We start from the raw sequence: 57671 nt of genomic DNA on the forward strand, positions 1-57671 counted from the left end.
TTATGCCAAAGACTTATGGAACGAGTTACAAGAGTGGTATCAAGAGGCGGGGATACTTGAGATTGAGTGGAACGAGAGGGGCAAGGAGAAGCTGGTTTGGAATGATTTACCTAACCAGTGGGATAAGCCAGTGAAGGCTATAAACCAGTTGTATGCTCGTCTTTGTGAGATTTTCCCTAAGCTAGAGAAGCATCGGCACACCGAGGCGCAATTAGAGGGGCAAGTAATGGGCAGCTTTTATTTTTTGGGCATCTGCAAACAGAAGACAGAAAGTAGAAAAACTGCTTCAGAAGCTTCAGAATCCTATTCTGCCGTTAAAACTGCTTCAGAACTGCTTCAGAAAGCAACTTTGTCTGAAGGAGTTTCTGAAGCAGTTTCTGAAGCAACAATCCCTATACAGAAAGCTTCTGAAGCATCTGAAGCAATAAACCCAACTATTTTAGACTTTTGCAATTCTTTCTCTAAACTCTCCGACTCCGACAAGCAAAAACTGACAGAGCTACTCACGGGCGTTCCTTGCTCCGACCCGCTCAAAGCATTCAGGGTCGGAGACAAAGTGGCTGGCAACAAACCGGAGGACACTAGCTACAACTGGCACGGCCGCATCACTGAGATTCACACGAGCATCAGTTGCAAGGTTGACTGGCAAGAGCGCGAAAAACACAAGGGCGGCCGGATAATCTCAATGCTCTTCTGCGACCTGCGGAAAATTTAGCCGCCACCTGACAACTGACGGCTCAATCCCATCCCCCTTAATTGGGGGATTTTCGTGTCTACAGCTTGTCAAGAATTAACTTGAGAACGGATATCAGCTTGCTGGCTGAGTTAGCCCTGTAGCCCGCTTCTTTAGCCTCTATTTTTGTCTTAAGAATTCTCAGGTAGCTCAAGCTCTCATCCTGTGTCACAAGTGATTCGCCTGCATCCATCTGACGCGCTACCGCTAGTATCTGTTCAGCGAGGGCAACGGGTACTCTGATGGTTTGAGTTTTGCCCGATCGCCACTTGCTCTCGTAAGGTTTTAAAGTTTGAATATTTCCGTTGGGATTAGACATGATTCTCTGTCACAAGTGATTGAATACCTTTTTACCTTAACAGGGGTTCGTTTAAGTGTCAAGCACTGTGTCAAGTGATTCAGCCTATTTTTTGACTCGTGTACTGTGAGATGTCTACAGCCTGTATACAAACTTTGTCTACACGAAGCAACAGCAACGTCACGTCTACAATTTGTCTACAAATCGGGTGGAACTGTAGACAAGGTTGCGAGCGATCGCCTTGACCGTGTGCTTGACCGCAACGGCGATTTAGGACTGAAGGTTCAGATGTTGGAGCAAGAACTCAAGGAAGCGCAGCGCGATCGGGAAGCAAATAAAAAATTGGCTCCGACCGTCGCAGAACTTCCAGAGCCAGCCGACCTGCTCAACCAGTTGAAAGCGCGACGCAAAAAGTCCGGCGCAAACTTGGCAGATATGGAGGTGGTTTTGGAGATACTTGGAACAGATGGGAGCGAAATTTGAGCGGAAAGTAGGACTGTCGGCAATACAATTAACCTGAAACCCTTACTCCGCAAACGACATACAAAGTGAGCACGGAGGGATTTGAACCCCCGACCCTCAGGACCGGAACCTGATGCTCTATCCACTGAGCTACGTGCCCTCGACTTTTTAGAGTATAACACGTCTTGCGGAAAATGGCGAGTGCCGATCGCAAATTTCTTGACCCGCCTCCAAATCGCTTGAGGGATGCGGGTTCAACTCGCCCACGCGATCGGAGAGCAGGCAGTTCTCGAAGCTAGAGACTGCAAATTCTACCTAAATGTTCACAATAATACGACAATGGGGGAAATAATCAACTTTAATCTAGCCAAGATTAGGTTTACATTCGATGGGGTCGAGCATCTAGCACAGCTAAAATAGCCCGCATCAATTCTTTCTAGCTAGTCGGCAGTAAATGGTGCTGCTGTTAAGACAGCTTGTGCAAGGACGCTTCTAGACTAAGTTCACCAAACCTCTCAATCTTATGGTTTCTCAACTTTTAGACAAATTACCGCTGCGAACTGTTCTCATAGTTCCATTTGTACTGCAAATCGTTGGAGCCGTGGGACTCGTAGGATATCTTTCTTTTAGAAACGGACAAAAAGCAGTTAATAACCTTGCCAGTCAGTTAATGAGCGAAGTGAGTTTGCGTGTCGAGCAAAACCTGCAAGTTTACCTAACAACTCCCCATCAAATCAATCAAACTAAGCTTGATGCTGTAAAGCTCGGCTTGTTAAAGATGGAAAACTTATCAGCTTGGGAGAAATATCTTTTGCGGCAAGTACAATTATATCCATATATCAATTTCACCTCCGTTGGCAACAATAAGGGAGATTATAGATCCGGTGAACAACTGTCTAACGGCTCCAGAATGATGAATGTAATAGACACATCTACTGGGTTGAATTTTAACTCTTACAATACGAACGCTCTCGGCGATCGCACTAAAGTTACCATCATTGCCAAAAACTATGATAATCGGCAACATCCTGCGTACCAAAAAGCCGTCAAAGTCGGCAAACCTACTTGGAGTTCGGTTTTTGTTTCCTTACTAGAGCCGACCTTAATTATCAGCGCTCTCCAACCCGTATACAGCGACAGAAATCAGCTAGAAGGAGTCTTATTTACTGCCTTGCGTCTCGACCATTTTGGGAGATTTCTCAACAGTCTCAAAGTTGGCAAATCCGGTCAAACATTTATTATAGATCGCCAGGGTATTTTGTTAGCAACTTCCACAACAGAAAAACCGTTTCGCACTAAAGATAATAAAAGACAATTGTTTAAAGTAGAAGAAAGCAGCAACCATTTTACTCGATCGACAGCTAAATATTTGACGACCAAATTTAAAAATTTAGACCAAATTAAAAAATCCGAGTTATTGAGCTTTGAAATAGATGACAAGCGACAATTTTTAAAAGTCTTGCCGTTCCAAGACGGCAAAGGTTTAGACTGGCTGATTGTTGTAGTTGTGCCCGAAGCAGATTTCACCAAAGAAATCGATGCCAATACCCGCACAGCAGTTTTGCTTTGTTTCGCAGCTTTAGGAGTAGCTGTGGTGATTGGCATTCTGACTTCTCAGTGGGTGACAAATCCTATTTTGAGCTTAAATACGGCAGCCAAAAATATTGCTAAAGGTGAATGGGATAAAACAGTAGAAAGCGAACGCTCCGACGAATTGGGGGAATTAGCCAAGTCATTTAACAGCATGGCTCAACAACTGCAACAATCTTTTGAAACTTTAGAACAACGAGTGCAAGAGCGGACGGCAGAATTGGCTGTAGCTAAAGACAAAGCGGAAGTGGCAAACCAAGCTAAAAGTACCTTTCTTGCTAATATGAGCCACGAATTGCGATCGCCTCTCAATGCAATTCTCGGTTTTTCCCAACTGATGACTCGCAGCCAAACTCTATCCCCAGAACATCAAGAAAATATTAGCATAATTAGGAGCAGCGGAGAACACCTCCTTACCCTGATTAATAACGTGCTGGATTTATCTAAAATTGAATCGGGGCGCACCACCCTAAATCCAAAAAAAATCGACCTCTATCGCCTGCTTAATGACTTGGAAGATATGTTTCAACTCAAAGCATATGACAAGCACTTGCAGTTGGTTTTTGAGCGCAGTCCCGATGTGCCACAATACGTAGAAACGGACGATTTAAAATTGAGGCAAATTTTAATTAATCTGCTAAATAACTCTCTTAAATTTACCGAGGATGGCGGTGCATGGGTCAGAGTTAGCAAGCAGTCGTCAGGCATAAATCAGCAGGCAGAAGGGGGAAATGTTGCTCAATCGGAAGTATCAACAAATACTGAAGTTTTTGCCATTAATGGTATTAAAATATCTCAAGTAAGTCAGTCGAACAACCAGATCATTTCAACCCCAAATGACTATTCAGCTTCTACCTCTTCCTTCTTCCTTCATTTTGAAGTCGAGGATACTGGGCCCGGTATTGCTACCAATGAATTAGACGATCTTTTTGAACCTTTCGTGCAAACCAAGACAGGCAAGGATTCGCAAGAAGGTACCGGCTTGGGATTGCCAATCAGTCGCAAATTTGTGGAATTAATGGGGGGTGAAATGAGTGTCTTTTCTGCTGTTGGTAAGGGAACTAATTTTAAGTTCGACATTCAAGTTATTGCGGTCGATGCGGCTGATATTGAAAGCCCAAAACCGAGCCGGAATGTTATAGGCCTGGTTCCCAGCCAACACACCTATCGAATTTTGATAGTAGACGATAAACCGCTCAACCGCCAACTGTTAATTAAAATCCTCTCTCCTTTGGGTTTTGAACTAAAAGAAGCTAATAACGGCCAAGAAGCTATTGAGATTTCGGATAGTTGGGAACCGCATCTAATTTGGATGGACATGAGAATGCCTGTGATGGACGGCTACGAAGCGACGCAATATATTAAAAGCACTATTAAAGGTCAAGCTACTGCGATTATTGCGCTGACAGCGAGCGTTTTGGAGGAAGAACGGGCAGTTATTTTATCGGCGGGCTGCGATGCTTTTATGAGGAAGCCTTTCAGGGAAGCCGATATTTTTGATGCTATGCACAAACATATCGGAGTGCGCTATATTTATGAAGATCCGGGTCAAGCTAATTTATCGGCTCTCAAAGAGGGCGATCGCGCAATGACTGCGGCTGATTTCGTGAAATTACCTGAGTCGCTGGTAGCTAATTTAAAGTTAGCTATACTGAATGCAGATATGGATTTAATTGATAGCTTGCTCGATGAAATTCGATTAAAGGATGCAGTAACGGCAGGTGCGATCGCAACTTGTATAGAAAATTTTGAGTACGACAAAGTTTTAAAGTTAATATCTCAAACAATATCACATGAATAACGACCTTCCTAGGACCGATCGCGGTAATATTTTAGTAGTTGACGACACCCCAGCTAATTTGCGACTGCTAGCCGGAATTTTGAATGGCAAGGGCTATAAAGTCCGCCCTGTACCTAGCGGCGAGTTAGCGCTTTCGGCGGCCAAAGGTATGCCTCCTGATTTAATTTTGCTGGATATTATGATGCCCGAAATGAATGGGTATGAAGTTTGCCAAAATATCAAAGCTGATGAACGAACTTGCGACATACCGGTAATTTTTATTAGCGCAATTAATGACGTACTTGATAAGGTCAAAGCCTTTGCTGTGGGTGGGGTAGATTATATTACCAAGCCTTTTCAGGTGGAAGAGGTGTTAGTGAGGGTAGAAACCCATTTAGCTATGTGCCAGTTGCGAAAAAAACTCCAACAGAAAAACAATGAACTTACAGTTACTTTAGACCAACTGCAAGCTACTCAGAATCAATTAGTGCAATCGGAAAAAATGGCCGCATTAGGGCAACTAATTGCAGGCATTGCTCACGAAATCAATACGCCGTTGGGGGCGATTCGGTCGTCTATTGGAAATATTACCAGCTTTCTGGATAACAATCTCGAAAGTTTGCCAGTTTTTTTTAAAGAACTGTCAGCCGAACGCCAGCAAGATTTCTTGCGTTTGATGTACAGTTCTAGTCAACAAAATTACTCTTTATCTACTCGAGAAAAACGGGTATTGAAAAAAGGCGTGAAGCAGCAACTCGATTCGGAAGGCATTGACAATTCTGACAGCATTGCTAGCATTTTAGTCAATATCGGATTACAAGGAAATTTGCAAGAATTCTTGTCGTTGCTCAAAGATCCTGACAGCGAAAATATTATAAAAACAGCCTACGACTTTGCTAGCATTCACAGAAGCGCCCGAACCATTGCTACCGCTACTGAGCGCGCTGCCAAAGTCGTCTTTGCCCTGAAAAATTATGCGCGTTACGATGTAAATGGGGAAAAAATACAAGTGAATATTACGGATGGAATTGAAACTGTATTAACTCTTTATCAAAACCAAATCAAGCAGGGTGTGGAAATTGTCAGAAACTATCAAGATCAATTGCCTGTGGTACTGTGTTATCCCGACGAACTCAATCAAGTTTGGACAAATTTAATTCACAATTCCTTACAAGCGATGGGCAATCAAGGAACTTTAACAATTGACGCGGTACAACAAGATACCAGCGTCTTGGTAAAAATTATTGACAGCGGTAAGGGGATTCAACCAGAGATTATTCCGAAAATTTTTGAGCCTTTTTTTACCACCAAACCTGCGGGAGAAGGCAGCGGGTTGGGACTGGATATTGCCAAGAAAATAATTGAAAAACATCAGGGTAAAATTGATGTGGAGTCGATGCCCGGTAAAACAGCATTTACCGTGTCTTTGCCGATTAATTTAACTGAGTAGGTAAAGCGCCAGAGGCTGAAGTCTGGGGCTAAAATTTGCAGTCTACCCGCGCAGAATGTAGAATTTGGAAAACGGTGTACTGCCCATGCGGGTTCACCTTGCCATACTAAAGAAGGAAACTAGCGATGTCTAAATCAGCAATTTTGTGTGTGGACGATGAAGTAGGAGTGTTGGAAAGTCTGGAAATTGAACTGCAACAGGCATTTAACGGTAAATATCTTTGCGAATTTGCTGAAAGTGCTGCCGAAGCTCTGGAAATTATTGAAGAGCTATGTGAAGATGAGGTTAACATTTTAGTAATTGTCTCTGATTGGTTGATGCCGGGAATGAAAGGAGATGAGTTGCTGATTAAAATTCATCAAAAATATCCGCAAATTGTGACAGTGATGCTGACAGGACAAGCCGACAAAGAAGCAATCGAACGCACAAAAAATCAAGCAAATCTTCATGCTTTCATAGAAAAACCTTGGCGAAATCAAGAATTAATTGAAGCGATTAAGTCTGGTCTAGCAAATTTATGAAAAAACCAGTAATTATTTGTGTCGATGATGAGCAGACTATACTCGATAGTCTGGAAATAGACCTGCTGAAAGCTTTTGAAGATAAATATTTAATTGAAACGGCCCAAAGTGGCGAAGAAGCTTTAGAGTTGCTGGCAGAACTTTTAGCAGAACAGTATGAAGTTCCTGTGGTTATTTCCGATCATATCATGCCTAGTATGAAAGGAGACGAACTATTAAGGAGCGTTCATGCTATCTCGCCGAACTGTCTCAAGATCATGCTGACAGGGCAGGCTGATTTGGAGGCGGTAGCCAATGCTATTAACTATGCTAAATTGTACCGATATATACCTAAACCTTGGCAAGGTGATGACTTAAAATTAACTGTCACTGAGGCAATATATAGATATTTTCAAGATAAACAATTAGCTGAAAAACAAATAGAACTTCAGGAAATGAATCAGGAGTTGGTAAAATTAAACCGCAGGCAGGCCATGCTGATTGCCAAACTCCATGAAAACGAAAGTCGCTTGACGCAATATCTAGAAGCTATGCCATTGGGCGTGTGTGTACTTGATGCAAACGGGCAATCTTTCTACGCTAACCAGAAAGCGCGGGATATATTTGGCAAAGGCACTGTGCCGCATATTAATTCAGAGCAAAAAGCAGCAATTTATCAATTCTATAAAACCGGAACTAATCAGAGATGCCCCGTGGAAGAATTGCCAATTATGCGGGCACTTCGGGGCGAAAATGTGCGGACTGAGGGTGTAGAAATTCGTACAGCTAATAAGATTATTCCTGTAGAGAGTTGGGCGACTCCAATTTATGATTCTACAGGCGACATTTCCTATGCAATTATTGCTTTTAGTGACATAACTGAACGCAAGGAAGCTGAAGTGGCGCTAATTCAAGCTGAAGAGAAGTATCGCGGGATATTTGAAAATGCTCTAGAAGGTATTTTTCAGACGACGCCGGACGGACATTTTATCAGTGCGAATCCTGCTCTGGCGGAAATTTACGGCTACGATTCCGCGTCAGAATTGATAGAAAGTATTAATGATATTCAGCAGCAATTATATGTGAAACCGAACCGCCGTCAAGAGTTTCTGGCGCTGATGAAACAGCATGGTACTCTGTGTGAGTTTGAGTCTCAGATTTACTGTCGAGATGGCAGCATTATCTGGATTTCTGAGTATGCGCGCACAGTTTATGATGCTAACGGTGAAGTGCTTTACTATCAAGGTTTTGCTAAGGATATTAGTTTGCAAAGACAGGTGGAAGTGGAACGAATCAGGTTTACTAATGATTTAGAAAAAGCTTTGGCAGCTCAAGAAAAGTTAAATGAGGCACTGTCAGAAAGCAAAAGCCGATTGACTCAATTCCTGGAAGCGATGCCGGTGGGAATATTTGTTGTGGATGGTAAGGGTAAACCTTTTTACATGAATTCTTGGGGCGAAAGGATACTAGCCCAAGGTTTAATTTTTGATGGATGTACTGACCAATTCCCTGAAGCTTATCATTTTTACGACGCTGGAACTAATCAATTGTATCCGAGGGATAGCCAACCGATTGTTCGGGCGTTGCGGGGAGAATTTGTGCGTATGGACGATCTAGAAGTTCATGGGTCGGATCGGATTGTGCCGATCGAGGTTTGGGCGACTCCAATCTACGACGAACGGAAAAACATAGTTTACGCGATCGCAGCTTTTCAAGACATCACAGAACGTCTAGAGGTTGAAACCGAGCGCCGCCAATTCACAGACGAGTTACAAAAAGCTTTAGCAGCGGAAGAAAAATTAACAGATGCTTACGGGCGATTTGTGCCGCACGAATTTCTCCACTTTCTGGGATATGAAAGTATTCTGGAAGTCAAATTAGGCGATCAGGTACAAAAAGAAATGTCGGTACTGTTTTCAGATATCCGTGATTTCACTTCTCTTTCGGAAAGGATGAATCCCGAAGAGAATTTCCAATTTATTAATGGTTATTTGTCGCGCATGGAACCAGCAATTACTGACAATTTTGGTTTTATTGATAAATACATTGGCGATGCGATTATGGCGCTGTTTGATGGCAGTGCGGACCATGCTGTGAAAGCTGGAATTGCAATGCTACAAGAGCTTAACGAGTATAATATTAGTCGTAATCAGGTCGGTTCCCCGCCGCTGCAAATTGGCATTGGAATCAATACGGGTTCTTTGATGTTAGGCACGGTGGGCGGCCAAAGTCGGATGGACAGCACGGTGATTAGCGATGCGGTAAACTTAGCATCCCGCGTGGAAAATTTGACGAAAGAGTATGAAGTTTCGATGTTAATTACTCACAATACTTTTATACAGTTAAACGATTTTTATGATTTGAGGCTGATCGATCGCGTAACAGTTAAAGGCAAATCGCGAATGGTAACACTTTATGAAATATTTGCGGCAGATCCGCCAGATTTACGACAGAAAAAGTTAGAGACAAAGACAATCTTTGAGCAAGCTTTGGTACTATACAATAGTGACAAGTGTGGCGAAGCTATAAGATTGTTTTCGGCCTGCTTAGAAATCAACCCTAATGATAAGGTAGCTCAAATTTATATGCAGCGGTGTCTGAAAGGAGCGATCGCCCCTGCATAATACCATTTTAGAGTTGAGATTTGAGAATTGGGAATGATTTATGCCATAAGGGTTGGGAGTTTGCCTACAGTTGTATTCTTTTGGGAAACTGGTATCATCATTGTTTAGACAGGCAGGGAAACGCAAACTATGGTTTCTTGCTGCGGGAAACTTTCTATTTTAAATTCTCCTCCATGCAATTCTACAAGGCGTTGAACAATAGCCAGGCCCAATCCCAAACCTGCTTGTTGGTAAAGTTTGCGATCGAACTGCCTGTAAGCTTCTAGCTGGGCAATCTGATCGGCAGTCATGCCACGGCCTTGGTCTTTGACACACAGAAAAAAAGTCTTATTTTCCACGAAAGTGCTTAATAAAACAGGCGTTCCTTCTAATGAAAATTTGAAGGCATTGTCCAATAGTTCTTCAACAATTTTTGCGAGTCGGACAGAATCCATAGCTACCGAGGCATCTTGCAAGTTTAATTGTAAATCGTCTGTTCTATTCGCGTGTTTTGCTTGCTGCCGCGCTTTTTGACTAAGCAAAGATTTTACACAGATAAATTCGCTGTTTCGCATCTCCTTTAGCAGTTCGGGATTTGTGGCTGCTATCTCCAGTTCTGCATACAGTAAAAAGTTCTGAATCAGTCGATACAAACGATGGCCGGAAGTTTGAATTTGACCGATCATCTCTAAGATATCGGATTCCTCTAATACCTTATATTCTGACAAAATTAGCTCAGAAAAGCCCAGAATTGCATTCAAAGGAGTCCGCAATTCGTGGGGCAGCGACATACTAATATTAGTGCGTAATTCGTCTAGGGTCTTTTGAGATTGTCGGCTAATTGTTTTTTGTTTTTCAAGTCTAATAGCAATGGCTTTGAGCAGTTCTTGCGGCGTACACGGTTTAGTAATGTAATCGTCAGCTCCCAGTTCCATGCCCGTGCGAACGTCAACTTTATCGGCTTTGGCTGTGAGGAAAATAAACGGAATTGTTGCAGTCAAGGGTTCGGAGCGCAAAGCTTTGATGACGCCGTGACCGTCTACTTCCGGCATCATCATGTCGCACAAAATTAAATCCGGGATTTGTTCGATCGCCAATTTGATGCCGACTTTGCCGTTAATCGCTCCTATTCCTTCAAAATTCTCGGCTTCCAGCAACTCTAAAATATTCTCTCTAATCGCTTCTTCGTCTTCTATTACCAAAATCTTAGCCACGGTGATAGCTCCTTTTTGTTAGTAGTTTGTTGGACAAATTCTGGGTTCAGATACTTAATAAGTTTGTTTGTTAGGGGCTTAATTAATCGTTAAATGGCGGATATATATAGTTGATAATTCAGTTGTTATTGACTGGGATCGCAAATTAAAGGTAAGGTAATAGTGAAAGTTGTGCCTTTTCCTTCTTGACTGTCGATCGCGAGTTGGCCACCGTGAAGTTCCACAGCCCTCTTCACAATAGCTAAACCGAGACCTGTTCCCGAAATAGTGCCGACATTTGTAGCTCGGTAAAAAGTTTCTAAGATCCGCTCTCGATCGGCTTGCGGAATGCCAATGCCCTGGTCTTGAACTTGGAAAACAGCTTCTTTGTTTTGACAGTTGAGGTGCAAGAAAACTGTACTGCCGGCGGGGGAATATTTGATGGCATTTGAGAGGACATTTCCCAAGATTTGCTGCAGCAGTTTTTCATCCATTTGAGCCTCGCAGTTGCCGCCTTCATATTGAAAGGCGATCGGGTGTTGGTTGCTGTCGTTGAGCTGCTGCTCTTCTACCAGTTGACGGCAAAATTTTTCAAGGTTTAAGGAAACCGGTTGAAACTGCAACGTATTGGCTTCGATTTTGCCAATTACGAGGATATCTTCTAATAACTCTGTCATGCGTTTAATTGCTAATTGAATCCGCACAAAATGAGTAGATTTTTTATCTTGGGGCCACTGAGAACTGTAATCTTGCAGCAATCCAGCGGAAAATTGGATGGTTGTCAAAGGTGTGCGGAACTCATGGGAAACCATTGTGACAAATTTAGCTCGCAGTTCAGAAAGTTCTTTTTCTCGTGCGAGGGCTTTGAGAATTTCCGCTTCTGCTCGTTTGCGATCGCTAATGTCACGGGCTTCCGCAATCAGCAGCAAAACTTGTCCTGTTTCATTTTTAACAGGTTTCAGTGAGAAATCAACAGTCATAATTTGACCACTTTTGCCTAACAAGTCGATTTCGCTGCGGAAAAACTCGCCGCGACTTGCTTTGCCGATCGCGCATTGCAATTGTTCGGAAACCTGTGGCGACTGGGCCCAAATCGCCATTTCCCAAATCGGGCGACCCACAATACCCTCCGATCGCAATCCGGAAAAATCGAGGGCTGTCTCGTTGACTTCCAGCACAATTCCTTGGGGAGTCAGCAGCTTGGTTAGCTGAAACGAAGAGTCAAAAATCGCCCGAAAGCGGCGCTCGCTTTCCCGCAGCATTTGAAATGTTTGAGATCGTTCGATCGCGTACCGGATTGTCCGCACTAATAATTGAGTAGTAATTTGACCTTTAACAATATAGTCTTGAGCTCCCAAGCGAACTGATTCGAGGGCGATCGCCTCATCGTCCAAGCCTGTCATTACCACCATTGCCGTATCCGGGGCAACTTCTCGCAGGCGAGTTAGGGTTTCCAAACCGCGGCTGTCCGGCAAAGAAAGGTCGAGCAAAACTACATCAAAGGGTTGTTTACACAATTGTGCGATCGCCTCATGCAGGAACTCAACAGACACCAGTTCCCACTCGACACCCACAGATACTTCTAACAGTTCTGCAAGCAAATCAGCATCAGCCGGATTGTCTTCTACTAACAGAATCTTAATCCACATAGCTTAGACGTTTTTGACTGTAAAAATTTTACTCTACCAATCTTAGGTTAAACTTTTTTGCTTTCCCATGCCATTTTCAACTTGAAAATTATTATTTGGGAACTGTCACCACCACCCGCCACCAATCCTCAATCCATCTCACCAGCTTAGCAACTTGACTAAAATCGATAGGCTTAGTGATGTAGCACCGGACTGAGAGGGCATAAAACTTGAGCATCTCTTCATCGGCTGCTGAGGTTGTCATAATTACCACCGGAATTATTTTTAACTTGAGTGCTGAGGAGATTTATATCAATGTTTTCAACCGTTTTTTTAGCCAAAATTAAGTTAAGCAGAACTAAATTGGGACGATAATGCGAACAGAAAAGCCAGCTTTATTCACTAAAATTATTGCTTTTACCATATCTTATACTATTTGCAAATTGTGAAAAATTGGCTTTTCGCCAGCTTTTATAAAGTCCATTCAGCCTCGCTGAGCAAATCATCCACCAGCAGAATTTCCATAGGTTAAAAATTTTTAGAGCTCTCATAAGCAAAGCATCTGTTCATTTAATTTAGAGGAAGTTTGACGACTGCCAGCCAGAATTCCTCAATTACCCTCACTACTTTAGTAAATTCTACGAAGTCTACCGGTTTTGTTATGTAACAGTTGGCGTGGAGCGAGTATGACTTAAAAATATCTTCGGGAGCTGCTGAAGTGCTGAGGATAACTACAGGAATTAATTTTAACTTTGGGTCAGTTTTAATTTCTTCTAGCACTTCAATACCGCTTTTTTTCGGCAGATGCAAATCGAGCAAAATTAAATCGGGACGAGGTACCCTGAGATAGGGTTCTTTTCGGCGCAAAAACTTGATTGCTTCGACTCCATCCTCCACAAAATGCAAGTTATTCAATATTTTGCCCTGACTGAGGACTTCTATTGCCAAATCGGCATCGCTGGGAGAATCCTCAATCAGCAGAATTTCTATAGGTCTAACAGTGCTTCGATCGCTCATAACCGGCGTATCCTTTAAAGTATAAAAACAAAATTGAACTTTGAGGCTTCAGCTACTAATTATAGGAATAGTGAAGTAAAAAGTCGCTCCTTTTCCCTCTTGAGATACCACCCAGATCCGACCGCCGTGGCGTTCAACAATGCGCTTGCACATCGCCAAACCTATACCAGTACCGGAATATTGGCGACGGGAGTGCAGGCGCGCAAAAATGATAAAAATACGATCGGCATACTGCGGATCGATTCCAATGCCGTTATCGCGGACACTGAATACCCATTCGCTCTCTTGCCTGCAGGTAGCGATATGAACCAACGGGAGCTCTTGGCGACAAAATTTGATGCTGTTGGCAATCAAATTTTGGAATAATTGCACCAGTTGAAATTCATCCGCCATCACAGTTGGCATCGCGTCGCAGGTGATTACAGCTTTTGTTTCGGCGATCGCAATTTGCAAATTGCACATAGTTTGCTTAACCACAGCGTTGCAGTCCGCCTGCTCAAACTCCTGACCCCTTGTTCCCAGGCGCGAATATGCCAACAAATCGTTGATTAACTGCTGCATTCTGGTGGCGCCATCGACAATATAATTAATATACTTATCTGCGCGATCGTCCAAATTTCCTTGATAGCGCTGGGCCAGCAATTGAGTGTAACTGGTAATGGCTCGGAGCGGTTCTTGCAAATCGTGGGAAGCCACATAAGCAAATTGTTCTAATTCCTCGTTGGAACGCTTCAAATCTTCTGTAAGTTGCAGCATTTGCTGCTCTGCTTCTTTGCGGCTTGTAATGTTGTAAACCAAGGCGCAACAAGACAGCAGATTACCCTGGGAATCCATGACTGGACTGGTAGACATATCAGTCCAAATATCTTTGCCATCCTTGCTTTTGAATTTAAATTCGTGTTGTTTACCAATACCTTGCTTGCGCCGCTCGATATTTTCAATAGCTTGTGGTTTGTCCCGTTCGTCCATGAAATCCAAAAGCGACCGCCCGAACATTTCTAATTCACTATAGCCTAGCATTCGCGCCATTGCGTGGTTTACGTAAGTCGTGAGGCCATTTCTGTCAATTACCCAAATACCTTCTTCTGCTAATTCAACTATTTGCCTGTACTTAAATTCGCTTTCGAGCAAAGCAGTTTCAGTTAGTTTCCGCTCAGTGATATCTTTCATAAAACAGTGGTGACCGTTAAATATCCCTTGTGCGTCGCAAGCTTTGACCATCGTTAATTGCTTATAAAAAAACGAGCGATTTTTTCGGACTCCTCTAGCTTCAACTTCTACTTTGCCAGAAATTACCATTTCCTGATAAGCTGAGAGCACCATTTCAACATCGCCCGGATGTAAGGTGAGCTGCCATTTCATGCCAAGCATTTGTTCCGGTTCGTAACCGCATTTATGAGCGTAAGCTCGGTTAACGTTCACGTAGCGTCCCTCAATGTCCAGCCGCGAAATGCCTTCCACCGCATTTTGCATGGCACTGGTTAGGTCACGCAGCTCTTTTTCAGCTTGTTTGCGATCGCTAATATCCTGACCTATACCCAAAAAACCGTTAATATTTCCGTTACTATCAAATAAGGCAGTTACTGACAGCAGTACCGGAAACCGCGAACCATCTTTGCGAATGTAAGTCCATTCATTTTCGTCCGCGATTTCCCGGCACGGCAAGGCAAATAATACTTGAATTCCAGGCTCTATTTTCACTCCCAATTCTTGAGAAAGAACTTCAGCTCTTTGAGCGACCTCCAGAGGCTCATGAATTATTGCTAACGTGAATTTTCCGACCACTTCTTCTAGCGAATAACCTAAAAGTTGCTCTGCCGCCCGATTAAATGTTTTAATTGTACCGTCGGTATCTGTAGAAATAATTGTGTAGTTAGCGCTATTAAGAATTGCATTTTGCAGTTGCGTCAATTCCAACAAAGTGAGCGCAATTTTTTCGCGGTAAGCTATTTCTTTTTGCAATTGGTGGTTAGAAATTTCGATTTGAGCAGTGCGCTCAGCAACTCGATGCTCCAGAGTTTCATTGAGCCGTCGATTTTCATCTTCTACCTGCTTGCGTTCTGTAATATCAGTAATAGTACACACATAACTTTTAACCTCCCCATTTTCTCCAATTTGACCGACAGATTGACCGAATACCCAACTGGTTTGAGTGTGATTAATGCCTTGAAAGCGGTACTCAGATTTAAACGGCAATTTCTCCTGCGCGGCGCTATACCATTCAGAAAAAACCCGATCGCGATCGTCTGGATGAATGCCTTGCAACCACCCTTTGCCCAAAGCTTCATCACAAGTTATTCCCGAAATTTGACACCAGCGCTCGTTGACATACAAGCAGTCTCCTCCAGCATCTGCATAAAATATTCCTACCGGCGAAGCTTCAGTTAAAGTTTGATAGCGAGCTTCCGTTTCTCGGCGTTCAATTATTTCTTTTTGCAGTATTGAATCGATCATCCCTAATTGAGTTGGACTCAGCAGAGTTAATGCTTGGGGAACGAAAGGAATTAATGCAAAAGCGGTGTAAGCAGAAATCGCAGCCGTAATAATTTTCAGACTGCCAGAAACCCAATAAACAGGATGCCAAAGCGTCCAAACTTCCATTATATGAGTAGTGCCGCAGCAGATAATAAAGGCTGCCAACAGCCAAAAGATGTTGCGGAAGGGTAAGTCTTTTCGCTGACCGATAAAATAAATTAGGGATAGCGGTATTGAATAGTAGGCCAGGGCAATTATAGAGTCTGACACTATGTGGAGCGCTACTAGCTCTCGCTGCCAAAGGTAACAGTAGCCTTGAGGAATATAATTTGCCGTGAATAACAGGTGATTTAAAAAGTTCCAAATCATAAATCGAATGAGTAATCGGGAATGGGTAATCGAGAATTGGTAATTGGTAATTGGTAAGCGGGAATTGGTAATTGGTAATTTAATCCAATGACTTATAACCTATCTCAAATTTTTGAAATATACAGCCTTGGACCCACCGGGCGGGAAAAACCCCGTTTCTGGCTAGATGCCTCATTGCCAAACCGAATATTGTTGTAGAAACTGGTTTTTCTTCCGTAAGTCTTAATATAGCAATTCTCAATGATTCGCGATCTGTAGCGAGCTCTAGGTTGGGTAGAATGAAGTGAAACCCAATATTCCGATTTGAGATTTTAGATTTTAGCTTTTCCTTCCTTCTTCCTTCTTTCTTTTTCTTCTTCCTTCTTCCTTTTCCTTCTTCCTTCTTCCTTTTCCTTCTTCCTTCTTCCTTCTTCCTTCTTCCTTTTCCTTCTTCCTTCTTCCTTCTTCCTTCTTCCTTCTTCCTTCTGCTATAAAAAATGGGGCGAGCTCGAAGCCCGCCCCACCAAAAATTATGCTGCTTCTATTAACCCAACAGCGCCTGAGCCTTAGCTACCACATTATCAACGGTGTAGCCAAACTTTTCTAAAGCAACGGGGCCCGGTGCAGAAGCGCCGAATCTGTCAATACTGAGGCTGTCGCCTTCAGAACCCAAATAACGTCCCCAGCCGAAGCTAGAACCTGCTTCAACTGCCAACCGCTTAGTAACAGCTTTCGGCAGTACAGATTCGCGGTAAGCGGCATCTTGTAGGTCGAACAATTCCCAGCAAGGCATCGAAACTACGCGCACTTTATTGCCTGCAGCGCGCAATTTTTCAGCGGCATCAACGCAGAGGTAGGTTTCGCCGCCGGTGCCGATTAAAATGATGTCGGGAGTGCCACCGTCGTCGGACAAAATGTAAGCGCCTTTGGCTGTTCCTTCGATCGAGCTTCCAGCCAAGTTAGGCAAGTTTTGGCGCGACAAAGCCATTAAAGTTGGGCGGGTGCGGCTTTCAACTGCCACTTTGTAAGCACCGGATGTTTCATTACCATCCGCAGGCCGCATTACCAACAAATCGGGAATTACTCGCAGAGAAGCGATGGTTTCCACGGGTTGGTGAGTGGGGCCGTCTTCGCCCAAGGCTACGGAGTCGTGAGTCATTACGTAAATAACTCCAGCTTCCGATAGTGCAGAGAGGCGAATTGCTCCCCGCATATAGTCAGCAAATACCAAGAAAGTAGCGCAGTAAGGAATTAAACCGCCGTGCAGTACCATACCGTTCGCGATCGCACCCATGGCGTGTTCCCGCACACCAAACCGCAGGTTACGTCCTTCGTACTGACCTTTTTGGAAGTCTTTTTCACCCTTGAGCAAAGTCATGTTAGAAGATGCCAAGTCAGCGGAACCGCCGATCAGTTCAGGTAACACACTTGCCAAAGCATTCAAACATTTTCCAGAATGATTCCGAGTCGAATCGGCTTTATCTTCTGCCTTGTATGTCGGCAAAACTTTATCCCAACCTTCAGGAAGTTTGCCGGCAACGCTGCGCTCATATTCTGCAGCTTCTGCAGGATATGCTGCTTTATAAGCATCAAAAGCTTTCTGCCATTCTTGCTCAGATTGAGCACCGCGATCGACTGCTTTGCGGAAGTGTGACAAAGCATCATCAGGAATCTCAAACGGTGCGTGTTCCCACTTCAAGAAATCGCGAGTTGCTTTCACTTCATCGGTACCCAAAGCAGCACCGTGAGAACTGTAAGAATTGCGCTTGTTAGGAGAACCGTAACCAATAACTGTGCGGACTTTAATCATGGACGGTTTGTCCGTGACTTTTTTGGCTTCTTCAATAGCTTTGTGAACTGCTTCTAGGTTAGTATCATCGTCTAGAGCGGTATTGTCTACTGTAATAACGTGCCAGTTGTAAGCTTCAAAACGCTTGCCCACATCTTCAGTAAAGGCCAAGCTGGTGTCGCCTTCAATAGAAATGTGATTGTCATCGTACAAGGCAATTAATTTGCCGAGTCCGAGGTGTCCGGCCAAAGAACAAGCTTCGCCAGAAATGCCTTCCATGTGGCAGCCGTCACCCATGATGACATAGGTGTAGTGGTCAACAATTTTATGGTCGGGCTTGTTAAACTTAGCAGCGAGGTGAGCTTCTGCCATTGCCAAACCGACGGCATTAGCAATTCCTTGTCCGAGGGGGCCGGTGGTAACTTCTACGCCTTCGGTGACGAAGTTTTCGGGGTGTCCGGGGGTTTTGGATTCCCACTGACGAAATTGCTTGATGTCGTCGAGGGTGACGCTATCGTAGCCGGTCAAGTACATGAGGGCGTACTGTAGCATACAGCCGTGGCCGGCGGAGAGGACGAAGCGATCGCGATTAAACCACTTGGGGTTTTTGGGGTTGAACCGCATGAACCGATCCCACAGCACAAAAGCCATAGGGGCAGCGCCCATCGGCAGTCCCGGGTGTCCTGATTTTGCTTTTTCTACCGCATCGATGGCCAAAAAGCGGATAGAGTTGATGCAGAGTTCTTCGAGTGATTGGGTTGCAACAGCCATAATTCTGGTTTTTATATGTTAAGAGAGAGTGTGTGTGGTCGATCCTGACAGAGGTGCGATGAGCCGAGTTCGATCGCTCGCGTTTCTGCTGTTCAGTTTCTATGGAACTGCCGTGAGGCTGCACTACATATCATCTCACCTGTTGCGATCGACAGACAACTTAATTTTTTAATGTTTCGGTCGCTTTGTGCAGTCGATAACAATAGTTGTCTGTTGACTGTTGACTGTTGACTGTTGACTGTTGGGGAGAGGGAGTAGGAGGGATGGAGAGGATAGAAGACTTCCGTCAGGATTAAAACCTTACTGACCTTCCGCATCTGTCGATCGCCAGTGTGTCTGGATTATCTGACAAATTGGTCTATGTTGACCAGTTATGATAGAGTTTGGTGTTTCTGACATTTTGCAGCTCGATCGCGAACAGCCAAGATGCCTGTTCCACAAAGAGTGAATTTTCTTGTAGGGTGTTGCTTTGAGCAACGCTCGATCGCACGATCGCCAGAATAGTGCAAGATGTCAGATATTTGTAATTTTAATCAGGCAATAACTAATGACTCTCAGTGAAGCCGAAGTCCGCAGTCAAAAAGTAGACGAACTGCGATCGCAAGGCATAGAACCGTATCCCAGTGAATCCTACGCGCGATCGCACACAGCCAAGCAAGTTCGCGAAATATTTAGTCAGCCGGGAAAAGAACTCGAAAACGGACAAAGTGACCCCGAAGAAATTTCCCTGCGATTAGCCGGCCGCATCACTTCCAAGCGAGACAGCGGCAAAATTGGTTTCATCGATTTAAAAGACGCCACAGACAAAATTCAACTCAAAATCGAGAAAGCAATCGTCACCGGCGAAGTCGGTTTGAGCTTTGAACAAATTAAAAAATTGCTCGATGTCGGCGATTTTGTCGGCGTCGAAGGTATCGGCTGCCGCACCCCCAGGGGAGAACTTTCTATTTTAGTCAGGGAATTCAAGCTTTTATCAAAAGCTACCATTCAATTTCCCGATTCTTATTACGGAATTAACGACCCCGAAGTTTGCCGCCGTCACCGCGAAATGGATTTGGCAAGCAACCAAGATGCGCTCAACCGTTTTATGTTGCGAAGCCGCATCGTTCAAAGCATCCGTTCCTATCTCTGGCAAGCCAATTTTTACGAAATAGAAACGCCAACACTGCAAGCTATTTACGGCGGTGCTGCTGCTAAGCCATTCATCACTCACCACAATGCTTTAGAGGTAGATTTGTATTTGCGAGTGGCTCCAGAATTATTCTTGAAAAGAGCGATTTGTGGGGGTTTCGAGCGAGTATTTGAACTAGGGAAAGCATTTAGAAATGAGGGCATTGACAGCACCCACAATCCTGAGTTTACCTCTTTAGAAGTTTACCAAGCTTATGCTGATGTTTTCGACATTTTAGGAGTTGTCGAAGACGTGATGTGTTTCGCAGCGGCGGCGGTATTTGGGGATGTCAAAGAAATCGAAAATCAGGGGGAAACGATTAGTTTAGAACGCAAGTTCGACTACAGTGAAAAATATCCCGGTTTCAGCGGCAAACACTGGCGAGTAAAAACGATGGTAGAAGCTGTCAGAGACGAGTTTGGGCTGGATTTTGACAGTTTGGACTTAGAAAGTGCGATCGCCTCTGCAACGAAGCTAGACTTGCACCTGTCTAAGTTAGAACAACAGAGTTTAGGCTACGTTCTCTATGCAGTTTTTGACAAATTAGTTGTTCCCAAACTAATTCAACCTACATTCATCATCGACTACCCTGTTGAAGTCAGTCCCTTAGCAAAAGGACATCGCAGCAAGCCCGGATTTGTAGAACGTTTCGAGCTATTTATCAACGGTACAGAATACTCGAATGGATTCTCAGAATTGAACGATCCGAAAGAGCAAAGAAAGCGGTTTGAGGAACAGTTGGCGCAGAAAAATGCCGGCGATGACGAAGCGCATCCAATGGATGAAGACTTTATTCAAGCGCTATCTTTGGGAATGCCTAACTGTGCCGGAATGGGTATCGGTGTAGACAGATTGGTGATGCTTTTAACTAATACTCAAAGCATCCGAGATGCCGTCATGTTCCCGACAATGCGACCTGTTAAAGATTGATTGGAGTAGGTTTTTTGCAGATGTCTAATAAGTACATGGGGATTTTTTAACCGCAGATATTAGCGGATTAACACAGATAAACGCAGATGGAATTTCATCTGCGTTTATCTGCGTTTATCTGCGGTTAAAACAACATTTTTAAGATCACCGCATAAATGAACCGACAACACCGTTCATATCCTCAGCCAAAGGATTTCCCAAAGCCTTAAACTTCCACTCGCCGCCTTCTCGATAAACTTCTCCCATCAACATATTTAATTTTCCTTCATAAGAAGGGTCATTTGACAATTGATAGCGAGCTATTTCTTTGCCGGCGGCATCTACAGCCCTCACAAAAGCATTTTCTACCAAGCCAAAATGCTGTTTTCTCTCTTTTCCATCGTAAATATTTACGCCCAAAATAATTTTGTGATATTCTGCAGGCAAAGAACTCAGCTTCACCACTATTTGTTCGTCGTCTCCCTCTCCCTCCCCCGTGAGATTGTCGCCTGAGTGAACAACTGTTTTGTCCTTTGACTCCAAATGAGAGTAATAAATTACATCCTCTTTGTAGTTCTTTATTTTGCCATTTTCTCCCAGCAGCATAGCGTAGGAATCTAAGTCAAAATTTGCACCACTGCTTCGCCCGAAAAGACCTTTTTTAGCTTGTGCAACATCCCAGCCCAAACCCACTGTCAGTTTGGACAAGTCGTATTCGCTTTTGCTGAGAACGATTGATTGTCCTTTTGTCAAGTTGATAGCCATAGTTTTGTGATTTTGTAAGGTTTATGGTGAAGTTGAATGATTGCCCTAAGCTAGCATTTTGTTGGCATTAAAAAGCTGTTTCTAGGGTAAGAGATTTTTGATTCGTGCTGATTTTACCCAATGCGGATATTCGGCTGTCAACAAATCATATAATTCCTCATCGGCAATATGTTCCGGGTCTTCTAAACTGAAGAAATCGGCGTTGTCTAGGTAGCAATCGCCCATTTCGTCAAGCTGTTCTAAAAATGTAAAATCGCTCGCTACCGCTCTTGCTAACCAGCCGCGAACTCCCTTACTTTTGACATCCTTCAATGACTTACCGATTGCCATAAACTGCCAAAATATCGGCTCATAGGACGACCATTTTAGCTGCTGCTTGCTTTGCGATTCGTCGGCAGTTTCTCCATCAGTCACAAACATCACGTAGACAGGTCGATCGGCTTTAATAGCTGCGTTGCGCCTGCTACCGCGACCGTCAGGAAAATAGAACTTTCTAATTTCCTTCATCACTTTACCGTAGTAAGTACCTCCTTCTAAAGGATACGGTTGCAGTATATTGTGGATGAAGTTTGAGAAATTGTCGATCGACATTTCACCGGGATTGTGGGGGTTGACTCCAAACAGAAATATGTCGATTGATCCGTTGTCATCCAACCGACACCCCAAGGCCAAAATCTTCTCTGCCAAACGCTGAATTTTTCCTGAACTGTACAGCGAAGACATGGAAGCCGAAATATCGAGACAAAGGGCTACTTGAGCATTGTGATTTGTTAGATTTACTTTCTTGAGCGAGATATCGGCTTTCTTAGCGAGATTGAAAATATGCGGCGCTTTTTCCTCAAGCTTTTTGTCTAATGCTATAGCTTTCTGACTTTTGTGACTATCTTCAATAACTGGTAATTTAGGCAATTCTACTGTACGTTTTGCTGGCTTTTCTGGCTGTTTAATCTCTGAATGATACTTGTCAACAAAACTCTGCAACCCTGCTTTATATCCTTGTCCTACGGCCTGAAATCTCCAAGCTGCATCCTTTTTATACAACCGTCCAAACTCGATCGCGGTTTCTTCAGAAAAAGCCTCTGTTAAATCGTACCGCGCTAATTCGCTGTCGGTGGTTCGATCGTACAATCGGATAAAAGCATTTCTGATTTGGCTGAAATTTTGATGTTTAGCTTGTGCGTCGTGAATCGTGACCACAAAAACCATTTCTTCAACAGCAGCCGTTACTTTTTCCAAGTCTACATCAATTGTCTCGTCATCCCCTTGAGTTTGACCAGTTTGATTATCTCCCGAATGGGCGATCGCTCCGTCCGGCGACTGCGAGTTATTGTAAAATACAAAGTATCTTTCATCGGGAATTTTGCCATCAGAACCTAATGCAAAAACCGAGGCATCGATATCGCCGCTTTGCTGGTTTGAGTCAGATAAACTTAGTTCCGTTGCTATTTCCCACCCCAGGGCGATCGCAACTTTTGTTAAAGTTGGGGATGTTTTAGAAAGATTAAATCTTTCGCCCTTCTTTAATTGAATTCCCATCTGGTTTGTCACCTCATGAGTCTGATTGCTTAAAATCGAGGGAAACATTCCTGCTTCCGAATTTCCCCTCGATTTATTTAGATAGGAGCGATCGCCTTTTTATGCGGCATACTTATCTACAAAGCTTTGCAAGCCGGAATTATAGCCTTGTCCTACAGCTTGGAACCTCCACTCACCGTCTTTCTTGTAAAGTCTGCCAAACTCTACCGCTGTCTCCCTAGAAAAATCCTCGTCCAAATCGTACTTCGTTACCTCTGTGTTAGTAGTAGTGTCGTAAATCCTGATAAAAGCATTCCGCACTTGACCGAAGTTTTGCCTTCTCGATTCTGCTTCGTGGATAGTTACCACAAACACAATTTCTTCCACCACCGGATCGATTTTGGTTAAATCGACTGTAACGGTTTCATCATCGCCAAATCCTTCTCCGGTTCTGCTATCTCCCAGATGTATTACAGAAGTGTCCGGCGACTCCTTGTTGTTGTAGAAAACAAAGTATTTTTCGCCGGGAATTTTGCCAGTAGCCCCCAACATAAACACGGAAGCATCTAAGTCAAAGTCCCCCCCGGTGTCTGTAGCATTGGTATCCCATCCCAAACCAATCCCGGCATTTTTTAGCCCCGGTGCTTCTTTAGAGAGATTGATTCTCCCGCCTTTTTCCAAATTGATAGACATTCGCCCTCCTATTCACAACATCACTGGTGTTACTACTAGCAATTATATCAAGTGTTATAGTAAGTTGACAATTTGCTTTTGGTACTCGTCCTCTGTGATTAGTTCGTGGGTATTTTCTACTCTATCTAAAAACACGATTCCATCTAAATGGTCGTGTTCGTGTTGAAAAATTCGGGCCACAAAGTCTGTTAATTCTTGTCGGTGGAGTTTGCCGTCTCTACTGGTGTATTCTATCTCGATCGCCCTACTTCTCGGCACTAATCCCCGAATCCCCGGAATGCTCAAACAGCCTTCCCAGTCTTTGACTGTCTCTGTTGATGCAGCCACAATCCGGGGATTAATCATCGCTGTGGGTTCCATGTGGGGTGCTTGGGGATAGCGCAGGTTGGGACGGGATGCGACGATGAACAGGCGATCGGACTGAGCCGCTTGAGGGGCGGCAATCCCCACTCCGTTTGCCTGCTGTACTGTAAATATTAAGCTGTCAATCAACTGTTGAATGCGATCGTCCTTAATATTCTCGACAACTTGCGACTGGCCGCGCAATACGGGATTTCCTAATTGTGAGATTTGTAAGAGTTCTGCCATAGTTATTGGTTAGTCGTTATTGGTTAGTCGTTAACTACTGACAAATTACCATTTCCTTCTTCCTTCTTCCTTCTTCCTTCTTCCTTCTTACCGAACTTTTTGAACCGGCAAACTCCCCGGTTTAACAGTCAAATTAACTATTTGCCCGTTGCGGTTAATTTCCATTTGCAACAGCCCGCCAACCTTAGCATTTTGCACGAACTCCTGAACAGCTTCCGACTGAATAATCGGCTGATTATTAATTTTTTGAATCACATCTCCAGCCCGCAAACCTGCTGCTGCTGCGGGAGAATTAGGAACAACGCTAACAATAGCCACACCCCGATCGACTGCAACTCGCAGGCTGCTGTTAGCGTTGCTGTTAATTTGCTGCTTAACATCGGGAGTCAGCGTCGCCATTTCAATACCCAAATAAGCGTGTTCGACTTTCCCCGTCGTAATCAGTTCCTTCGCCACCTGTTGCGCCGCCTGAATGGGAATCGCAAAGCCCAATCCTTGAGCACCTTGAATAATCGCCGTATTCATGCCAATAACTTCGCCCGAAGCATTCAGCAGGGGGCCGCCGGAATTCCCCGGATTAATTGCAGCGTCTGTTTGAATAAAACCGATCCGCTTGTCGGGTACGCCCACATCTGAGCTCGATCGCCCTGTAGCGCTTATAATTCCCGCAGTTACGGAATTGTCCAAACCCAAAGGATTGCCGATGGCGATCGCCCATTCCCCAGACAACAGCTTATCCGAATTGCCGATCGCCACCACAGGCACATTATTCGCCTCAATCTTCACCACAGCCACATCCGTCACCTTATCCGCCCCCAACACCCGCCCTTGAAAGCTGCGGCCGTCCTTGAGAGTTACATTTACCGTATCGGCTCCCTCTACAACGTGAGCGTTAGTGAGAATCACCCCGTCGGCACCGATGACAAAACCCGAACCAGTGCCCCGTTCGATCCCGCCCCGGCCGCCCGAATTCGGTTCTATGCCAAAAAAATCTTCCGGCGACAGCCCTCTATTTCCCGGTCTCACCCGGCGCGAAGCATCGATCCGAACCACTGCCGGGCCAACTTTTGCCACCGCAGCCACAATAAAATTCACATTAGCCGCGTCCCCCGACAAGGGAACCGGCGGCAAGACTTTCCTAGCTTGATCCTTTGTATTAGGAGGCAGTTGCAATTTCGGTTCTAGCGCCCTTTGTCCAGAATCGCCAGAATTTGCACGAAATTGAGAAACCGTCAGACGATCGCCCAACATGGCGGCCCCTGCTCCCGTTACCAGCAGCAATATGTAAATTGCCGGTTGCTTCCAAAATTTGCCAGTAGAACTCTTCATTGCCATGTTTTAAGGCTTTCCTGCCAAATCTAAATATTTGCTGAACAGCTCCCCGATACCTGGTTTGGGCTGCAGAGCCGCAAAAATTTTGGTGATCGGCAGACTCCCTTAAACTTTAGCATCTGAGGAGTGACATACTCCCACATCAATCACAAGCTGTAACCATTGATGTGGGCTTCTGGGCGACTCCAGCTATTGCTTCGGACGTTAACTGAGCTTTGTTTAGACTCCACGAGATGCCCCACCGCAGAGTTTTGTTATTTGCTGACAAAGATTTATAAATTCATCTTTTGTCAGTCCTGACTTGGCAAGGTTGGCTTTTTCTGACACCCATTCAACGTTGTTTATGTCGGAAGCAAGCTCAGGAAATCTATGTCTTGGCTGAACATGGTCTAAATGAGCGTTGAATCCTAACCGCAATAATTCTCCTGTATATGGACACGTAGGGTTTGCATGAAACCGTTGCAATAGAGTATTAACCGTTTGATTGTCGCAACGCCCTAAACCCCACTTAGCAGAATCTTGGACGCAATGAAAATCGCACTGAAAACACTTATCTAGCCTTATTCGATCACACTTTACACACAAACCAGATTCAATTCTTTTTTGTTTAAGTACCGCTCTCCTCGCAGCGTCTTTAGCTTTTCCTTCTGGACTATGGTTGTGTTTCTTAACCGCAGCTAGGCTACATTTTTTGCAGACATTAGAGTATCCTGATTTCGTCTTAGCGTTTTTATAGAAATTATCCGGATTCAATGTTTGTTTGCAGACCGTGCAAGTTTGCATAATTGTCAGCTTTAGGTAATTCTATTCTATCACACTTACTTAAAGCCTAAATGCCCTACCGCTCTGTTTTTTATATTGATAGCTGCATTTTGATCGCGATCTATACTACACCCGCAATGAGCGCACTCGTGCCATCTTTTATGCACCTTTTTAGGTACTTTCTCGCCGCAATTAGAGCAATCTTGTGAAGTGTTATGGGCACTTACTGGGACTACCAACAAACCAGCATTTACGGCTTTATTTGTTAGTATCGACAGGAAGCTTGACCACCCAGCATCCAGCACGGATTTAGCTACTCTTGTACGAGCAAGTCCTTTAACATTCAAGTCTTCAACTGCAATAACCTCATATTTATTCAATAAATACTTAGCAGTTTTGAAATGAAAATCTTTACGTTTATCCGCAACTTTCTTGTGTTGACACCCCAGTTGTTTAACTGCTTTCTGTCTACGGCTACTTCCCTTTTTACGTCGTGCAACTCGCTTTTGAATAACCCGTAGGCGTTTTTGCGCTTTGCGATAAGGTTGAGGAATAGTAACCGTTTCACCCTCTGATGTCGTTAAGAATTCCTTCAAACCCACATCAATGCCAGTAATTTTGTTTGGATCAAAATCTGGTTTGATTGTAGGAACGGTTAGATCTTCCAAGCTGAGAGTTACGTAGTATCCATCAGCTTTTTTGGTTATCGAAACAGTTTTGAGCTTAAAGCCATGAGGTATGGAGCGATGCAAAATAACCTTAACCTTCCCGAACATCGGTAAGTTAATAAGGTTATCTTGCAAGCACTCGCCTTTGATCTGAGGATAGGTAAACGTGCGGTAACGACTGCGTGATTTAAATCTAGGTCTACCGCTACATTTTCCATTGCTATCACCTTTCAGAAAACGGTCAAAAGTTACCTTGACTCTTTTCACTACATCTTGGAGAACTTGAGAATAAATCTTGGCATACCAGGGATGAGATTTTTTGAGCTGAGGTAACTTTTTCTTCTGTGAATAGTAATCGGGAGCATCTCTCAGTTCAGGCAGGTAACAAATCAGAGGACAAGCATTAACAGGAGAACGGTTTTGCTCATACCAGTTAAATCGATCTGCCAACAAATAGTTATACTGAGCGCATAGCATAGATAACCATCTGTCGATCTCAATGGCTTGTAACTTTGTAGGGCGTAGTTTATACTGATAGGCCGTTCTCATCTATCTGACTGTACACTAAGTGCTATATATAAGTTAACCAGTATACTGGGGCCTGTCAATGCCTTTTCAAAAAAATCACAAACTAGGGGCAAGGAAACGGTTGAACCGTCCTTTAGACAAGGAAACAATCGGATTCAAAGGCTATGAAGGGCAAAAAGAAAAACTTAAGGCTGTTCCTGAGTGGCAAGAACGTTTGAGAGAGTTTGTTGATAAATTAATTAGTGATTACGAGAATTAATTAGTCAACTCCGTACCTAGGTTGACCCGCCGGAGCGAGCCCAACACCAATCTGATTACAGGTATCGCGCGTGGAATTCCGGCGGTTTCATACCTAAACTCTCTAGAGTAGAATTAATATCTTGAATGCCGATCGGCAAAGGTGAGCAGTGGACATTCCCCTCGAAAGTCTGTGGAATCAGATACTTGAACGTCTCCAGGTACAACTTAGCAGACCTAGCTTTGAGACGTGGATCAAAACTGCCAGGGCCGAACAACTCGAAAATAACTGTTTGATTGTCAGCGCCCCCAACCCCTTTGCTCGCAATTGGTTGCAAAAATATTACAGAGAAATTCTTGCCGATGCAGTCGAAGAAATTCTCGGCTATCCCGTAGACATTTACTTGACAATTGCCGGGGGAAACGAAACAGGCGGCAGCAGCGACTCCGCCATTATTTGGCCCTCCCCCATCGCCGATGTCCCGGAAAGCCACTCGCTTCACCCACCCAAACCCGCCAATTTAAACCCAAAATACCTATTTTCCCGCTTTGTCGTCGGTTCTAACAACCGCATGGCTCACGCCGCCTCCCTCGCGGTAGCCGAGTCTCCGGGCCGAGAATTCAATCCCCTATTTTTGTGCGGTGGCGTCGGTTTGGGCAAAACTCATTTGATGCAGGCGATCGGTCATTATCGCTTGGAAATTGACCCCAACGCCAAAATTTTTTACGTTTCTACTGAGAAATTTACTAACGATTTAATCGCCGCCATTCGCAAAGACAGTATGCAAACTTTCCGTGATCATTATCGAGCAGCGGATGTTTTATTAATAGATGATATCCAATTCATTGAAGGCAAAGAATACACTCAAGAAGAATTTTTCCACACTTTTAATACTTTGCACGAAGCCGGAAATCAAGTGGTTTTAGCTTCCGATCGCCCGCCGCAGCAAATCCCCCGCCTGCAAGAGCGTTTGTGTTCCAGATTTTCCATGGGATTAATTGCCGACATTCAATTGCCCGACTTGGAAACTAGGATGGCAATTTTGCAGAAAAAAGCTGAGTATGAAAATATGCGGCTGCCGCGAGATGTGATTGAATACATTGCTTCTAGTTACACTTCCAACGTTCGGGAATTAGAAGGTGCTTTGATTCGGGCGGTAGCATATCTTTCAATTACCGGTTTGCCGATGACTGTGGAAAATATCGCCCCGGTTTTGAATCCGCAAACTGAAAGCGTAGAGGCAACGCCAGATGCAGTAATTGCAGTTGTGGCTGAGGAGTTTGATGTTTCTGTTGAAGATTTAAAAGGCATTTCCCGGAGGCGAGAAATTAGTCTTGCCCGTCAAATAGGGATGTATTTAATTCGGCAGCATACTGGTTTGAGTTTGCCGAAAGTTGGCGAAGTGTTCGGCGGAAAAGATCACACGACTGTGCTTTACAGTTGTGACAAAATTGCTCAGTTGCGGAACACTGACCCGAATTTGGCTCAAACTTTGCGTCAGTTGAGCGATCGAATTAATGTTGTCAGCCGCAAAAGTTAATTTGAAGTCAGTTGTCAGTTGACAGTTGTCAGTTGTCAGTTGTCAGTTGTCAGTTGTCGGTTCTCAGTTGTCAGTTGTCAGTTCTCAGTTGTCAGTTGTCATCACTCAACGCCGTCAACAGTTAACAGTCAACAGTCAACAGTCAACAATTCCCAATGCCCCATAATAGACAATCTTGCCTGTGGAAAAACCTGTGGAAAATGGGCCCTCCGTTTGTGGAAAACTTTACTCGATCGCCCGAAACAGCTTTTGCACAAAAATGGGCGATCGACTGCACCAGCTTTTCCACAAGTTTTCCACAGGTATTTATTACCTATAAGTGACGCCCAGCAAGCAGTTAGCTTTTTTTTTCCACAGTTTCCACAGGGCGATCAATACAAAAATAATTCAATAAATTAAAAAATACTAGCGATCCCTGCACACCCTACACACATAGTTCGCGACGCGCGCTGACTTCAGAAACCCGGTTTCTACCAAGATTTCTCGTTTTTACAGGCGAAATTTTGCCTAGAAACCTGGTTTCTAGTCCCATGCTTAAGCCCTACACACAGAAAAACTGACCCGCCGGCTTTCTGTGATACCATTTGTTTCTGTTTCAAATCCGGTTAATTAACCTTCCTACCATGAAATTGGTTTGCACCCAAAGTGACCTCAACGCCAACCTCTCGTTGGTAAGTCGGGCCGTTCCCTCCCGCCCGACACATCCGGTACTCGCCAACGTGCTCTTAGTAGCGGATGAGGAAAATCAGCGGGTTAGCTTGACAGCTTTCGATCTCAGTTTAGGCATTCGTACCAGCTTCGCAGCAGAAGTGACGGGCGGCGGCAGTTTTACCATACCCGCTAAATTGCTTAACGATATTGTTTCGAGACTCCCAGATGGAGAGATTACTCTAGAAGACGAAGCGGGGGACACCGTAGCATATCTCACTTGCAGTTCTGGCAGCTACCAAGTTAGAGGCATGGGCCCAGAAGAATTCCCAGAATTGCCTGCAATCGAAGCCGGAACAATCCTCAAATTGCCGCCGGAAGCCTTGATAGAAGGACTCAAAGGAACTTTATTTGCTACTAGCCCCGACGAGGCAAAACAGGTACTTGCAGGCGTGCATTTAAAGGTATTGCAAGATTGCCTCGAATTTGCAGCTACAGACGGCCACAGATTGGCAGTAGTTCAAACTGCCAATGAAAAAGCTGAAGGCGAAGAAACCCAAGAAGAATTTGAGGTAACAGTCCCCGCTAAAGCATTGCGGGAAGTAGAAAGAATGTTGGTGATGCGGCAGTGGACTGAACCTGTAACCCTGCATTTTGAACACGGTCAAGTAGTGTTTGAATGGGCCGACCAGCGGCTGACTACTCGTACATTGGAAGGGCAATATCCCGCATACCGGCAGTTGATTCCGCCGTCTTTTGAGCGGCAAATTACCTTAGAAAGGCGATCGTTCTTAGCAGCAGTAGAAAGAATAGCCGTTTTTGCAGACCAAAAAAACAATATTCTCAAATGCAGCATCGACGAGGAGAATCAGGAAATTACTTTGTCTGTAGATGCTAAAGATGTCGGCTGTGGCAAAGAGTCAATGCCCGCACAGATTTCGGGAGATAGCATAGATATTGCTTTCAACGTGAAATACTTAATTGACATTTTGAAAACAGCTCAATCCCCCGAAATTCAACTGCAATTAAACGGTGCTTTAGCCCCCGTAATTTTTCAGCCTTTGGGCGGAGTTAATGCTACATTCTTGGTAATGCCAGTGCAGCTAAGGGCTTAAAAAGAGTCAGTAGTCATTAGTCAATAGTCATTAGTCAACAATCACCGCTGCTGCAAGCGAAATTGATCTAATTCATCTGCGTTAATCTGCCCTCATCTGCGGTAAAAAAAAGATAATTTCTGAACCGCAGATGACAAGGGATTGACGCTGATTCACGCAGATCAAGAGAAGAGAGATAGGAATAATTCCGATGCTAATATATTTGACATGAGTTATTGCTTCAAATTAATGGCAACAAAATTTCAAATTCAGTACCTGTACCGGGCGTAGAATGCAAATTTAACTTGCCTTTATGCTTTTCCGTAACAATTTGATGGGTAATTGCCAACCCCAAACCGGTACCTTTCCCGGCGGGTTTAGTGGTGAAAAATGTCTCAAAAATCCGCCGCTGAATTTCTGGCGGAATTCCCGGCCCGTTATCAGCAATTCGGATCGCTATCCAAGCGTTATTCTGATTTTTTTCCGCTGCTTCTGGGCAGAAGTCGCTGTTTTGGCTGGCGGATGATAGCTGTTTGGCATTTTGTCGATCGCCCATAACATAATTTTGAATTAATTCCGAATTCACGCAGTCTCCGTCAGCACTGTCTATTACCTCGGTTTCAATAGTAATCGCAGGCATAAAATCTTTTTCTGATTTTACCTCTTCCAAAGCGTCGATCGCATTGCTAATGATATTCATAAATACCTGGCTCAACTGACCAGAGTAACACTTGACCAAAGGCAAATCACCATAGTTTTTAACTACTTTAAACCCGTACTTCAGACGATTTTTCATAATTAGCAGCGTACTGTCAATACATTCATGGATATTAGCTTGCTTCAAGTGGGCTTCGTCCATGTGAGAAAAGGTGTGCAGGCTGGTGACGAGTTCGGTCAGCCTCTGCGATGAAACTTTCATACTTTTAAGAATTTCCATCCAATCTTCTTGCAAAAAATCAAATTCTATGTGTTTTTTGAGTTGGTGAATTTTTTCGTTTTCACCGACAATATGTTCGTAAGCAGACAGCAACTCCATGATGTCTTTCGAGTAGTTAGACAAAAAGCCGAGATTTCCGCTGATGCAGGTGACGGGATTTCTAATTTCGTGGGCGACTCCAGCTACCATCTGCCCTAAACTCGCTAGTTTTTCGGTTTGAATTAGTTGAGATTGAGTTTGCTGCCTCAGCAATTTTGTCGCTAGTTCGTGAATGTTGGATTGGGCTACTAACAGTTCGTGTACATCTAGCAAAGTATAAGTTTGAGGCGACACTTGAACCACAATCGGTTCGTAAAGCAGTTCTTTCGATCGCAACAGCGACTTCCTGGCTGCATCCACAATTAAAGTATTGCTGGGAAAAATTAAACTCTCAGTTTCGGCAAAGCGGTATAAAGCCCTCACTGGTCTCTTTAAAAATAGTTCTCGCCCAAAAGGACGGCTGATAAATTCTAAAAATCTCCGCCGGGAAATCATACCGGCAAATTCACCTTGATGGGTGACAATGACTCCCGGTAATAGCGGATTAGCTTCTAACATCTGAGAAATTCGCATTCCCCAATCCGTAGCTTCTACCTGAAAATCGTAAAGCGACAACTGTTGGAGAGTAGAGTCTAAACAAAGTTCTCCTAGGTCAGCCTGGGAGATGGGTTGGACGGGTCTTTCTACGCAGGAGGTATTCAACATAATAAATTTATCAGCACGCTTTTTTGGGTTCTATTTGCCAGCAGACATTCAGCTACCAAAGGTCAGCAGGCGAGTTGCTGAGTGCTTTGACCGGCATCCCCCTGGCAAACTGCATTTTAAATTACACAAAAAACTGACTGTAGTAAGAAAAATTTTACCACTTAAAGTATTAGGCAAGATTGAGTATCACCGAGATAAAGGCGCCCTGGTAATTATACCTGACTTTATTTTATACTGACTTGAGCGGTATTAGCGCTTGGTTCAAATATTTAACTATTCATTAACCTTAAGTTATCCTCTTAACCTTGTGTTAATAAATTATTGGTATGAGAAATATAATTGATTGATAATAGAAGAAAATCGGAATTGCCGGATCGCCCACGCGATGCACCCCGTCAGAAGACAAGTTAAAAGTCCAAATTGGGGCGATCGCGTCCCTGAATTTTAGCTCGGTAAGCGCGATGGCGGGACACCTTGCAAGCTAGGGCATTTGAGGCGATTTCGTCCCATCTCCCCGATCCGGTACTCGCAACCCCCCGTAACGCTCAGCCAGCGACACACCTGCCAGTTCGTCCTCTATAGGTTTGTAGTGAAAACTAAAGTCATCGCTACAAACCTATTTTTTAGCATCGTTATATAAAACAGTTAGCCTCGCCCGCAATCTGCAAAATGTGCCTTGGCAGTTGTTCTACAATCAACCATTGTTAACCGAAAGCTCCATCAAATCGGCGACGGTTGGCAGAGTCAATCGATTTTAGATTTTAGATTTTAGATTTTAGATTTTAGATTTTAGATTTTAGAATTGACAACAAGGATAAATTCGGGGGGCAAGTTTCATCGGATACAGGTTTTTTATTTCTGGACAGATGAATCCGGGGGCTTGTATCCTGGCTACTTTCGGTCAATTATTGATTGGCTGTACGAGGCGGATATGAATAAAAAATCACTCAAATTAAAAGAAGTTTAACCAGTGCAAATCATTGCAGGCATCAGCATTGATTAAATTAGAATGTCTACAAATTTTAGCAAAAGAAAAACAAAAAAATAACTGGATCTTAACTTAGTGCTATGCTTTGGTATGATCTACAAGGAGTTCTACCAAAGACGTATAGCTAAATAGCAATCTACCAGTAGGTGATCGATGCAACCCGCCCTGACAAATCAGTTAAATAATGCTTTCACCCTGTTTCTGAGCTTGTTAGTAGAGGCAATACCTTTTCTGCTGCTCGGAGTTTTATTTTCAGGTTTGCTGCTGGGGTTTGTAGACGAACGCAAACTCGTATCGCGCATCCCGCGAAACCCGCTGCTGGCGGCTTTGATGGGCAGTTCGATCGGCTTTTTGTTTCCTGTGTGCGAGTGCGGTAACGTACCCGTAGCCCGCAGGTTACTGATGCAGGGAGTACCCGCACCAGCCGCGATCGGCTTTTTGCTTGCGGCCCCCACCATCAACCCCGTGGTAATTTGGGCTACTTGGACGGCATTTCGCGATCAGCCAGAAATTGTAGTTTTGCGGGTGGTATTTTCTCTGTCTATAGCCACAATTATCGGCTGGGTGTTCAGCGCCCAAAAAGACTTGCGGCCTCTGCTGCAACCCTCTGTAGCCCGCGCGATTCCCCTGCCAAAACCAGAGTTTTCCGAAAAAGAACTCGTCCAAGCTAACACTCCGCTGCTGTTGCAGTCGGGAACATTTATGCTCGGTCAGCCGGGGGGGGTGGTGCCGATCGAATCTTTGCTACAAGACGACTGGAAGCCATTACAAGGAGGCAAAACAGAAAAAACCTCGCAACGTTCCTCCATGTTCCACCCTGTTTCTAAAGATCGTCTGCGCCTGCTTTTAGATACTATGGTACAGGAGTTGCGCGAATTGGGAGGAGTGTTGGTAATCGGAAGTGCGATCGCAGCAATCATTCAAGTTGGCGCCCCCCGCGAACTAATTCTCAACCTCGGCCAAGGCCCCGTTTCCTCGATTCTAGCCATGCTGCTCTTAGGCGCAGTCGTATCCATTTGTTCTACAGTAGATGCCTTTTTTGCCCTGTCTTTTGCTTCCACATTTACCAGTGGTTCGCTGTTAGCATTTCTCGTTTTCGGTCCGATGATTGACCTCAAAGGTATCGGTTTAATGCTGTCAATTTTTAAAGGTCGAGCCGTAGTTTACTTAATTGTCTTGGCAGCTCAGTTAACCTTTTTAATGACCCTCGCTGTTAACTTGCATTTAGGTTAATAAGTTAGCTAAAACAGAAAAATCATACATACGATTTGCAATTTTCAATTACCTTGCTCCCGATACAGAAGTCACGAATATACAGATAGCTGTTTTTTTATTTTCCTTCTTCCCTCTTCCTTCTCAATCACTATTAAAAAATGAATCTTAAAAAAATTAGCCCCTGGCTGGACGCCCTAGCTATCTTAGCCTGGGGAATACTGCTTCTTAAATATTGGATCACTGGCAAATTAAGCATTCTAATTCACCCCAATTACTTTGGCTTGACTCTAGCAGGAGGAATCGGCTTAATGGTTATTGGAGGTTTAAAAACTTGGGAACTCTTAAAACTCGATCGCACCACAAAGCAATCGCGGACATCAACAGCAAATAACTCTCTCAGAATCACAGAAGTTGAACACGTTACTTTGTTTCCCCCCAGTATCGGCAGCACCTTAATGTTGAGCGTCGCATTAATAGGTTTACTAACAACACCCCGCACATTTACCAGCCAGACAGCATTAGAACGAGGCCTCACCGAATCCCTGCCCATCACCAGACTGCAACCCCAAGAATTTCGCAATACTACAAAACCCGACCAGCGATCGCTCGTCGAATGGGTGCGACTGTTAAATTTCAACCCCGAACCGGATACATACAGAGGTCAAAAAGTCAAAGTTCAAGGATTTGTAATTCACCCCCCCAACATAGCAGAACAATATATGTGGATCGGACGTTTTATCATTACCTGCTGCGCGGCAGACGCCTATCCGATCGGGTTGCCAGTAAAATTACTGATCGGTCAAAGCCGCACCGCCTTTGCCCCAGACAGTTGGCTAGAAATAGAAGGAGAAACGATCGTAGAAGAACTGCAAGGCAAGCGCAAATTAATCATTCAAGCATCCTCCCTCAAACCAATTCCCGAACCAAAAAACCCTTATGATTATTAGATGTTGAGTAAGTATGAGATTAAATTTTACCTTGATTGCGAGATGGACAGTCCAGACCCAATCTCTGTATACAGATGAACATACGGTAAAGTCAGCTATAAAAGTGGCCGCATCCTCCTCTAGGAGTTGCAAATAACAAATTCAGCAACTACACTCGTAATTAGGAAATAAATTCTGAGTATATGTCATCAGAAAAAAAATTAGCTATCAAAGGTGCTGCCTGGACGATCGCCAGCTATGGAAGCAGTCAAATTATCCGATTTGGGAGCAACTTAATCCTGACGCGTCTGCTTTTGCCCGAACTATTTGGTCTAATGGGTCTAGCCTACGTTTTCATCATAGGCATTAACTTATTCACAGACATAGGTCTGGGCCCAAGTATCATTCAAAACAAGCGCGGGGACGATCCTCGATTTTTCAACACTGCTTGGACAATGCAAGTTATTCGCAGCTTGTTTGTCTGGTTGTGTTTAATTCTAATAACATGGCCCGTTACTCAATTCTATGAAGAACCCCGTCTGATGTGGTTGATTCCAGCCATAAGTATAAATACCCTAATAGGAGGATTTAAATCGACTTCCGTATCCACCCTAGAACGCAAAATGAGCGTTAAGGAAGTAGTGCTTTTTGAGTTGGGTACACAGATAATTTCTACTACAGTGATGATTGTGTGGGCTTTCTTCGATCCCAGCATCTGGGCGATCATTGTAGGCGGCTGGACTGGAGCTGTAGTGGAGTTAGTATGGAGCCATTTTTTGATTCCCGGCAAGTCAAACCGCTTTGCTTGGGATAAAGAAGCAGTAAAAGAAATATTTTCTTATGGCAAATGGATATTTTTGTCTACGATTTTATTTTTTCTGTGTTCTCAAGCCGATCGACTCATCCTTGGTAAAATATTTACTTTAACAATGTTGGGCATTTACGGCATCGCTTTTACTCTAGGCGATATGCCACGCCAAGTCATCATCGCCATTAGCGGCAGGGTGATTTTTCCCTCGATTTCTATGCTGGCAGAGTTGCCGCGGGAGGAGTTGCGTGCCAAGATACTGAACAACCGCAAGCTAATTCTAATACCATTAGCCGTAGGTTTAGCAATTTTTGTGAGCTTCGGAGATCAGTTAATTTTAACACTGTATCGGAAAGAGTATGAAGCTGCATCTTGGATGATGCCAATCTTGGCTTTAGGTATCTGGCACACCACCCTCCACAATCTGATGGGTTCTTGTCTGTTAGCCGTAGGAAAGTCTCAGTACCCAGCTATCGGCAATTTGCTGACTTTTGTGAATCTATGTATAAGTATACCGCTGGGATACCACTTAAAAGGTAATTTAGGTGCCGTGATTGCTGTAGCTCTCGGTGACCTTCCTACCTATGCAGTAACTAACTACGGTTTGTGGAAAGAAGGACTAACTTGTTTTTGGCAGGATATTCAATTAACAGGGCTGTTTGTAGCGGTGCTGGCAACTATACTTTGGTGCAGAGTGGCTTTTGGTTTGGGTCTGCCGATCGATAAAATATCACCGATGGATTTAGTTCCCATCAATCAACTATTTCAGTAAACAAAAAGGAGATTGTCTATATGTCAGCCGAAAACAATACAAAAAGAAAAGTAATGCACTTTATCTTCTTACAAATTGCTATTTTACAAGAAATATCGCGAGTAGCCACGAGGTATACTAAAATGATGTTTTTTTATCAAAGAAATCGAATGATAAATTTATTCAAAGAAAACGAACAGCCGAAAAAAGAACGCCCCAAAGTCTTTGCCGCTGTGGCACACATTACATCAGTTGAAGAATCTAATAATCCAGAAAAAGCCGCAGCAAAAATAGAGAGACTCAGACACACAATAGATGGACTGTTAACGAGTTTGGCTCATTGCGACCTGAGTATTACTATCCAAACTCTACCGAACAGGCACGTTACAGCCTACTTACCTGAATATCAAATTAAGTGCATTGATATACAAGAAAGCCCTGAATGCGACCCCATGTTTGTAGGGTTTAGACTTCAGGAAGAATTTGTCGAAAGAGTAGAAGAATTTGACTGGTTTTTATTTATAGAAGATGACATAGTTTTGTACGATGCTTTCATTCTAGAAAAATTAGAAAAATTTAACCTACAAAGCGGGTATGAGAATGCTATTCTTTACCCACATCGTTTTGAAATGTATCAAGGAACCAAGAGATACATTGATTTGACAATAGATGATCATCTATCGTGGAATCAGCTATCTAGTGTAGAGATAGAAACTGTAAAATTTGCTGAGTGTAGCAATCCTCATTCAGGATTTTACTGTTTGTCAAGAAAGCAGATGAAAGAGTGGATAAAATCAGGTCGCCTCTTCAAAAATCAAGTAGTGAATGTCGGGCCTTTAGAGAGTGCAGCAACTTTTTGTATTATGGAATGTTTCTCAATATATAAGCCTCACCCGTCAAACTTAAACTATTTTGAGGTCAGGCATTACGATAGCAAATATTCTAAGTTATATCCCGAACCGGAATCGAAGTATACACTATCAGCGGTTAATAATAGTTCCAACATACCAATCGTCAAGGATTCGTGAAAGGGTTCTAAGTAGGTCGTCGTGATTATTGGTAGGATGGGTAGAGTGCTAGATTGACCCCTCAACCTATTAAGAATTAGCGACTTTAGATTTGAGATTAAATTAAAAATCTCAAGTCTCAAACATTCCTGGACGCGACAGCCACAAGGGTAGGGTGCTATACCGTAAAAATCTCTGTCGCTCGATAAATTTTCAGCTCTAAGGCGCCCTATAATTTAAAATCTCAAATTTCACATCTCAAATCGGTTGAGGCTGTTGGAAGTGCCGCAGACTAGACGAAGTTAAGCTCGTGAATTTAGTTCAGTCCTGGAGATACCAACACTTTAAGAAACCGAGTTTTTTACCCACATACGTCGTTGCATTCCTTTTCGCAGGCAAAAAAAACCGTTTCAGAGGGTCGGGAGTACGCCCAAGACAGTAAAATTTAAGAGGGAAAATTTGGCAGTTAATTTTCAGCAGAAAGTAGGAGAGAAAGATTTGTGAGTATTTTTAAGAAAAAAATTAATCCCTCACCCTTCGCTATTCTGCCATTTAAACAGCCGATCGACCGCACGGCGATCGTCCTCATGCTATTGCTGAGCTTCTTAATAGGGCTGCTGCTGCTGAGCGGCGATCGCACAGCACCCAGAGTGCGAGAATTTACCTGGGAAAACAAACAAATCGGCGCCGAAGATACCGGCTTTATCCTCACCTTCTTTCGGCCGATGAACCACTCCACCGTCGAGGAAAACTTAAAGCTAGAACCCCCCCTCCCCGGTAAATTTAGTTGGGCTGGAAGACGCATGGCTTACACGCTCAAAAATCCAGCACCCTACGGCGTTACCTACACATTAAAACTCGCCGGAGCAACCGACAAGTATTTCGGAGAAAAAAACCAAAATAAAGGAACGCCCATGCAACCGTTTAGCAGTTCCTTTCGCAGCCGCGATCGAGCTTTTGCTTACATCGGTGTCCAAGGCGAAACAGAAAGCAGATTAATGCTAGTCAATCTCACCAGCAGCGACTCAAAACCGATACCGCTGACTCCCAAAGATTTAGTTGTCACCGATTTTAAACCTTATCCCGACAGCGATCGCATTTTATTCTCCGCCACAGATCGATCGATCGCCCGTACTCGCGGCACTCTAAATCAAGAAATATTCACAGTCACCACCGGCATCAACCCTCAATCGGACTCAGGAACTCAACAAAAATACCCAGCCGGTAGAATCGACAAAATCTTAGACTCCAAAGATTACCAAAACCTCAAATTCGACCTCTCAGCAGACGGAAAAATCATAGTTGTCCAGCGCGTCAACCGTCGCAATCCCGGCGATTTCAGTCCTTGGATTGTGGAAGAGAAACAGGCGCCCAGACCCTTGGAAAATCAACAAGGCGGAGATTTTATGATTCGCCCCGACAGCAAATCGATGGTAATATCTCAAAAACAAGGATTAGCGATCGTCCCCCTCAAACCCGAAGCAGACCCTGTAGAATTTTTGCCAAAATACGAACAAGTATTGGGCATGGCTCGCGACAACTCCGCCGCCGCCTATGTTAAATACAACAGCGACTTTACTCGATCGCTTTTCATCTTAGATAACCAAGGTGTAGAACAAGAAATATTGCGTATTCCCGGCAGCATTATGGCCGTTTATTTCGACCCCCGCAAAAACGAAGACAACCAAGTTCAGCGTCTCTACTGTTTGTTAGCCCAACGCCTCAAAACAGAAAGCTACAAAGAACAGCCTTTCATCGCCACCATCGACCTCAAAAAAGAGGGTACTCGTTTGGTAGGAACCATCAAACCGCTGCTGATTTTGCCCAACCAATTAGATACCCAAATCAGTTTATCTCCCGACGGGCTGGCATTAATTTTCGACCAATCAGTCACAGCAGCAACTCCCTCAGCAGCAGACAGTCCCCGCAACGATAGTGGACAATCGATCGCCACCAGCCGCCTCTGGCTGCTACCCTTAGTAGAAATACCGACAGACGGTTCTCCCGCAAAACTACAGCCAGAAGAACTGCCCTTTGCCGGCTATCATCCCCGCTGGCTACCATAAACCAATTTGAGATTTGAGCTCGCACTGCTGACTAATGACTGGTGACTGATCTAAAATCTAAAATCTAAAATCTAAAATCATTATGACTCCCGAAGAAATTAGCAATACCCTTAAAGACTTATTTGGTGACAGTGTTGAGATGCCTGCTGCCACTTCTTGGCAAGTAGAAACCCCCAAATTTCGCCTATTAGTCCTCCTTTCAGAAGACGGGAGTTGGCTGCGGATTTTGCTGCCACTCGCCGAGGCCCAGGAAGCTCAACCATTTCTTGATAAACTGCTAGAAGCTAACTTTGACACCACCCTCGAAACTCGCTACGCCTTACATCAAAACGTTTTGTGGGGAGTATTTCAGCACAGTTGTGCCACACTCGTGGCCGCCGATTTCTCAGCCGCCGTCGCCAGACTGCTGGCTTTGCAAGAGCAAGGTTTGTCCGACTTTTTCGGCGGTTTGATAGAAAGCCGCATCCGTCAAATCATCAAAGCTGCGAAGATGCAGGGACAGTCTGTGGAAACTACCCTTCAGACTTTAGACCGTTTCTACGCAGAGGGATTGATGGGTGAAATGGAACTAGGGCGAGAGTCTCGCGAAAACACTCTCGCCGCTTGGCGGTATCAGCTAGAACGCCTCTGGCCGGAGGTGGAACCCTAAGACGATTGGAGATTGGAGATTGGAGATTGCAGAGTGCAAAAAACTGAGGACTATCGAGGTTCGGAAGTTGCCTAAAGTTGTATTTCTTTTGAGTGGTATAGCAACCGCCAATACGGTTAGGATGTTCTTAATTCCACAAACCCTTGCGGAACATTGCTTCTTCCTTCTTTCTTAGATAACTAAACCCTTCCATCCGTTACATTCGGTTACATCCGAAGAAAGTGAATCCGTGGCCGAACTTCCTTTGGCCTGGGCCCTAGTCTTGACAATTGGAGCCTGCAAGCCCCTTGGACTATGGCTAATCCGGGCCCTCGAACCCTCGAAGGATGCCTGTATATTCACTGATAACCCGCGAGCGGTTCTCCAATTCCCTTCTATCACTGGAAAAATGGTATAATTTATCACAATAATTAGTTATAAATATTAAAAATTTTCGGAAAACACCCGATCGCAGGTATATCATGGTAAAAAGTTTACAGCAGAGATCAGTAAGTTCCACAAAAGCTTCGATCGTTTAATATTGACTTAGAAACAAAATCTTTAGCAGACAATGCTACTGCGATCGGGTTTTCCCATCGGGTGCAGTTGTAATTTGGCAAATTAGCAACTACCCGCTACCAATTACCAGTTAGGAATTAATAGCAACTTAAGTTGTCAATTAATACAATATTTAACAGGGGTTTCATCTATGTTTGCTGTGCGTGAGACTAGCTCGGAGTTATCAGTGTTGCATATACCTGAATTTTGTACTTGGAACATCTCCTTAGAATCAACTCTCCTAGACCTGCCACTCTCCAACTGCCAAATTGAATTAACTCAACAGGCAAAAGAAGTAGCCCAGGCTTTTGAACAAAATTCCATGCTTCCCGGCGTCATTTTGACAAATGGAGGTAATTTTGTCGGCATAATATCCAGGCGTCTATTTTTTGAAAAAGTTAACCGCCGCTACGGAGTAGAAATGTTTTTCAAGCGGCCAATAGAGGTGCTGTACAAGTTTGCCAAGCCAGAGGAACTCGTACTTCCCGCCAGTAAATTAATAGTAGAAGCCGCCCAGGAATGTCTTTACAGATCAGCAGAATTAATTTACGAACCCGTAGTAGTCGAAATAGCCCCCCAGACCTACAAGCTGTTAGACGTACACCAATTAATGGTCGCTCAATCAAGAATTCACGAATTAACAAATAAGTTACTCCACAAACAAACCCAAGCCAAACTCATCCAAACAGAAAAAATGGCGAGTTTGGGGAGGATTGTAGCAGAAGTAGCCCACGAAATCAGAAATCCGCTGAACTGTATTTGGGGAAATTTAACTTTTCTGCTGTCCTATTTTGAACACTTGCTTCAGCTAATGTCGGTTTATGAAGAAGAATATTCGGCACCCTGTCCCCGAATTGATGCCCTTAAAAAAGAAATTGAATTTGATTTTTTACAAGAAGATTTGCCGATTACCTTAGAAGGGATGGAGTTGGGAGCCTCGCAATTGCTAAAAATAGTTAACGGGCTGCACCACTTCTCTCACATGGACGAGACAAAACCAGCCGAGACAGACATTCACGAATGCGTGGAGATGACGCTGTTAATTTTGAAAAACCGCTTTAAAAACAGCATAGAAGTGGTTAAAAATTACGGCGAACTGCCGCTAGTTAGTGGCTACTCCGGTCAGTTGAGTCAGGTGTTTTTGAATTTGTTAGTTAATGCTCTAGACGCCCTGACAGAGTACGCAGCCGATCGAGAAATACACACCCCATGCGGGGACAACTGGCAGCCCCAAATCGAAATTACCACTAAAGTTATAGAAACCGAACACGGCAAGAGGGCCGCAATTTGCATTGCCGATAACGGGCCCGGCATTGCCCCAGAAAATCACAAGCAGATATTTGACACCTTTTTTACCACTAAACCAGCGGGCAAAGGCAGCGGTATGGGGCTAGCTATCTGCAATCAAATCGTCACTGAAAAGCACGGTGGCCAACTCAAATTGCGATCGCAACCAGGTAAGAATACTGAATTTGAAATTCTCCTGCCTATAGTTGGCACAACATGATTAACTTAAGAATATTCTCGGTTGTTCGCTCCTGCGATGAAATGATAGGGTAGCTTAGTAGTAGGTTCTCAATTCACTTTCTCAGCGTTTCGGCAACTAAAAGTTCCAGTGGCAAATAAATTCAGTTCCAAACTCCTTGGCCCTTCACTCTCCGAAGGCAGCCATCAAGACCTTTCCCTAGAGTCTACCCTCTGGGATTTGCCCCTGTATGACTTTCAGGTTAAATCGAGCTGCTTGGCCGTGGCAGTTGCCGAAATGTTTGAACAGTATCCCCTAGTGCCGGGAGTCGTCTTGATGGAAGCAGGAGAGTTTGCTGGAATGATATCCCGCAGGCAACTGCTGGAATATTTGCTCAAACCCCAAGGGCCTGAGCTATTTTTGCACCTGCCACTAAAAGTTCTCTACAGTTACGCTCGCGTCGAAATATTATTGGTGGCAGAGAGTACAACCATTTTGGCAGCAGCCCCACAAGCTCTGCGTCGATCGCCCGAATTGCAGTCAGAACCGATCGTCGTCCAAATAGACTCCCAATCTTACCGACTCTTAGACCCTAACGCACTAAACATCGCGTACTGGCAAATTCGTGGCATAGAAACTCAAGTCCGCTACGAAAGAGCCCAAACTCAAATGATTCAAAGCGAAAAAATGGCTAGTTTAGGGCGTTTAGTCAACGGAGTAGCCCACGAAATTTTAGATCCGGTAGGCTTTATCTGGGGGAATTTAACCTACGTCACCGACTACAGCAAAAACTTGATGGAGTTGCTCTCAGCTTACGACGCGCACTGTACCGAACCCCCGCCGGAAATAGCAAGGCTCAAAGAAGAGATCGACTATGATTTTCTGCAAAACGATTTCCTCCGAACTGTTGCCAGCATCAAATCTGGAGCCGAACGTTTGAGCAAGTTGGCAAGCAGTTTACAAAACTTCTGCCACATCGACGATATTTATCCAAAACCCACCGACTTGCACGCCAACATAGACAGCATACTTTTGCTGCTCAAAAGTCGTTTGACCAGGGAAATCAAAGTCGTGAAAAACTACGGCTACCTGCCACCAGTGCCATGCTATGCAGGACAGCTAAACCAAGTATTTATGAATATCTTGACCAATGCTATTCATACATTAATTAATGAAGCAGTCGGTCAAGAATTGGCGAAAGAGTTCAAAGGTGGAGGACTCAGAGACGCCGATCGCCAGCCTAAAATTGAAATCACAACTCAAGTCTGCTGTCCCGAACCTGCGCCGGATTTAGACAAACTTCATGTTCGGTGGGTTTCGATTTGCATATCAGATAACGGGCCAGGAATGTCACCTAGCAAGTACAAAAAAATCATAGAATCATTCTCTACGGAAAAACGCGCCCTCAAAGAAACGAGTTTAGCAGTTAGCTATCAAATAGTGACGGGCAAACACGGCGGTGCATTCAGAATGCGATCGGAATTAGGGAGAGGCACTGAATTTGAAATTTTGTTACCGTTAGCTTAAAGAAGGAAGAAGGAAGAAGGAAGAAGGAAGAGGGAAGAAGGAAGAAGGAAGAGGGAAAAGGGAAGAGGGAAGAAGTTACAGTTTATTCCTGATTTATGAAGTACAGGACACGGCAATGCTGTGTCCCTACCGGAAAACGCTGTAACAGTCAACAGTCAACAGTCAACAGTCAACTATTATCCAATTGAGTGCCGCACATTTTACAAAATCTAGCATTAGCATCGTGTACAGACCAACCGCAACCTTTACAAACAGCTTCTCCGTGATTAGCACTTTTAACTAAGTGTTTAATCAAATCCCCCAATTGCCAAGGAATCAGAGCAATTCCTGTCAAAATCATCAAAATAGTCAGAAAACGACCGGATTCCGAAATCGGAGTAACATCGCCAAATCCCACCGTGGTCATCGTGACAACCGAAAAATAAACAGCATCCAAAAAAGTTCCAAAACTTTCGGGATTTGCCGGATGTTCGACTTGATAAATCAAACCAGAATAAACAAAAATTATTGCCAGCAAAGTAAACAAAATCCTAGCAAAAATAACCCCATCTTCGCTGCTGATGCGGAAAATAGAAATTTTTAGTTCTAGAAAGCGGATGAGTCTGAGAATTCTGAACCAGCGAAAAATTCGGATAAAACTAACGTTGACAAATCCCAGTAAGAATGGTAATATTGCCAGCAAATCTATAATTGAAAAAAAACTAAAAATAAATTTAACTCGATTTTCGGAACACCATAGTCGCAATAAATACTCAAACAAAAAAACAACTAAAAGTGCTGTATCGAGAGTTTGCAAATTAATTCTAACAGTTTCCGAAATCGGGTAAGTTTCGGCGATGAAGCTGGTCGAAGATAGGAGAATGAGTCCGGTAAGGGTTAAATTGACGGTTCTGCCAATTGGGGTTTCGATGTCTTCGAGATAAAATCCAATTTGCGATCGGGTTAACATAGATGAGATAATTAATACCATTTATGAGGTAAGGGAATTATCGCATATGAGTATCGAATTAACTAAGGGTGAAAGGTTCAATCTTTCTAAAGAAACTCCTAATTTCAGTAAAATTGCGATCGCCCTGGGTTGGCAAGTCAGCCAGACAGCACAAAACTGCGACATTGACGCATCTGTTTTTATGTTAGCGGCGGACGGTCGGATTCCTGATGAAAAGTATTTTGTATTTTACAATAATTTGACATCGCCGGACGGTGCGGTGCGGCATTCAGGAGACAACAGGAATGGACAAATAGACGGAGATGATGAGACGGTTTATGTGGATTTGAGTAAAATCAATTCGGCTATTCAGGAAATTGTGTTTGTTGTGACTATTCACGAGGGACAGGAAAAGAATCAAAGTTTTAGTCAAGTTACAAATGCTTTTATCAGGCTTTACAATTCAGAGAATCTTGGCGAGTTGGTTCGGTACAATTTAAATCAGATTTTTTCCCAAGAAACGGCTTTAGAATTTGGACGCTTGTATAAGAAGAATGGCGAATGGAGGTTTCAGGCGGTAGGACAGGGATATAATGCTGGGTTGCAAAGTTTTGTAGATAAGTATTATGTTGAGAATGCGGTTGAGAAAAGCTCGAATGCTGGTGAGAAGGTTGATGATGCTGAGGTTGTGAGGCGGTTTAGCGATCGGGTGGACAAGCTATTGCGGGAAGAGGCAGCGGGAGAGTCTGTTGCTAATCCTGTGAATGCGGATAATGTGGAAGTAGATGGGGATGTCGATGATTCTGTTTCTGAGATTCAGGAACCTGCTATCACTGCTGAGGAATTTTGGCGGCGGTATAAGGAGGGAGAACGGGATTTTACAGGGATTAACCTAGCAGGAGTAGACTTGAGCGGAAAAACTCTGGAACATCCCATTAGTTTAAGTCAAGCCAACCTGAGTAATGCCAATCTGAGTAATGCCAATCTGAGTAATGCCAACTTGATTGGAGCTAATCTGCAAGGGGCAAACTTGAACTCGACCAACCTGCAACAAGCCGATTTGATTCAAGCTAACTTGAGTGGCGCCAACTTAACTAAGGCAAATTTGAATTATTCAAGACTCATTCAAGCGAATTTAAGTCAAGCAAAATTGATGGAGACACAATTGAATAGCGCTAACCTGACTACAGCCAATTTAATTAGTGCCAACCTAACTCAGGCAAGTCTAAATAGCGCAAAGTTGACAGGAGCCGATTTAAGTCAAGCCAAAGTAACTAAAGTTAACCTATCTTATGCGACTCTAAGTGGGGCTAAGTTGAATGGAGTAAGTTTAGTTGGAGCAAACCTTGATGGAGCCAACCTGACAGATGTAAATTTTCAAGGCGTAAGTTTGATCGGATCGAGTCTTGTTAAAGTTAATCTGAGCGGTCAAAACTTGAGTGGCTTAAACCTCTCTGGAGTTAACTTTAGCATTGCCAACTTGAGTAGAGCAAACTTAACTTCAGCAAACCTGTGCGGAGCAAATTTTTATGGAGCAAACCTAGAAAAAGCTAACCTGAAAGATGCCAACTTGGTTGGAGCAAATAGGGATCGTGCAAAGCTCGCAGGTGCAATTATGCCAGACGGGACAATTCACGAATAAATTCGATCGCCCATATTAAACAGCAAGGTGGGCAATGTATTGGTGTCAATTTAACCGAAAGTCCGCCAGGGAATGAATTCCCTGGCTAATAGCTTAAGTCCTCTGAAGAGGACTAATAAGTTCTTCAGTCCTCTTCAGAGGACTTTTGCTATGAGGCAGGGGTTTAAACCCCTGCCGGACTGAGGCAAATAGCGTTAAATTGACACCAATGGCGGGCATGGGCAACCCAAAAAATAGAGTATGATGAGTGTGAAATATTAAGTATATAGATTTTCGATGAATGAATCCGACACAGAAATAATAGCATCTACCCTCAGATGGATGACGGAGTTTGTCGAGTTACCGCATCCAGTTTTCAACGATTTACCGATTTGTCCCTTCACTAAAAAAGCACGCTTGGCAAATCAAATTTTATTCAAAATCGAGCATTTTTCAGCGCAGACTGAGTTCGATCGCGATTCTGCCATAATGAAATCGATTTATGAATTTTACAATTCGGAATTTGAAATAATGGTAGTAATTAATCCTCAAAAAACAGCAATTACTGCGCCAGAAACTAAAGAATTGATAGACAAACTGAATAATCAGATTTCAGAGTTGGGGTTGCTGGCTTTTCACGCTCATCCCGAAGAAGATTTTAATATTGACGGGCTTCATACTAGGAGGATGCCGTATCCGGGCTTCACCGTGCAAGTAAATTCTAAGCTGAAGCCAGCTTCCGATGCTTTAGAGAAAACTGAATATTACAAAAATTGGACGACCGAACAACTAAAATATTTCGGGATTCCGAGAAATTGACGATCGCCCGCCCTCCCTTTCTCCCTGTCTTGCTTCGCGCCCTTGGCTACTTTCATCGCTTCAATCCTCCATGAGTTTGATGAGAGTTGTAAAAATACGATCGCACTCTGAAGAAGCCTTGCGAACCTTGTCAACATCCAACATTTCTAACAGCTTGGAAGCGTGCTGTATCTTTTGATATTCGCCTTTCGATTTTGTGTCGCGGCTAGCTGCTTTCAGACTTCGTTCTAACAAATCCTTTTCAATCGTCTCTACATTGATATTTTTAGGAATCTCATTTTGTTTAAATCCCTGTCCGTAAAATCTTTTTAAAGTATCAATATCAGCTATCAACCAAGCTTCCATCGCTTGCACCATGAGATAGCAATGAGTCTCATCAACCCCAGGCGAATCCCAGTTATCCCTCGACTTCAAATGCTCCCAAGGCTGCTGCTTTAGCTTTACAGGGGCTTCTGAGTCAACTAAAAGGATGATAAAAGCATTTGGGTGATCGGTCAAAGCATTCTTGAAATCCCTAAAAGCATTATTCCGGGAACCGCAAACAGTGATATTCCACTTGATTTGCTTGCTGCGGGCAACCTGCACAATTTCTTTGAAAAAAATGCTAAATCCTCCTCGAAGTAATTGCTTTGTATTCTTGCCCTCGCCGCCGCCTTCGATGTAAATGCGAATCTCTTTTACCATCGGTTGCCCCCGATTTCTCCCATCCGCCAAAGGTCTCCCAAACTGTAATTCTCAAGCCATTTTTTCAGTCGTTCGGGATCGAGACGGTTCAGGTGACTTCCTCTATCATCCCGATCGCATATTAACACTGACTCAGGACTCAGCACCGATACTAAAGCATCGGAATGGGTTGTCACAATTAATTGTGTGCGCTGTGAGGCTTCGATCAACATTTCAGCAATAGCAGGCAGAATGTCGGGATGCAAGCCAATCTCCGGTTCTTCAATACAAATAAGTGGCGGGGGAGTTGGATCTAGGAGTAAAGCTATTAAGAATAAATAACGCAGCGTACCGTCTGATAAACGAGTTGCGGGAATTGGCTGAGTTAATCCTGTTTCGCGGATGAATATCTGGACAGTACCGCCATAAATCTTGATACTCAGTTCTTCGGCTGCATCGTAGAACAGCTTTAATTTTTCAATAATTTGCCTGCTTCCTAATTGATACTGTAAGTTATTTAAAACCAGTCCTAAGTTGCCACCATCTTCTAAAAGCGGATGTTCTGGTAAGTCAGTTTGCTGAGCTTTTCTAGATATTGAATCTCTCCCTGTCTGCCAGTTACGATATAAACCAATGTCGGCAAATTTATTTCCCAGATATGATAGTTCTGGATATAGTTCAGGATCTTTTCTTTGAGATAAGATAGATTGAGCGGGAATGATATCTTCTCGCCGCAGAGTCCGCAGCGTTCTTGGTTGCTGCTCGTTGTCCTGTATAACATTGATAACAGGGCGACCCCGCTCGCCGCTATAACGGTAATAGAAAAATGGCTGGCTTTCAGAACTATAGCGCGGTGCCATATCTTCTATAGCTTCGTCCACTACTTCAAGCCTCTGACCGACTGCGGTAAAACTAATCTGATAGCGCAGTGGAATCGTTCGTTCTGGGTAATCTAAAATAGCCTCAATTTTTGCTGTGGGAGTACCTTTTTCACCTTTCCACAGAAAATCGCTGATACCACCTCCTTGACGAATCGGAGCAACTAAGTCGGTAGGTGTTGCCTTCAACACTCCCATCGCTTCAATTAAGTTAGATTTGCCGGATGCGTTAGTACCGATCAATACATTCAGAGGTTGCAGTTCAATTTTTTCCCCCTCACTTCCATAGGAAAGGAAGTTTTGCAGTTGCAGGGAGTGAATAAATCTTTTGCCTTCCACCTTGTCCTCCTATGCCAATTCTGCATTATTATACCTTGTGAAAGCCTTCGTTTTTAGTCTTGAATTAAGTAGGTCTCAAAACTACCGATTCCCAGTCTTTGCCTTGAAGTCGAAAGGGGAGTGAGATATCCCGATCGATCGCACAACAGGCGACCTACTCTCCTGCAAAGGTCTGTGACCCATTACAATTAATTCAGCAAAAAATCTTTACACATAAGAACTCATGCAGCTTAAGTCAACAACGCGCCATATTCGCATATACACCGCCATCCTCGAAGATAACGAACTCGTACCCAGCAACGACCTTTTGACCCTCGACATTGACCCAGATAACGAACTTAACTGGAATGACGAGTCTGTCAAACAGGTACAGGCCAAATTCGACCAACTCGTAGACGCTTACGAGGGCGAAGACTTGACCGAGTACAACCTCCGCCGTATCGGTTCGGAGTTGGAACACTTGGTACGATCGTTCCTACAAAAAGGCCAAATCAGCTACAACCTCAACAGTCGCGCTGTCAACTACAGCATGGGCTTGCCTCAAGTTGATGCCAAAATTAACCTGTAAGGGCGATCGGGCGATCGGCATTTATGTCAACTTAAGATTGATACCCATAATAAATGTCGCTTGTAGCTGAGTTTCGATCCCTCCTACTTCTCTTAATCAGGGGAGTAGGGGGGAAAAGAGGGTTCTGTTTTGTCTCTCGCTTTGGGGATTGATATCATTTCCGGTTACACCGGAATGATGTTCACTGTTGACTGTTCACGGCCTCAACCGTCAATCGTCAACAGTCAACTCGAATTTACTATTCCGATGCTAACGGATTTGATATGACGGGGATTTAGACTTGGATACAGAGGAAAGGTGGAAATGGGAAGAATTGGGAAAATCTGCTTTTATTCTTCTTCCTGCTTGTTTGTGACTCCTGACTCCTGACTCCCGGCTTCTTCCTTTTTGCGACTTCGATCGGACTTCTCCCCCGCCTCCCCAGCATCAACCGGAGAACTTGGAACGCGATCGCGTTCCAAAAACTGTTTAACTGCTAATTGGCGGTTGGTCATAAACTGACCCCAAGCGCCGGGAAACAGCCCATCCAAGGTTTCCACCAGCGCCCAAACCTCAAGATTCATCACTTTGTAATAAAAACTGTGAGAATGTTGAATGCTAGTGAGTATTTCGTCTATTTCAACAGCAGGTGGCAGCTTCGGATCGGTCAAATTCTTCGGAAAGGCGCTGGGTTCATGTGGGGGCATGGTTAAATACTCAACAGCTTGCAGAGGCCGGTCAGTCGATTTTAGATTTTAGATTTTAGATTGATTCCACAGATGAATCTGCGGGCTTGAACTAAATATCTAATTTTTTTTCTCTCCCCGACTCCTGTCGGGGGCTTGCATCCGTCAGTAGATTTTAGATTTTAGATTTTAGATTTTAGATTGACTCCACAGATGAATCTGGGGGCTTGTATCCGTCTTTGGGTAGGGTTAAATTTAACTTTACTTGCGAAAATCGGGAACAAGGCAAGGAACACCCTTGGCGAGAAAACCGACAATTGATATTTATTTATACCTGTCGGCTCAGGTGATTTCTACCTAGCTGCATCATACCATTAGAGTTAGTCTAAAATCTGAATTCCCTTGAGTGCTGCGATTTCTTCGGAAATTGCCGCTATCAGGAATATGCTGAAAACAGCGTGATTTCAAGCCCATGACGGGGGTGTCGCGCGATCGTCTAACCCTAAAAGCTCATAGCAAGATTCATCCGGCAGTCAACAAAATGGTAGACTATTTGTGTCAGTACAAGACATTAAAACCTACCCCTAGACTGGGGGAAAGTCAGATATCACTACGCACACAACAGTGGAAACGTGGTGAGCCCGGAAACCTGAAAAATCAGGATATTAGGACTGCGAAGTCTTAAGAATCTCCGTCTGTTGAGAAAGCGGGGGTGTCAAATAATCGCCACGTATCAACCTGTCGAGGTTCAATCGCTAAAATAGTTCAGATCAGCACGCTTGCCCCAAGGCGTCAGGAACCCTTATGCAAAACTCTGTGGCAAAACACTACTTATGGGCTTTAGGTGAAGGGATCAAAGGGTGTAAGCCAGGCGATCTGATCGCTGGTCGCTACTTGGTCAAGCGCGATCGACTTCTTGTCGATACTCAACCCGAACACTTGCCGGAACTGCCCGAAGAGATTCCGAGTGTTGTCACTCCTTATCTGAGACTGTTTGCCTATCAGTTGCACGTACCTCAAGTATACGGCCTGGTATCGTCGAAGATGAGCAAGCTTTCGGGAGATATCTGGCTACTGGAAAACGTGCCTATTTTGAAGGTGACGGAATCTTTAATGCCGGAATTGGCGGATTCCTGGAAAGGAGCCGCAGCGATGCGCCAGCTCAATTGGCTGTGGCAAATTGCTCAGTTGTGGCAGCCGTGTATCGCTCAGGGCGTGGCTTCGACGCTGCTGACTCCCGAACTGTTACGGGTGGAAGGGCAATTGGTGCGGTTTCTGGAATTGCAGCCCGATCGCAAACCGCCTCATTTGTCGCAGTTGGGCAAATTGTGGCAGCAGTGGCTTGAAGATGCTCACCCAACTATTGCCAATTTTTTGAGGCAACTTTGCCAGCAAATGGTTGCCGGCCAAGTGCGCCACGGCGAACAACTGATGGGCCAGTTGGATAAAGCTTTGGCAAAGTGCGGTCGATTTTACGATCGTCACGTTGAAATTGCCACGGGCACGGATGTAGGCAGATCCCGGGCTCACAACGAAGATGCTTGCTATCCGCCCAGCGGTACGCTGTTCGCAGGAAACCCGGGTGCGGAAGCTTGCGCGATCGTCTGCGACGGTATCGGTGGACAAGACGGCGGCGAAGTCGCTTCGGAAGAAGCAATTGGTGTGCTGCGCGACAAGTTGCAGCAAATGCCCCTACATCAGGCTAATTGGGACCCGTTGAGCCTGACTTCCAAGCTGGAACGGGCGGCTTGTCTTGCTAATGACAAAATAGCCAGTCGCAACGACAGCGAACACCGCCAAGGCCGCCAGCGGATGGGAACTACGCTAGTTATGGCTTTAGCCCACATTCACGAGTTCTATGTCGCCCACGTCGGAGACAGTCGGGCTTACTGGATTACCCGCACCGGCTGCTATCAACTTACTCTCGATGATAATGTGGCTTGCCGCGAGGTGCGTTTGGGCTACTCTCTCTACCGGGATGCTTTGGAACAAGTCGCCGCCGGAGCTCTGATTCAAGCTTTGGGGATTACTTCCTCCAACACTTTGCATCCGACTGTGCAGCGTTTTCCGGTGGATGAAGACTGCGTTTTGCTGCTGTGTTCCGACGGTTTGAGTGATAAAGACCGGGTTGAGGAATGTTGGGAAGCGGAGATTTTGCCAATTCTCGACGGTACCATTAATTTGGCTAAGGCGCGCGATCGACTGATTGAGATTGCTAATACTAGAAACGGTCACGATAACGTCACTGTTGCTTTAATTCACTGTCAAGCACATTTGAGGGAAGACGGCAATACTTTGACAGAACTGTCTGTCGCACCTTTAGATACGCCGATCGAACTAATTTCCGATAGCGAGGATATGCCAACGGATTTGACCGAAAGCACAAGCCTGGGCGAGGGGAATTCTCAAGGAAAAACGCTGTTTTTACCGCCGGAAAAAAGCAAAAGCCCATTTTCGCTGCTGCTGAAAATTTTATTTTTATTAGGGTTGGGGGGTGTATTTGCTTATTTTTTCATCCCTCCGGTGGGTCGCGCGATCGATACTGCCGGGGAGTCGATTTTTGGCAAAGGCGGTTTAATTAAAGCTGGAAGCAAGCCAGAAAAAACTGTTGAATCTGTAGCTTTTCCGGTCAAATCTTTAGAAACAGGCTCTTTTATAGAGATTAAAAGTTCTGGGGCTGGGGAATTGGGAAAAGAGGGCGATCACTTGGATTTGCGAGTCGCAATCGGTGAATTGACTGTCAAAGGAACAGTCCCAGCCGGCACCGTTTTGCAGGTGACAAACAAACAGCTTACGCCTCAAGGCAATTGGCTGGAATTGAAAGTTTGTTCGACTCCTGAAATAGTGCGATCGAACTCTCCCAAACCAGAGTCAAATAAAGATTTTTCTACAGTTTCCAAACCGACATTGAATCCATCTCCCGCTGTGGCAACTCCCTCGCCTTCCCCGGCAGTTAAGCCAACAGTTGAAGTAGAAAGCGCCAAGCTGCAAGCGGGGGAAATCGGATGGATTCAAGAACAAGCTGCTGTTTCTAAAGTAGTCTCTAACCTAGCCTTAAACCCCACTCAAAAGGGAAAATGCGTTGATGCTGGATCAACTCCCAATGCTAATTAAACTACTAATGCTTAAGTATGTTGAGCGAAATGGATAGAGTTTAGTATAAAGGAAAATGCAGATTCCTAAACAAAACTAATATTAACTGTTACAATGGCAGGCCAAGTATAACAATCCTCGCATCATTTGTGTGTGTAATTATTGTAGGGGCAAACCCCCCGTGGTTGCCCCGCTTTGCCTGTGATCGGGGTAGGCAAAGAAAGGCACTACCCCTACATCTTTGTACGACTCCTGCAAGGACTGCTGTAGCTAAAAAATTGCTAACCTAATTTGTTAGATACTTCTGCCAGTTTAGTCACCATTTGGGATACGGCTTTGTCAACTGCAGCGCTCAAAAGTGAGTCTTCATTGCTGCTGCCAGAATTGCTGCTGATACCTCTGACTGAAATATTAGAATCGCTTTGATCGGCTTCTCCTACTGCTTTGGCAGTGGCAAGAATATCTCCTGAAGCTGTACCGATTAACCGCACATCTATTTGAACGGTAGCTTTGGTTTTTTGTGAACCGGCGCCGATTCCCATGAAACTGCCGCCGCCGGATTGTTTGTCGATATTAAACTTGGTAATGGTGCCGATGAGCACGGCGTCAACTCCTAACTCTTTGCCAATTTCGGCAGCGGTACCGGCATCCATCGCGCCGCTGCGATTTTGCTGTTTGAGCACTTGTTCGAGTTTGCTGCGATCGACTACTGTATAAGTGCCGTTGTTGACGAGTTCGTTGATTAGCAGTTCGCTGATGCCTTTGGCGGCGCCGACTCCCCTGTAGGAAGTGTAATAGCTGTTGGTGGGGCCGTAGTCGAAGTCCATGACGACGAGGCGCTTTTTGGCAGTGGCTTGGGCGAGTTGGGTTGGGGGTTGGGTGGTGGTTGGTGTGGCGATCGCGTTGACTGAAACGCCGGCTAGCATTAGGGTAGCGAGGGAAATGCTGGTTAAGCGAGATATGGTGGTTGTTTTCATAAAGGTTTCCTCACAGTGACTTTGTGCCGACTCTAGGATACTTTACGGAACAGTCCGATGTCAGGGTTGGGGGTGAGGAGGTTGGAATTGGCGGGTTTTAGTGTTTTTTGACTTTCAACAGGCTTAATTTTTGTTAATTAACCGCAGAGGACGCAGAGAAAGAGAGGAAGAGTTTAATCAAGGTTCCAATCCTTTTTAGGGGTTTAGGAATTTTCCTGCCAAAAAATCTCATATCTCTGTACTTTAACGGTGGCCACAACCGCACAGCCATCCAATATTCCTCTTACGCCCCAGCTTCCATAAAACCCATCAACCAATTAGCCATCGTCGCCCTGCGAGTCTGTCTGGGCCCGAATTCCCCAATTTTATAGCCTTTAAAGCCCAATTTTTCCTTCAGCAACTGCTTCTTTTCTGGAGGGGTCGATCGAGTCAATTTCACCGTCGCGGGCCTAGAATCGATAAAATCCGGCGGTTCCGGGTACTCTTGCCGCCACTCGGCTGCAACACCTGCACTGTTCCACTTGCCAGTCTCGGCATCCCAGCGGTAGCCCAGATATTGCCAAACTAATTGGTTGACAGCAGCATCGTCGATTTCTTCGTTGAGAATAGCCCAAATAGTTTCGTTATTCAGCGGTGGTAATTCAGACATAAGCGCGATCGAATCGGAAATAAAAAAAGTTTAACTCACATTAGATAACATGATCAGGAACGGGCCGGACAGCCCGTTCCACAAAACATCATAGGAATTTGTTTGTGGGGTGGATACGCGAACCCGCCCAAAATGCCACCCCCAAAAAAATTAATTATTCAAAATTCCGTCTTTCTGGGCCATCGACAGCATTAAGTCAATTACGCGGCTAGAATAACCCCACTCGTTGTCGTACCAGGAAACGACTTTGAAAAACTTAGAATTCAGTTCAATTCCCGCACCTGCATCGAAAATGCTCGATCGCGCGTCGCCCTTAAAATCTGTCGAAACAACTGCATCCTCAGTATATCCAAGAATGTTTTTGAGTTCGCCCTCTGAAGCTTTTTTCATTGCCTCGCAAATTTCTTTATAGCTAGTTTCCTTCGCCGTTTTGAAAGTAAGGTCAACTACAGACACGTCGGGAGTTGGCACGCGCAAAGCCATTCCCGTCAATTTTCCTTTCAATTCTGGCAACACTAAAGTAACAGCTTTCGCTGCACCGGTCGAAGATGGAATAATATTTTGAGCCGCACCGCGTCCTCCCCGCCAATCTTTTTGGCTAGGGCCGTCTACAGTTGGTTGAGTAGCTGTCATTGCGTGAACTGTAGTCATTAAACCTTCTTCCAATCCAAAGTTATCGTTGATCACTTTGGCGATTGGTGCTAAACAATTCGTCGTACAGCTAGCATTAGAAACAACCGTATCTTTTGCCGGGTCAAATTTGTGGTGGTTGACGCCTACTAGAAAAGTTGGAACTTTTTCCGGGTCTTTTGTCGGTGCTGAAAGTATTACTCGTTTTGCTCCCGCCGTCAAGTGTTTTGATGCGCCTTCAAAATCTGTAAACAATCCGGTAGATTCTACAACATAATCGGCGCCGGATTTACCCCAGGGCAATTCGGCAGGATTTCTAATCGCTGTACAGGGGATAAATTTTCCGTCAACGACAATCCCGTCTGGTTTACTTTCAACTTCGCCGTCGTAAATGCCGTGGGTGGAGTCGTATTTGAAAAGATAAGCCAGGTTTTCTGGCGAAACTAAGTCGTTAATGCCGACAAATTCGATGTTGGGGTTTTTGATGCCGGCACGCATGACTAGCCGTCCGATGCGACCAAATCCGTTGATGCCGACTTTTAATGCAGCCATGTTTAAACTCCTATTGAAAATATAGTTAGTCGATCGGGCGTTAGCGAAGCCCTCGCAGAGGATCGCCTGTTGTGGCTTAGAATTTACCACGCTCACTGATTTTTGCAACTGATTCTTTTCTATCTCTTAAGAATTCTGAATTCTCCCCCGGCTGGGAAGGGCAATTCATCCTGAAATAACCGCTGACTAATGGCTAATGGCTGATTTAAGTCAAATTGTAAAAGTGCTATAATAGACAGAAATTATTTTCAAAATCGCTTTTTCAAAATCAGGTTAAAGTAATAATAAAAAACTTATACAAAATGCGAAACGGATTGGCATTCTCACCAGTGGCGATTGTCGGAACCAAAGCCTAGGATGAAAGTCGCATATCCGCTCAAGGACACGGCAATGCCGTGTCCCTAAACATATGGCGTAGAATCTATATGTAGCTCAAATTTTCCGAATTGGTCTAATCACCAATAACTAATGACTACCCGACGCACCTAGTAATTAGCAATTCCACCGCATCTGAAATAAAACACGACCCACCAAACTTATTTAGAACTGGTCTAATGTTTTCTGCAACTGCTGAAACTTGA

The 57671-nt window shown here is 44.3% G+C and carries 46 protein-coding genes, 1 tRNA gene and 1 pseudogene (1 of these 48 running past the window's edge); 25 read left to right on the plus strand and 23 right to left on the minus strand.

Annotated features, from left to right (window positions below):
* Nucleotides 1-715: pseudogene (locus QUA36_RS18665) on the plus strand (hypothetical protein); the annotation flags it as partial.
* Nucleotides 716-773: 58 nt separating this feature from the next.
* Here QUA36_RS18665 and QUA36_RS18670 read toward each other — a convergent pair.
* Nucleotides 774-1052 (minus strand): hypothetical protein, encoded by a 279-nt coding sequence (locus QUA36_RS18670; protein WP_333458686.1) that lies wholly within the window; start codon nt 1050-1052, stop codon nt 774-776.
* 105 nt (nt 1053-1157) lie between these two features.
* Between QUA36_RS18670 and QUA36_RS18675 the strand changes: the two genes are divergently transcribed.
* Complete coding sequence (locus tag QUA36_RS18675; protein WP_333458687.1) at nt 1158-1514, plus strand: hypothetical protein; 357 nt, start codon at nt 1158-1160, stop codon at nt 1512-1514.
* A 66-nt stretch (nt 1515-1580) separates the two neighbouring features.
* Here the strand turns inward: QUA36_RS18675 and QUA36_RS18680 are convergent.
* A tRNA-Arg gene (locus QUA36_RS18680) sits at nt 1581-1653 on the minus strand.
* A 363-nt stretch (nt 1654-2016) separates the two neighbouring features.
* Here QUA36_RS18680 and QUA36_RS18685 point away from each other — a divergent pair.
* The 4 genes from QUA36_RS18685 (at nt 2017) to QUA36_RS18700 (ending at nt 9437) form a co-directional block, all read left to right on the plus strand.
* Entirely contained in the window at nt 2017-4884 is a 2868-nt protein-coding gene (locus QUA36_RS18685) for an ATP-binding protein (protein WP_333458688.1), read from the plus strand.
* Entirely contained in the window at nt 4877-6313 is a 1437-nt protein-coding gene (locus tag QUA36_RS18690) for a response regulator (protein WP_333458689.1), read from the plus strand. The genes QUA36_RS18685 and QUA36_RS18690 overlap by 8 nt, the downstream gene beginning before the upstream one ends.
* A 125-nt stretch (nt 6314-6438) precedes the next feature.
* Complete coding sequence (locus QUA36_RS18695) at nt 6439-6834, plus strand: response regulator (protein ID WP_333163109.1); 396 nt, start codon at nt 6439-6441, stop codon at nt 6832-6834.
* Nucleotides 6831-9437, plus strand: coding sequence for a PAS domain S-box protein (locus QUA36_RS18700; protein ID WP_333450565.1), 2607 nt, complete (start codon nt 6831-6833; stop codon nt 9435-9437). Before QUA36_RS18695 ends, QUA36_RS18700 begins: the two co-directional genes overlap by 4 nt.
* Nucleotides 9438-9541: 104 nt before the next feature.
* Here the strand turns inward: QUA36_RS18700 and QUA36_RS18705 are convergent, their stop codons facing one another.
* From QUA36_RS18705 to tkt, 6 genes are all read right to left on the minus strand, one after another.
* On the minus strand, nt 9542-10630 hold the full coding sequence (locus QUA36_RS18705; RefSeq protein WP_333163105.1) for a response regulator: 1089 nt from the start codon (nt 10628-10630) through the stop codon (nt 9542-9544).
* A 125-nt stretch (nt 10631-10755) separates the two neighbouring features.
* Nucleotides 10756-12258, minus strand: a complete 1503-nt coding sequence (locus QUA36_RS18710) for an ATP-binding protein (protein WP_333458690.1) — start codon at nt 12256-12258, stop codon at nt 10756-10758.
* Nucleotides 12259-12349: 91 nt separating this feature from the next.
* Nucleotides 12350-12502 carry a hypothetical protein gene (locus tag QUA36_RS18715; RefSeq protein WP_333458691.1) on the minus strand — a complete coding sequence of 51 codons (153 nt, stop codon included), beginning with the start codon at nt 12500-12502 and terminating at the stop codon, nt 12350-12352.
* 305 nt (nt 12503-12807) lie between these two features.
* Nucleotides 12808-13254, minus strand: a complete 447-nt coding sequence (locus QUA36_RS18720; RefSeq protein WP_333458692.1) for a response regulator — start codon at nt 13252-13254, stop codon at nt 12808-12810.
* Nucleotides 13255-13302: 48 nt separating this feature from the next.
* Nucleotides 13303-16098 (minus strand): PAS domain S-box protein, encoded by a 2796-nt coding sequence (locus tag QUA36_RS18725; RefSeq protein ID WP_333458693.1) that lies wholly within the window; start codon nt 16096-16098, stop codon nt 13303-13305.
* Nucleotides 16099-16621: 523 nt separating this feature from the next.
* The gene (gene tkt / locus QUA36_RS18730) at nt 16622-18637 is read right to left on the minus strand and encodes a transketolase (RefSeq protein ID WP_333458694.1); all 2016 of its coding nucleotides are present in this window, start codon (nt 18635-18637) and stop codon (nt 16622-16624) included.
* Nucleotides 18638-18671: 34 nt separating this feature from the next.
* On the opposite strand from tkt, the gene QUA36_RS18735 reads away from it, so the two are divergent.
* Both QUA36_RS18735 and lysS read left to right on the plus strand, forming a co-directional pair.
* Nucleotides 18672-18809 (plus strand): hypothetical protein, encoded by a 138-nt coding sequence (locus QUA36_RS18735; protein WP_333458695.1) that lies wholly within the window; start codon nt 18672-18674, stop codon nt 18807-18809.
* Nucleotides 18810-19184: 375 nt separating this feature from the next.
* A complete protein-coding gene (gene lysS, locus QUA36_RS18740) occupies nt 19185-20738 on the plus strand; it encodes a lysine--tRNA ligase (protein ID WP_333163094.1) in 1554 nt (517 codons plus the stop codon).
* Nucleotides 20739-20882: 144 nt separating this feature from the next.
* On the opposite strand, the gene QUA36_RS18745 is transcribed toward lysS, so the two are convergent.
* The 6 genes from QUA36_RS18745 to QUA36_RS18770 all read right to left on the minus strand — a co-directional run bounded on the left by QUA36_RS18745 (nt 20883) and on the right by QUA36_RS18770 (nt 27589).
* On the minus strand, nt 20883-21482 hold the full coding sequence (locus QUA36_RS18745) for a TerD family protein (RefSeq protein ID WP_333163092.1): 600 nt from the start codon (nt 21480-21482) through the stop codon (nt 20883-20885).
* A gap of 81 nt (nt 21483-21563) precedes the next feature.
* Nucleotides 21564-23018 (minus strand): TerD family protein, encoded by a 1455-nt coding sequence (locus QUA36_RS18750; RefSeq protein ID WP_333458696.1) that lies wholly within the window; start codon nt 23016-23018, stop codon nt 21564-21566.
* A 99-nt stretch (nt 23019-23117) separates the two neighbouring features.
* A complete protein-coding gene (locus tag QUA36_RS18755; protein WP_333163088.1) occupies nt 23118-23690 on the minus strand; it encodes a TerD family protein in 573 nt (190 codons plus the stop codon).
* Between the two features lie 54 nt (nt 23691-23744).
* Nucleotides 23745-24278 carry a peptide deformylase gene (gene def, locus QUA36_RS18760; protein WP_333458697.1) on the minus strand — a complete coding sequence of 178 codons (534 nt, stop codon included), beginning with the start codon at nt 24276-24278 and terminating at the stop codon, nt 23745-23747.
* A gap of 87 nt (nt 24279-24365) precedes the next feature.
* The gene (locus QUA36_RS18765; protein WP_333458698.1) at nt 24366-25607 is read right to left on the minus strand and encodes an HhoA/HhoB/HtrA family serine endopeptidase; all 1242 of its coding nucleotides are present in this window, start codon (nt 25605-25607) and stop codon (nt 24366-24368) included.
* Between the two features lie 821 nt (nt 25608-26428).
* A complete protein-coding gene (locus QUA36_RS18770; RefSeq protein WP_333458699.1) occupies nt 26429-27589 on the minus strand; it encodes a transposase in 1161 nt (386 codons plus the stop codon).
* A 58-nt stretch (nt 27590-27647) separates the two neighbouring features.
* On the opposite strand from QUA36_RS18770, the gene QUA36_RS18775 reads away from it, so the two are divergent.
* From QUA36_RS18775 to dnaN, 5 genes are all read left to right on the plus strand, one after another.
* Nucleotides 27648-27827, plus strand: coding sequence for a hypothetical protein (locus QUA36_RS18775; protein ID WP_333163080.1), 180 nt, complete (start codon nt 27648-27650; stop codon nt 27825-27827).
* A gap of 148 nt (nt 27828-27975) precedes the next feature.
* On the plus strand, nt 27976-29346 hold the full coding sequence (dnaA, locus tag QUA36_RS18780; protein WP_333163077.1) for a chromosomal replication initiator protein DnaA: 1371 nt from the start codon (nt 27976-27978) through the stop codon (nt 29344-29346).
* A gap of 25 nt (nt 29347-29371) precedes the next feature.
* Nucleotides 29372-29512 (plus strand): hypothetical protein, encoded by a 141-nt coding sequence (locus QUA36_RS18785; RefSeq protein WP_333458700.1) that lies wholly within the window; start codon nt 29372-29374, stop codon nt 29510-29512.
* Nucleotides 29502-29669: a hypothetical protein gene (locus QUA36_RS18790; RefSeq protein ID WP_333458701.1), complete on the plus strand. Its 168-nt coding sequence runs from the start codon at nt 29502-29504 to the stop codon at nt 29667-29669. The genes QUA36_RS18785 and QUA36_RS18790 overlap by 11 nt, the downstream gene beginning before the upstream one ends.
* Nucleotides 29670-29969: 300 nt before the next feature.
* Nucleotides 29970-31109 (plus strand): DNA polymerase III subunit beta, encoded by a 1140-nt coding sequence (gene dnaN, locus QUA36_RS18795; protein WP_006632140.1) that lies wholly within the window; start codon nt 29970-29972, stop codon nt 31107-31109.
* A 220-nt stretch (nt 31110-31329) separates the two neighbouring features.
* On the opposite strand, the gene QUA36_RS18800 is transcribed toward dnaN, so the two are convergent.
* The gene (locus QUA36_RS18800) at nt 31330-32769 is read right to left on the minus strand and encodes an ATP-binding protein (protein ID WP_333458702.1); all 1440 of its coding nucleotides are present in this window, start codon (nt 32767-32769) and stop codon (nt 31330-31332) included.
* Nucleotides 32770-33910: 1141 nt separating this feature from the next.
* Between QUA36_RS18800 and QUA36_RS18805 the strand changes: the two genes are divergently transcribed.
* From QUA36_RS18805 to QUA36_RS18840, 8 genes are all read left to right on the plus strand, one after another.
* A complete protein-coding gene (locus QUA36_RS18805; RefSeq protein ID WP_333163069.1) occupies nt 33911-34990 on the plus strand; it encodes a permease in 1080 nt (359 codons plus the stop codon).
* A 140-nt stretch (nt 34991-35130) separates the two neighbouring features.
* Nucleotides 35131-35919: a TIGR03943 family putative permease subunit gene (locus QUA36_RS18810; protein WP_333458703.1), complete on the plus strand. Its 789-nt coding sequence runs from the start codon at nt 35131-35133 to the stop codon at nt 35917-35919.
* 182 nt (nt 35920-36101) lie between these two features.
* Nucleotides 36102-37478 (plus strand): oligosaccharide flippase family protein, encoded by a 1377-nt coding sequence (locus tag QUA36_RS18815; protein WP_333458704.1) that lies wholly within the window; start codon nt 36102-36104, stop codon nt 37476-37478.
* A gap of 20 nt (nt 37479-37498) precedes the next feature.
* A complete protein-coding gene (locus QUA36_RS18820; protein WP_333458705.1) occupies nt 37499-38485 on the plus strand; it encodes a hypothetical protein in 987 nt (328 codons plus the stop codon).
* Nucleotides 38486-38964: 479 nt separating this feature from the next.
* Nucleotides 38965-40530 carry a hypothetical protein gene (locus QUA36_RS18825; protein WP_333458706.1) on the plus strand — a complete coding sequence of 522 codons (1566 nt, stop codon included), beginning with the start codon at nt 38965-38967 and terminating at the stop codon, nt 40528-40530.
* Nucleotides 40531-40612: 82 nt separating this feature from the next.
* A complete protein-coding gene (locus tag QUA36_RS18830; protein ID WP_333163060.1) occupies nt 40613-41179 on the plus strand; it encodes a hypothetical protein in 567 nt (188 codons plus the stop codon).
* A gap of 688 nt (nt 41180-41867) precedes the next feature.
* The gene (locus QUA36_RS18835) at nt 41868-43223 is read left to right on the plus strand and encodes an ATP-binding protein (protein WP_333163058.1); all 1356 of its coding nucleotides are present in this window, start codon (nt 41868-41870) and stop codon (nt 43221-43223) included.
* A gap of 108 nt (nt 43224-43331) precedes the next feature.
* Complete coding sequence (locus tag QUA36_RS18840; RefSeq protein ID WP_333163056.1) at nt 43332-44708, plus strand: ATP-binding protein; 1377 nt, start codon at nt 43332-43334, stop codon at nt 44706-44708.
* Between the two features lie 169 nt (nt 44709-44877).
* Here the strand turns inward: QUA36_RS18840 and QUA36_RS18845 are convergent, their stop codons facing one another.
* Nucleotides 44878-45678: an ion transporter gene (locus tag QUA36_RS18845; protein ID WP_333458707.1), complete on the minus strand. Its 801-nt coding sequence runs from the start codon at nt 45676-45678 to the stop codon at nt 44878-44880.
* 25 nt (nt 45679-45703) lie between these two features.
* On the opposite strand from QUA36_RS18845, the gene QUA36_RS18850 reads away from it, so the two are divergent.
* A complete protein-coding gene (locus QUA36_RS18850) occupies nt 45704-47278 on the plus strand; it encodes a TerD family protein (RefSeq protein ID WP_333458708.1) in 1575 nt (524 codons plus the stop codon).
* A gap of 276 nt (nt 47279-47554) precedes the next feature.
* The gene (locus tag QUA36_RS18855) at nt 47555-48076 is read left to right on the plus strand and encodes a hypothetical protein (protein ID WP_333458709.1); all 522 of its coding nucleotides are present in this window, start codon (nt 47555-47557) and stop codon (nt 48074-48076) included.
* A 60-nt stretch (nt 48077-48136) separates the two neighbouring features.
* On the opposite strand, the gene QUA36_RS18860 is transcribed toward QUA36_RS18855, so the two are convergent.
* Together QUA36_RS18860 and QUA36_RS18865 are read right to left on the minus strand one after the other, a co-directional pair.
* Nucleotides 48137-48760, minus strand: a complete 624-nt coding sequence (locus QUA36_RS18860; protein ID WP_333458710.1) for a DUF4276 family protein — start codon at nt 48758-48760, stop codon at nt 48137-48139.
* Nucleotides 48754-49956 (minus strand): AAA family ATPase, encoded by a 1203-nt coding sequence (locus QUA36_RS18865; RefSeq protein WP_333458711.1) that lies wholly within the window; start codon nt 49954-49956, stop codon nt 48754-48756. Before QUA36_RS18865 ends, QUA36_RS18860 begins: the two co-directional genes overlap by 7 nt.
* Nucleotides 49957-50179: 223 nt before the next feature.
* Here QUA36_RS18865 and QUA36_RS18870 point away from each other — a divergent pair, with 223 nt between their 5' ends.
* Complete coding sequence (locus QUA36_RS18870) at nt 50180-50524, plus strand: NAD(P)H-quinone oxidoreductase subunit M (protein ID WP_333163047.1); 345 nt, start codon at nt 50180-50182, stop codon at nt 50522-50524.
* Between the two features lie 329 nt (nt 50525-50853).
* On the opposite strand, the gene QUA36_RS18875 is transcribed toward QUA36_RS18870, so the two are convergent.
* Nucleotides 50854-51210 carry a hypothetical protein gene (locus tag QUA36_RS18875; protein ID WP_333458712.1) on the minus strand — a complete coding sequence of 119 codons (357 nt, stop codon included), beginning with the start codon at nt 51208-51210 and terminating at the stop codon, nt 50854-50856.
* Between the two features lie 783 nt (nt 51211-51993).
* Between QUA36_RS18875 and QUA36_RS18880 the strand changes: the two genes are divergently transcribed.
* The gene (locus QUA36_RS18880; RefSeq protein WP_333458713.1) at nt 51994-54303 is read left to right on the plus strand and encodes a protein phosphatase 2C domain-containing protein; all 2310 of its coding nucleotides are present in this window, start codon (nt 51994-51996) and stop codon (nt 54301-54303) included.
* A gap of 260 nt (nt 54304-54563) precedes the next feature.
* Here QUA36_RS18880 and QUA36_RS18885 read toward each other — a convergent pair whose 3' ends face one another.
* The 4 genes from QUA36_RS18885 to QUA36_RS18900 all read right to left on the minus strand — a co-directional run.
* Entirely contained in the window at nt 54564-55259 is a 696-nt protein-coding gene (locus QUA36_RS18885; RefSeq protein WP_333458714.1) for an LPS assembly lipoprotein LptE, read from the minus strand.
* A 283-nt stretch (nt 55260-55542) separates the two neighbouring features.
* Nucleotides 55543-55908, minus strand: coding sequence for a DUF1823 family protein (locus tag QUA36_RS18890; RefSeq protein ID WP_333458715.1), 366 nt, complete (start codon nt 55906-55908; stop codon nt 55543-55545).
* A 150-nt stretch (nt 55909-56058) separates the two neighbouring features.
* Nucleotides 56059-57090: a type I glyceraldehyde-3-phosphate dehydrogenase gene (gene gap / locus QUA36_RS18895; RefSeq protein ID WP_333157965.1), complete on the minus strand. Its 1032-nt coding sequence runs from the start codon at nt 57088-57090 to the stop codon at nt 56059-56061.
* Between the two features lie 472 nt (nt 57091-57562).
* Nucleotides 57563-57671, minus strand: partial view of a P-II family nitrogen regulator gene (locus QUA36_RS18900; protein ID WP_333157966.1) — the 3' end only. 203 nt of this gene lie beyond the right edge of the window; 109 of the gene's 312 nt are visible here — the last part of the coding sequence; its start codon lies beyond the right edge, outside the window; the stop codon is at nt 57563-57565.

Source organism: Microcoleus sp. Pol10D4 (assembly GCF_036701555.1).
GTDB lineage: Bacteria > Cyanobacteriota > Cyanobacteriia > Cyanobacteriales > Microcoleaceae > Microcoleus.

Bases quoted from the DNA above. Each gene is read 5' to 3' on its own strand.
- QUA36_RS18670 (WP_333458686.1), bottom strand. From the start codon at position 1,052: ATGTCTAATCCCAACGGAAATATTCAAACTTTAAAACCTTACGAGAGC.
- QUA36_RS18685 (WP_333458688.1), top strand. From the start codon at position 2,017: ATGGTTTCTCAACTTTTAGACAAATTACCGCTGCGAACTGTTCTCATA.
- QUA36_RS18690 (WP_333458689.1), top strand. From the start codon at position 4,877: ATGAATAACGACCTTCCTAGGACCGATCGCGGTAATATTTTAGTAGTT.
- QUA36_RS18695 (WP_333163109.1), top strand. From the start codon at position 6,439: ATGTCTAAATCAGCAATTTTGTGTGTGGACGATGAAGTAGGAGTGTTG.
- QUA36_RS18700 (WP_333450565.1), top strand. From the start codon at position 6,831: ATGAAAAAACCAGTAATTATTTGTGTCGATGATGAGCAGACTATACTC.
- QUA36_RS18710 (WP_333458690.1), bottom strand. From the start codon at position 12,258: ATGTGGATTAAGATTCTGTTAGTAGAAGACAATCCGGCTGATGCTGAT.
- QUA36_RS18715 (WP_333458691.1), bottom strand. From the start codon at position 12,502: ATGACAACCTCAGCAGCCGATGAAGAGATGCTCAAGTTTTATGCCCTC.
- QUA36_RS18720 (WP_333458692.1), bottom strand. From the start codon at position 13,254: ATGAGCGATCGAAGCACTGTTAGACCTATAGAAATTCTGCTGATTGAG.
- QUA36_RS18725 (WP_333458693.1), bottom strand. From the start codon at position 16,098: ATGATTTGGAACTTTTTAAATCACCTGTTATTCACGGCAAATTATATT.
- tkt (WP_333458694.1), bottom strand. From the start codon at position 18,637: ATGGCTGTTGCAACCCAATCACTCGAAGAACTCTGCATCAACTCTATC.
- lysS (WP_333163094.1), top strand. From the start codon at position 19,185: ATGACTCTCAGTGAAGCCGAAGTCCGCAGTCAAAAAGTAGACGAACTG.
- QUA36_RS18745 (WP_333163092.1), bottom strand. From the start codon at position 21,482: ATGGCTATCAACTTGACAAAAGGACAATCAATCGTTCTCAGCAAAAGC.
- QUA36_RS18750 (WP_333458696.1), bottom strand. From the start codon at position 23,018: ATGGGAATTCAATTAAAGAAGGGCGAAAGATTTAATCTTTCTAAAACA.
- QUA36_RS18755 (WP_333163088.1), bottom strand. From the start codon at position 23,690: ATGTCTATCAATTTGGAAAAAGGCGGGAGAATCAATCTCTCTAAAGAA.
- def (WP_333458697.1), bottom strand. From the start codon at position 24,278: ATGGCAGAACTCTTACAAATCTCACAATTAGGAAATCCCGTATTGCGC.
- QUA36_RS18765 (WP_333458698.1), bottom strand. From the start codon at position 25,607: ATGAAGAGTTCTACTGGCAAATTTTGGAAGCAACCGGCAATTTACATA.
- QUA36_RS18770 (WP_333458699.1), bottom strand. From the start codon at position 27,589: ATGAGAACGGCCTATCAGTATAAACTACGCCCTACAAAGTTACAAGCC.
- QUA36_RS18775 (WP_333163080.1), top strand. From the start codon at position 27,648: ATGCCTTTTCAAAAAAATCACAAACTAGGGGCAAGGAAACGGTTGAAC.
- QUA36_RS18790 (WP_333458701.1), top strand. From the start codon at position 29,502: ATGCCCCATAATAGACAATCTTGCCTGTGGAAAAACCTGTGGAAAATG.
- dnaN (WP_006632140.1), top strand. From the start codon at position 29,970: ATGAAATTGGTTTGCACCCAAAGTGACCTCAACGCCAACCTCTCGTTG.
- QUA36_RS18800 (WP_333458702.1), bottom strand. From the start codon at position 32,769: ATGTTGAATACCTCCTGCGTAGAAAGACCCGTCCAACCCATCTCCCAG.
- QUA36_RS18805 (WP_333163069.1), top strand. From the start codon at position 33,911: ATGCAACCCGCCCTGACAAATCAGTTAAATAATGCTTTCACCCTGTTT.
- QUA36_RS18810 (WP_333458703.1), top strand. From the start codon at position 35,131: ATGAATCTTAAAAAAATTAGCCCCTGGCTGGACGCCCTAGCTATCTTA.
- QUA36_RS18815 (WP_333458704.1), top strand. From the start codon at position 36,102: ATGTCATCAGAAAAAAAATTAGCTATCAAAGGTGCTGCCTGGACGATC.
- QUA36_RS18820 (WP_333458705.1), top strand. From the start codon at position 37,499: ATGTCAGCCGAAAACAATACAAAAAGAAAAGTAATGCACTTTATCTTC.
- QUA36_RS18830 (WP_333163060.1), top strand. From the start codon at position 40,613: ATGACTCCCGAAGAAATTAGCAATACCCTTAAAGACTTATTTGGTGAC.
- QUA36_RS18835 (WP_333163058.1), top strand. From the start codon at position 41,868: ATGTTTGCTGTGCGTGAGACTAGCTCGGAGTTATCAGTGTTGCATATA.
- QUA36_RS18845 (WP_333458707.1), bottom strand. From the start codon at position 45,678: ATGGTATTAATTATCTCATCTATGTTAACCCGATCGCAAATTGGATTT.
- QUA36_RS18850 (WP_333458708.1), top strand. From the start codon at position 45,704: ATGAGTATCGAATTAACTAAGGGTGAAAGGTTCAATCTTTCTAAAGAA.
- QUA36_RS18855 (WP_333458709.1), top strand. From the start codon at position 47,555: ATGAATGAATCCGACACAGAAATAATAGCATCTACCCTCAGATGGATG.
- QUA36_RS18860 (WP_333458710.1), bottom strand. From the start codon at position 48,760: ATGGTAAAAGAGATTCGCATTTACATCGAAGGCGGCGGCGAGGGCAAG.
- QUA36_RS18870 (WP_333163047.1), top strand. From the start codon at position 50,180: ATGCAGCTTAAGTCAACAACGCGCCATATTCGCATATACACCGCCATC.
- QUA36_RS18875 (WP_333458712.1), bottom strand. From the start codon at position 51,210: ATGCCCCCACATGAACCCAGCGCCTTTCCGAAGAATTTGACCGATCCG.
- QUA36_RS18880 (WP_333458713.1), top strand. From the start codon at position 51,994: ATGCAAAACTCTGTGGCAAAACACTACTTATGGGCTTTAGGTGAAGGG.
- QUA36_RS18885 (WP_333458714.1), bottom strand. From the start codon at position 55,259: ATGAAAACAACCACCATATCTCGCTTAACCAGCATTTCCCTCGCTACC.
- QUA36_RS18890 (WP_333458715.1), bottom strand. From the start codon at position 55,908: ATGTCTGAATTACCACCGCTGAATAACGAAACTATTTGGGCTATTCTC.
- gap (WP_333157965.1), bottom strand. From the start codon at position 57,090: ATGGCTGCATTAAAAGTCGGCATCAACGGATTTGGTCGCATCGGACGG.